56 protein-coding genes, 2 tRNA genes and 2 pseudogenes (1 of these 60 cut by a window edge) are annotated in these 55546 nt (G+C 64.0%); 37 read left to right on the forward strand and 23 right to left on the reverse strand.

All coding sequences use genetic code 11. The annotated features are described in order from the left end of the window. Positions 1–556 precede the first annotated feature (556 nt). The 3 genes and pseudogenes from ACTHNZ_RS18370 (at position 557) to ACTHNZ_RS18380 (ending at position 2192) form a co-directional block, all read left to right on the forward strand. Positions 557–976: a hypothetical protein gene (locus ACTHNZ_RS18370; protein ID WP_440543984.1), complete on the forward strand. Its 420-nt coding sequence runs from the start codon at positions 557–559 to the stop codon at positions 974–976. A 454-nt stretch (positions 977–1430) separates the two neighbouring features. After that, a pseudogene (locus tag ACTHNZ_RS18375) lies at positions 1431–1914 on the forward strand (DUF2778 domain-containing protein). Continuing rightward, positions 1911–2192, forward strand: coding sequence for a hypothetical protein (locus ACTHNZ_RS18380; RefSeq protein ID WP_440543985.1), 282 nt, complete (start codon positions 1911–1913; stop codon positions 2190–2192). Before ACTHNZ_RS18375 ends, ACTHNZ_RS18380 begins: the two are co-directional and overlap by 4 nt. 118 nt (positions 2193–2310) lie before the next feature. Here the strand turns inward: ACTHNZ_RS18380 and ACTHNZ_RS18385 are convergent, their stop codons facing one another. The 6 genes from ACTHNZ_RS18385 to wrbA form a co-directional block, all read right to left on the reverse strand. Beyond that, positions 2311–2733 (reverse strand): type II toxin-antitoxin system VapC family toxin, encoded by a 423-nt coding sequence (locus tag ACTHNZ_RS18385; protein ID WP_440543986.1) that lies wholly within the window; start codon positions 2731–2733, stop codon positions 2311–2313. Next, positions 2733–2978 carry an AbrB/MazE/SpoVT family DNA-binding domain-containing protein gene (locus ACTHNZ_RS18390; protein WP_440543987.1) on the reverse strand — a complete coding sequence of 82 codons (246 nt, stop codon included), beginning with the start codon at positions 2976–2978 and terminating at the stop codon, positions 2733–2735. The genes ACTHNZ_RS18385 and ACTHNZ_RS18390 overlap by 1 nt, the downstream gene beginning before the upstream one ends. 167 nt (positions 2979–3145) lie before the next feature. After that, entirely contained in the window at positions 3146–3970 is an 825-nt protein-coding gene (locus ACTHNZ_RS18395) for a metallophosphoesterase (RefSeq protein ID WP_440543988.1), read from the reverse strand. Between the two features lie 92 nt (positions 3971–4062). Beyond that, positions 4063–5499: an FAD-binding oxidoreductase gene (locus ACTHNZ_RS18400; protein ID WP_440543989.1), complete on the reverse strand. Its 1437-nt coding sequence runs from the start codon at positions 5497–5499 to the stop codon at positions 4063–4065. Positions 5500–5513: 14 nt separating this feature from the next. Beyond that, positions 5514–5939, reverse strand: a complete 426-nt coding sequence (locus tag ACTHNZ_RS18405) for a DUF2069 domain-containing protein (protein ID WP_440543990.1) — start codon at positions 5937–5939, stop codon at positions 5514–5516. Then, positions 5936–6538: an NAD(P)H:quinone oxidoreductase gene (gene wrbA, locus ACTHNZ_RS18410; RefSeq protein WP_440543991.1), complete on the reverse strand. Its 603-nt coding sequence runs from the start codon at positions 6536–6538 to the stop codon at positions 5936–5938. Before wrbA ends, ACTHNZ_RS18405 begins: the two co-directional genes overlap by 4 nt. Positions 6539–6652: 114 nt before the next feature. Between wrbA and ACTHNZ_RS18415 the strand changes: the two genes are divergently transcribed. After that, positions 6653–7951 (forward strand): YihY family inner membrane protein, encoded by a 1299-nt coding sequence (locus tag ACTHNZ_RS18415; protein ID WP_440543992.1) that lies wholly within the window; start codon positions 6653–6655, stop codon positions 7949–7951. Between the two features lie 10 nt (positions 7952–7961). Here the strand turns inward: ACTHNZ_RS18415 and ACTHNZ_RS18420 are convergent, their stop codons facing one another. The 3 genes from ACTHNZ_RS18420 to ACTHNZ_RS18430 form a co-directional block, all read right to left on the reverse strand. Continuing rightward, positions 7962–8282 carry an Mpo1-like protein gene (locus ACTHNZ_RS18420; RefSeq protein WP_440543993.1) on the reverse strand — a complete coding sequence of 107 codons (321 nt, stop codon included), beginning with the start codon at positions 8280–8282 and terminating at the stop codon, positions 7962–7964. Between the two features lie 196 nt (positions 8283–8478). Next, positions 8479–9315 carry an alpha/beta fold hydrolase gene (locus tag ACTHNZ_RS18425; RefSeq protein WP_440543994.1) on the reverse strand — a complete coding sequence of 279 codons (837 nt, stop codon included), beginning with the start codon at positions 9313–9315 and terminating at the stop codon, positions 8479–8481. Then, positions 9312–10649 (reverse strand): O-acetylhomoserine aminocarboxypropyltransferase, encoded by a 1338-nt coding sequence (locus tag ACTHNZ_RS18430; RefSeq protein ID WP_440543995.1) that lies wholly within the window; start codon positions 10647–10649, stop codon positions 9312–9314. The genes ACTHNZ_RS18425 and ACTHNZ_RS18430 overlap by 4 nt, the downstream gene beginning before the upstream one ends. A gap of 181 nt (positions 10650–10830) precedes the next feature. Here ACTHNZ_RS18430 and ACTHNZ_RS18435 point away from each other — a divergent pair, with 181 nt between their 5' ends. The 3 genes from ACTHNZ_RS18435 (at position 10831) to aroC (ending at position 14451) form a co-directional block, all read left to right on the forward strand. Then, positions 10831–11289: a CBS domain-containing protein gene (locus tag ACTHNZ_RS18435; RefSeq protein WP_440543996.1), complete on the forward strand. Its 459-nt coding sequence runs from the start codon at positions 10831–10833 to the stop codon at positions 11287–11289. 4 nt (positions 11290–11293) lie between these two features. Beyond that, entirely contained in the window at positions 11294–13231 is a 1938-nt protein-coding gene (locus ACTHNZ_RS18440) for an MFS transporter (RefSeq protein WP_440543997.1), read from the forward strand. A gap of 113 nt (positions 13232–13344) precedes the next feature. Beyond that, a complete protein-coding gene (gene aroC, locus ACTHNZ_RS18445) occupies positions 13345–14451 on the forward strand; it encodes a chorismate synthase (RefSeq protein ID WP_440543998.1) in 1107 nt (368 codons plus the stop codon). Between the two features lie 68 nt (positions 14452–14519). On the opposite strand, the gene ACTHNZ_RS18450 is transcribed toward aroC, so the two are convergent. Beyond that, the gene (locus tag ACTHNZ_RS18450) at positions 14520–16193 is read right to left on the reverse strand and encodes an electron transfer flavoprotein-ubiquinone oxidoreductase (protein ID WP_440543999.1); all 1674 of its coding nucleotides are present in this window, start codon (positions 16191–16193) and stop codon (positions 14520–14522) included. A 205-nt stretch (positions 16194–16398) separates the two neighbouring features. Between ACTHNZ_RS18450 and ACTHNZ_RS18455 the strand changes: the two genes are divergently transcribed. After that, on the forward strand, positions 16399–17178 hold the full coding sequence (locus tag ACTHNZ_RS18455; protein WP_440544000.1) for an SDR family oxidoreductase: 780 nt from the start codon (positions 16399–16401) through the stop codon (positions 17176–17178). 162 nt (positions 17179–17340) lie between these two features. Further along, positions 17341–17745, forward strand: coding sequence for an acyl-CoA thioesterase (locus ACTHNZ_RS18460; protein WP_440544039.1), 405 nt, complete (start codon positions 17341–17343; stop codon positions 17743–17745). Positions 17746–17804: 59 nt separating this feature from the next. Here ACTHNZ_RS18460 and ACTHNZ_RS18465 read toward each other — a convergent pair whose 3' ends face one another. Next, the gene (locus ACTHNZ_RS18465; protein ID WP_440544001.1) at positions 17805–18350 is read right to left on the reverse strand and encodes a LuxR C-terminal-related transcriptional regulator; all 546 of its coding nucleotides are present in this window, start codon (positions 18348–18350) and stop codon (positions 17805–17807) included. Positions 18351–18587: 237 nt separating this feature from the next. Between ACTHNZ_RS18465 and ACTHNZ_RS18470 the strand changes: the two genes are divergently transcribed. The 15 genes from ACTHNZ_RS18470 to ACTHNZ_RS18540 all read left to right on the forward strand — a co-directional run bounded on the left by ACTHNZ_RS18470 (position 18588) and on the right by ACTHNZ_RS18540 (position 32145). After that, a complete protein-coding gene (locus ACTHNZ_RS18470) occupies positions 18588–19292 on the forward strand; it encodes a CoA transferase subunit A (RefSeq protein ID WP_440544002.1) in 705 nt (234 codons plus the stop codon). 1 nt (position 19293) lies between these two features. Further along, the gene (locus tag ACTHNZ_RS18475; protein WP_440544003.1) at positions 19294–19935 is read left to right on the forward strand and encodes a CoA transferase subunit B; all 642 of its coding nucleotides are present in this window, start codon (positions 19294–19296) and stop codon (positions 19933–19935) included. After that, positions 19916–20818 carry an alpha/beta fold hydrolase gene (locus ACTHNZ_RS18480; protein WP_440544040.1) on the forward strand — a complete coding sequence of 301 codons (903 nt, stop codon included), beginning with the start codon at positions 19916–19918 and terminating at the stop codon, positions 20816–20818. The genes ACTHNZ_RS18475 and ACTHNZ_RS18480 overlap by 20 nt, the downstream gene beginning before the upstream one ends. A 94-nt stretch (positions 20819–20912) precedes the next feature. Beyond that, entirely contained in the window at positions 20913–21266 is a 354-nt protein-coding gene (locus tag ACTHNZ_RS18485) for a RidA family protein (protein WP_440544004.1), read from the forward strand. A gap of 86 nt (positions 21267–21352) precedes the next feature. Beyond that, positions 21353–23581 (forward strand): RelA/SpoT family protein, encoded by a 2229-nt coding sequence (locus tag ACTHNZ_RS18490; protein WP_440544005.1) that lies wholly within the window; start codon positions 21353–21355, stop codon positions 23579–23581. Positions 23582–23650: 69 nt separating this feature from the next. Continuing rightward, a tRNA-Val gene (locus ACTHNZ_RS18495) sits at positions 23651–23727 on the forward strand. A 295-nt stretch (positions 23728–24022) separates the two neighbouring features. Then, positions 24023–25930: a threonine--tRNA ligase gene (gene thrS, locus ACTHNZ_RS18500; protein WP_440544006.1), complete on the forward strand. Its 1908-nt coding sequence runs from the start codon at positions 24023–24025 to the stop codon at positions 25928–25930. Between the two features lie 49 nt (positions 25931–25979). Continuing rightward, on the forward strand, positions 25980–26501 hold the full coding sequence (infC, locus tag ACTHNZ_RS18505) for a translation initiation factor IF-3 (protein WP_440544041.1): 522 nt from the start codon (positions 25980–25982) through the stop codon (positions 26499–26501). A gap of 247 nt (positions 26502–26748) precedes the next feature. Then, positions 26749–26946 carry a 50S ribosomal protein L35 gene (rpmI, locus tag ACTHNZ_RS18510; RefSeq protein ID WP_440544007.1) on the forward strand — a complete coding sequence of 66 codons (198 nt, stop codon included), beginning with the start codon at positions 26749–26751 and terminating at the stop codon, positions 26944–26946. Between the two features lie 29 nt (positions 26947–26975). Beyond that, positions 26976–27335 carry a 50S ribosomal protein L20 gene (rplT, locus tag ACTHNZ_RS18515; RefSeq protein ID WP_004192938.1) on the forward strand — a complete coding sequence of 120 codons (360 nt, stop codon included), beginning with the start codon at positions 26976–26978 and terminating at the stop codon, positions 27333–27335. Between the two features lie 166 nt (positions 27336–27501). Continuing rightward, positions 27502–28515 (forward strand): phenylalanine--tRNA ligase subunit alpha, encoded by a 1014-nt coding sequence (pheS, locus tag ACTHNZ_RS18520; protein WP_440544008.1) that lies wholly within the window; start codon positions 27502–27504, stop codon positions 28513–28515. A gap of 96 nt (positions 28516–28611) precedes the next feature. Further along, on the forward strand, positions 28612–31044 hold the full coding sequence (pheT, locus tag ACTHNZ_RS18525) for a phenylalanine--tRNA ligase subunit beta (protein WP_440544009.1): 2433 nt from the start codon (positions 28612–28614) through the stop codon (positions 31042–31044). A gap of 64 nt (positions 31045–31108) precedes the next feature. Continuing rightward, a complete protein-coding gene (locus ACTHNZ_RS18530; RefSeq protein ID WP_440544010.1) occupies positions 31109–31507 on the forward strand; it encodes an integration host factor subunit alpha in 399 nt (132 codons plus the stop codon). Between the two features lie 79 nt (positions 31508–31586). Continuing rightward, the gene (locus tag ACTHNZ_RS18535; RefSeq protein WP_440544011.1) at positions 31587–32015 is read left to right on the forward strand and encodes a MerR family transcriptional regulator; all 429 of its coding nucleotides are present in this window, start codon (positions 31587–31589) and stop codon (positions 32013–32015) included. A gap of 53 nt (positions 32016–32068) precedes the next feature. Then, positions 32069–32145 (forward strand) — tRNA-Pro (locus tag ACTHNZ_RS18540). 131 nt (positions 32146–32276) lie between these two features. Here the strand turns inward: ACTHNZ_RS18540 and ACTHNZ_RS18545 are convergent. The 6 genes and pseudogenes from ACTHNZ_RS18545 to ACTHNZ_RS18570 all read right to left on the reverse strand — a co-directional run. Continuing rightward, positions 32277–33266: pseudogene (locus ACTHNZ_RS18545) on the reverse strand (methyl-accepting chemotaxis protein); the annotation flags it as partial. Positions 33267–33448: 182 nt separating this feature from the next. Then, the gene (locus tag ACTHNZ_RS18550; protein ID WP_440544012.1) at positions 33449–33838 is read right to left on the reverse strand and encodes a hypothetical protein; all 390 of its coding nucleotides are present in this window, start codon (positions 33836–33838) and stop codon (positions 33449–33451) included. 323 nt (positions 33839–34161) lie between these two features. After that, positions 34162–34446: a hypothetical protein gene (locus tag ACTHNZ_RS18555; RefSeq protein ID WP_440544013.1), complete on the reverse strand. Its 285-nt coding sequence runs from the start codon at positions 34444–34446 to the stop codon at positions 34162–34164. Between the two features lie 73 nt (positions 34447–34519). Continuing rightward, complete coding sequence (locus ACTHNZ_RS18560; RefSeq protein ID WP_440544014.1) at positions 34520–35029, reverse strand: ureidoglycolate lyase; 510 nt, start codon at positions 35027–35029, stop codon at positions 34520–34522. A gap of 10 nt (positions 35030–35039) precedes the next feature. Continuing rightward, positions 35040–36056: an allantoicase gene (gene alc, locus ACTHNZ_RS18565; RefSeq protein WP_440544015.1), complete on the reverse strand. Its 1017-nt coding sequence runs from the start codon at positions 36054–36056 to the stop codon at positions 35040–35042. Positions 36057–36194: 138 nt separating this feature from the next. Next, positions 36195–37520, reverse strand: a complete 1326-nt coding sequence (locus tag ACTHNZ_RS18570; protein ID WP_440544016.1) for a C4-dicarboxylate transporter DctA — start codon at positions 37518–37520, stop codon at positions 36195–36197. 222 nt (positions 37521–37742) lie between these two features. Between ACTHNZ_RS18570 and ACTHNZ_RS18575 the strand changes: the two genes are divergently transcribed. Then, entirely contained in the window at positions 37743–38447 is a 705-nt protein-coding gene (locus tag ACTHNZ_RS18575) for a FadR/GntR family transcriptional regulator (protein WP_440544017.1), read from the forward strand. Positions 38448–38519: 72 nt separating this feature from the next. Here the strand turns inward: ACTHNZ_RS18575 and ACTHNZ_RS18580 are convergent, their stop codons facing one another. Further along, complete coding sequence (locus ACTHNZ_RS18580) at positions 38520–39419, reverse strand: autoinducer binding domain-containing protein (RefSeq protein ID WP_440544018.1); 900 nt, start codon at positions 39417–39419, stop codon at positions 38520–38522. Between the two features lie 127 nt (positions 39420–39546). Between ACTHNZ_RS18580 and ACTHNZ_RS18585 the strand changes: the two genes are divergently transcribed. Then, the gene (locus tag ACTHNZ_RS18585; protein WP_440544019.1) at positions 39547–40338 is read left to right on the forward strand and encodes an autoinducer binding domain-containing protein; all 792 of its coding nucleotides are present in this window, start codon (positions 39547–39549) and stop codon (positions 40336–40338) included. Between the two features lie 25 nt (positions 40339–40363). Here the strand turns inward: ACTHNZ_RS18585 and ACTHNZ_RS18590 are convergent, their stop codons facing one another. From ACTHNZ_RS18590 to ACTHNZ_RS18610, 5 genes are all read right to left on the reverse strand, one after another. Continuing rightward, a complete protein-coding gene (locus tag ACTHNZ_RS18590) occupies positions 40364–41278 on the reverse strand; it encodes a helix-turn-helix transcriptional regulator (RefSeq protein ID WP_440544020.1) in 915 nt (304 codons plus the stop codon). 285 nt (positions 41279–41563) lie between these two features. Then, a complete protein-coding gene (locus ACTHNZ_RS18595; RefSeq protein WP_440544021.1) occupies positions 41564–42283 on the reverse strand; it encodes a lytic transglycosylase domain-containing protein in 720 nt (239 codons plus the stop codon). 17 nt (positions 42284–42300) lie between these two features. Then, positions 42301–42960 (reverse strand): type III secretion system export apparatus subunit SctR, encoded by a 660-nt coding sequence (gene sctR, locus ACTHNZ_RS18600; protein WP_440544022.1) that lies wholly within the window; start codon positions 42958–42960, stop codon positions 42301–42303. After that, complete coding sequence (sctQ, locus tag ACTHNZ_RS18605; RefSeq protein ID WP_440544024.1) at positions 42953–44158, reverse strand: type III secretion system cytoplasmic ring protein SctQ; 1206 nt, start codon at positions 44156–44158, stop codon at positions 42953–42955. Before sctQ ends, sctR begins: the two co-directional genes overlap by 8 nt. Positions 44159–44163: 5 nt before the next feature. After that, positions 44164–45039, reverse strand: a complete 876-nt coding sequence (locus ACTHNZ_RS18610) for an autoinducer binding domain-containing protein (RefSeq protein ID WP_440544025.1) — start codon at positions 45037–45039, stop codon at positions 44164–44166. Between the two features lie 248 nt (positions 45040–45287). Here ACTHNZ_RS18610 and ACTHNZ_RS18615 point away from each other — a divergent pair, with 248 nt between their 5' ends. The 11 genes from ACTHNZ_RS18615 to ACTHNZ_RS18665 all read left to right on the forward strand — a co-directional run. Further along, positions 45288–47504, forward strand: coding sequence for an FHIPEP family type III secretion protein (locus tag ACTHNZ_RS18615; protein WP_440544042.1), 2217 nt, complete (start codon positions 45288–45290; stop codon positions 47502–47504). A 96-nt stretch (positions 47505–47600) separates the two neighbouring features. Next, positions 47601–47858, forward strand: a complete 258-nt coding sequence (sctS, locus tag ACTHNZ_RS18620) for a type III secretion system export apparatus subunit SctS (RefSeq protein ID WP_440544026.1) — start codon at positions 47601–47603, stop codon at positions 47856–47858. Between the two features lie 8 nt (positions 47859–47866). Next, positions 47867–49852: a type III secretion system outer membrane ring subunit SctC gene (sctC, locus tag ACTHNZ_RS18625; RefSeq protein WP_440544027.1), complete on the forward strand. Its 1986-nt coding sequence runs from the start codon at positions 47867–47869 to the stop codon at positions 49850–49852. Then, entirely contained in the window at positions 49853–51031 is a 1179-nt protein-coding gene (locus tag ACTHNZ_RS18630; protein ID WP_440544028.1) for an FHA domain-containing protein, read from the forward strand. Positions 51032–51187: 156 nt separating this feature from the next. Then, positions 51188–51394, forward strand: a complete 207-nt coding sequence (locus ACTHNZ_RS18635; RefSeq protein ID WP_440544029.1) for a hypothetical protein — start codon at positions 51188–51190, stop codon at positions 51392–51394. 100 nt (positions 51395–51494) lie between these two features. Next, positions 51495–51968, forward strand: coding sequence for a hypothetical protein (locus ACTHNZ_RS18640; RefSeq protein WP_440544030.1), 474 nt, complete (start codon positions 51495–51497; stop codon positions 51966–51968). 37 nt (positions 51969–52005) lie between these two features. Then, a complete protein-coding gene (sctJ, locus tag ACTHNZ_RS18645) occupies positions 52006–52773 on the forward strand; it encodes a type III secretion system inner membrane ring lipoprotein SctJ (RefSeq protein ID WP_440544031.1) in 768 nt (255 codons plus the stop codon). Beyond that, on the forward strand, positions 52763–53503 hold the full coding sequence (locus tag ACTHNZ_RS18650) for a SctK family type III secretion system sorting platform protein (RefSeq protein ID WP_440544032.1): 741 nt from the start codon (positions 52763–52765) through the stop codon (positions 53501–53503). The genes sctJ and ACTHNZ_RS18650 overlap by 11 nt, the downstream gene beginning before the upstream one ends. After that, positions 53485–54132 (forward strand): type III secretion system stator protein SctL, encoded by a 648-nt coding sequence (gene sctL / locus ACTHNZ_RS18655; protein ID WP_440544033.1) that lies wholly within the window; start codon positions 53485–53487, stop codon positions 54130–54132. The genes ACTHNZ_RS18650 and sctL overlap by 19 nt, the downstream gene beginning before the upstream one ends. Further along, the gene (locus ACTHNZ_RS18660; RefSeq protein ID WP_440544034.1) at positions 54129–55526 is read left to right on the forward strand and encodes a FliI/YscN family ATPase; all 1398 of its coding nucleotides are present in this window, start codon (positions 54129–54131) and stop codon (positions 55524–55526) included. The genes sctL and ACTHNZ_RS18660 overlap by 4 nt, the downstream gene beginning before the upstream one ends. After that, positions 55489–55546, forward strand: partial view of a hypothetical protein gene (locus ACTHNZ_RS18665; protein ID WP_440544035.1) — the 5' portion only. 437 nt of this gene lie beyond the right edge of the window; only the first 58 of its 495 coding nucleotides appear in the window; its start codon is at positions 55489–55491; its stop codon lies beyond the right edge, outside the window. The genes ACTHNZ_RS18660 and ACTHNZ_RS18665 overlap by 38 nt, the downstream gene beginning before the upstream one ends.

Genomic DNA, 55546 nt, shown 5'->3' on the forward strand with positions numbered 1-55546 from the left:
AGCATGGAGTGTCTGTGGCTTCCGGTTGCTATGACGGCCCCAAGGTAACACTAGGATAAACGTGAGTACGGTAACTCGATTCTCTTTGCTCGCCACGGCCTTGCTGCTGACCAGCCTGGCGGCTGCCGCGCAGCAGTCTTCGCTCCGGTTTCATTTGCCGGGTGGGGCTGCAATTGTCTACAGCAACGCGGCAAATCCCCAAGATCCTTTGCCCGAACGGGTCTGGAAAAAGGCTGTTTTCTATTTCCCGAACGGAGCGTTATTCGGTCTGCAGCCAAGAATAGGCGAGTCGGGCGACGGCGGGGGCACGCAAATGGAACCGCCGAGTGACGGCAATATCTCGCCGTCGGGCCAATACGTTGTCGTCGCACGAGACGAACAGGGGACTGTATCGTCGGGGCCAGGGCAGCCGGAGTCAGTGCTGGACAGGGAGTACTGCTCCATGATCGAAATACGTACGGGGTGTATAACCGCTGATCAGACTGGCGAGGTATGCGGAGCAGGCTGGCGAACTGGGTAGCGCGCGCAGTGGGGCACAGACGAACAGACGGACTTGATGCTGAAGAGCGACCGACCATCGGCAAGCCGGCAACTGGGCTTTATAAGTGCAGGTCAGCCTCCGAAGCTAACAATCCGCGACGATTCCGGCGCGGACAATCTCCTACGCTGCGATCCGCCGTCGCCGATCAACCGTGAGATCTATCGGAAGATTGCGACTGCCTTGGACGCGGCCGGCGCGCACAATGATGCTCGACTGATCGCCAGCTCGCTCTCGAAAGCTAACAGCAACTCCGTTGGCACGTCAGTGCCGGCAGCCGTCGAAAACGGGCATAGAACCGCATTCGTATCAGTGCAAAAAGCGACGCTTTATACTGCGCCCGATGATGCGAGCGCGAGTCGGGCCTACCTAGTCCAGAACGATGTTGTGATGGTGTTGAAGCAATCTCCGGTAGGCTGGGCCTATGTGGCTACGTAAAGCTTCCGGCAAACATCTGCTTCGATGGATCAAGGCCGACGAAATAGCGATCAAGCCGTGATCTGATCCAGAACCAGTACTTAGGGTGGCGCGCTCGTCGGTGCATTCCATTGGTGGTTATTAAATTTTTAGAAAGGAACATTCTTCCGGTAGCCCGAGTGCCAATATGCCTGCGAGTGAAATACTTTATAAAATCTTAGTAAGCATAGCGCGGGTTGTTGTCACTCGGATGAACACGCGGACCGCAGTTGTCTCGAATGGGGTGTTCGGTATGGCGTAGTTTCGCGGCGGGAGAAGATCGCCCGCAGATATCGTCGGCGATGCTGAACAGCCGCGTGAGTGACGTAGCGTAAAAAACGCGAACGCGACGAGCGCATGATCTTCCGGAATATGGGATTGCGCGTGAACATGTTTTCATCATACCTTCATGCCATTACAACAACCGAGGGCCATGATGCCAATCCAATGTACATTCACCCTTAACGGCCAGAAGGTTTCCACGCTCACGTGTGCCGGTTTTGGTGGAGTCGCAGCGTTCTCCGGAAATGGTCAGCACGTCGACGATCCAAAAGACACGGCCGTACCGAACAAAGGCCCCGATCCCGAAGGGGCGCTACTACATCATCAAGCGCAAACCCGGCGGCCGCCTTGGGCGTCTACGTGACTTCGGCCTCGATCTATGGTCAAACCGTGATCGTGCAACATGGTTTGCCCTGTACAGTGCCGACGGCAAAATCGACGACTGGACGTTCGTGAACGGTGTGAGGCGCGGCAATTTCTGACTGCACCCCAACGGTAGATGGGGGGTGAGCGACGGCTGCATCGCATTGACGTCTCAGTCGCAGTTCGACCGATTGCGGGACTATCTGCTGGCGCAGCCGACGAAGACGATTCCGGGCACGAGCACGCCTTGCTACGGAACGGTGGACGTTCGATGAAACTGATTCTGCGATTCGTGATTGCGCTCGTGCTGACCGGACCGGTTTTCATCGGACTTTCGCGCATTGATCCGCTTGCGCGATGGGTTGGCAGCGAGGCAGCATGGTCCGCACTAACGCCGCTGTTCCGCCTGTTCGGCGCGGTCGGCACCGAAGGCGAAGAAACCGTGCTGCTCGGCGTGCTGCTCGTGCTGAGCTTCATCGTCGCGGCCGTGCTCGTATGGATTGCCGGCGCTCTGCTGGCGCGGGTTCGATCGAATCGCGCCGCCGTCCATTGACGAGCCTCACGCGCTGCCTTGTCAACCGGTGGCGCGTCATCCAACGTCACCCACTTCGGTGGGGTGTCCAACTCTTCGCCTGCTAAGGCTAAGCAGGGGCTCCGCCATCAAGCCATTGTCAAAACATGACGGGCTTGATCTTCAATCGCTTCGCATTGCGTGCCAGCACGTCATCGAGCGTTGCCATGCCTTTCGCTTTGGCGTCGAGGGCAGCCGCAAGGTGAAGCGCATCGCCCGCGCGCAGACTCGTTGATGCGTCAAGCGTCAGCACGGCGGCGCGGTGAAACGTTGGGGGATCCACCGGTAATAACTCTAAGTCACTGGCACAGAGGCGTTCGAACGCCTGCCATGCGGTCGCCCCCTGCTCGGCAGTGATTTGGTTCGTCCTCTGCTTGATGCCGAGCGCATTGGCAAACTCCGTGACACACCAGGCGGCGGACGCTAATTCGTCGGTACAAGCGGCGTACCATCGCGCGACAGCGGCGCTTTTCGGCTCGTTCACGCAAAACGCCACTAGCACACTCGTGTCGACGTACACCATCAGTACCGTGCCCCGCGCCGCAACTCATCCATGACCGATTCAGTCATCGGCATATCGGCGCGGTTCTTTTCCAGTTCACGGCTGAAGGCTTGACGATCCCATCGGTTCGCCCGAAGGCAGATGCCCCCATCGATGGTCAGGCTCGCTTGCACCTGATCGCCTTCCTTGACGCCAATGCGCCGCACATACTCAGCGGGAAGGCGCAGCGCAAGACTATTGCCCCATTTTGCTACGTGCAGATTCATAGCGGCCTCATTGATCTACGTTAATGTAGATACATTGTGACCTATTCAGCGGGATGCAAGCTTTGTGGGTTGTGCGGCCGCAGGCCAATGGCTCGGCGCGCAAGTCCATGAGCGATCCGGGCTCTGTTATGCAGTCAAACGACAGACCGATCGTTCCCGCCGCGAGTTCAAACCTCGACGACCTTATCCCACACGAACAGTGGATTTTCGAGCCTATGGCGGCGCCGATCGACATAGCCGCGCGGGTTGCAAACGATGCGCGTGCCGTTCACCGCATAATCGAACTGCGTATGCGTATGCCCGTGAATCCAAAGCGCGGCGGGCGGTCCGATGAGGTCGGTCAAATGGCTGATGAAGCCGGCCGAGGCCAGATCGTTTGCGAAGCGGTCGGCCAGACTCGCCCGATGCGGCGCGTGATGGGTCACAACGATCGTCGTGCCGGTAAACGGCTTGGCTAGCTCCTGCGCGAGCCATGCGCGCGCGCGTCGATGGAGCGCAAGCGAGTCGGCCACCGTGAACAGGCGCGGGCGTTCGCTGGCGCCGGCTTCCCCCGCTCCGCCCGACGGCCACGTCACCTGAATCGGCCCGCGAAAATCCAGCATCACCTTTTCGGCGGCGGCAATCGCCGCGGCAACGGTTGCTTCGTCGTCGCCGAACAATCCGAAGTCGGTCCACAGCGTCGTGCCGAGCACGCGCCAGCGACCCTTGGGATCGATCAGCGCATCGTTATTCAAGTAATGGACGTTCTCGACGCTGCCCGCCGCGTCGCGCATCGCGACTTCGAGCGCGCCGAACTCCCCGTCGTAGTACTCGTGATTGCCCGGCACGTAGACGACGGGGATGTCCGCCGCGAACGTCTCCGCGGCCCAGCGAATACCCTCGGCGTGGTTATGAATGTCGCCGGCGAGGACGACGAGATCGGCCTCGGCGTGCGGGATCGCTTCCGGCTCGTCGCACTCCAGATGCAGATCTGACAAGACGCGAATCTTCACGGGACACCTTTTCGGGGCTAGGAACCCAGGCGGGGGCAGGGCGCGCGTTGCGTCGCGTCGCCGCGCGCGGCCCGCCCTCGGTCGCTATGGCTTCAGCGTAGCACTTTGCCCGGGTTCATCATCCCGAGCGGGTCCAACGCTGCTTTGAGCGTGCGCATGAGGCCGATTTCGACGGGCGATTTGTAATGGCTCACTTCGTCCACTTTCAATTGACCAAGGCCATGTTCGGCGCTGAACGTGCCCTGATGACGGTGCACGCTGTCGTAGACGATACGGTTCAAAGGCGCTTGGTATCGCGCGAGGAACGCCGCCGCATCGACGCCTTCGGGCGCCTGCACGTTGTAATGGAGGTTGCCGTCGCCGAGGTGGCCGAACGTGACCATGCGAGCACCGGGGGCTGCTTGCGCGATTGCCGCATCGGTCTCCTCGATGAACGTGCCGATGCTCGAGATCGGAACCGCGATGTCGTGTTTCACGTTCAAGCCTTCTTCCGCTTGCGCGAGCGGAATATGCTCGCGCAAATCCCAGAACGCGCGCGATTGTGCAAGATTCTCGGCCACGACGGCATCGTCGACGAGGCCCGATTCGAGCGCTTCTTCCATCATCTGCTCGAACAGCGTGCGCGCATGGGCTTCGCTTTCGTTGTCGGACAGCTCGAGCAGGACGATCTGCGCGTGCGGCTCGCCGAACGGATAGCGCATGTGCGGGAAATGCTTGCCGACGAGGCGTAGGCAGAAATCGGACATCAATTCGAAGCCCGTCAGCAGCGGACCGGCGTAGCGATGCGCGAGTGCCAGAAAGTCGAGCGCGGCATGCGGCGATGCCAGCGCGGCCAGCGCGGTCACGTTCGCGGCCGGCAACGGATACAGCTTCATGACGGCGGCCGTGATGATGCCGAGCGTGCCTTCCGCCCCGATATAGAGGTCGCGCAGGTCGTAGCCCGTGTTGTCCTTGCGCAGCGCGCGCAGACCGTCCCAGATCTCGCCCTGCGGCGTCACCACTTCGAGGCCCAGGCACAGCTCGCGCGTATTGCCGTAGCGAAGCACGGCAGTGCCGCCGGCGTTCGTCGAAAGGTTGCCGCCGATCGTGCAGCTGCCTTCCGCCGCGAGGCTGAGCGGAAACAAGCGCTGTGCGTCGCGTGCGTGACTTTGCACCTCGGCCAGCACGACACCCGCTTCGACTGTGATCGTGTTGTTGTGTGGATCGAGTGCTCGGATCCGGTTCAAACGGCTAAGACTCACCAAGGCCTGCCTGCCCGTTGCATCGGGCGTGGCGCCGCCCGCGAGCCCCGTGTTGCCGCCCTGCGGCACGAGCGCGACGCGGTGCGCATTGGCCAGCTTCACGATGGCGGCCACTTCCTGCGCCGTCCCCGGCCGCAGGACGGCGCAGGCCGCACCCGTATAGCGGCGGCGCCAATCGGTCAAAAACGGTTCCGTATCGTGCGCTTCGGTCAATACGTGCGCGGCGCCGATCGTGGCGCGGCAGGCGGCGACGAATGCGTTGACGTCGGTCGATGAGGTATCGGTCATGATGATGTCTAGAACTAGCGGGTGGCGCCGGCGTTGCGGCGAGCGATGCGCGACGCCCGCTTGAATGGGGCGACATAGGCCAGGGCGCAGGCGAGAAAGAGCGTGGCCAGGGCGGCTTCGATCCAGCCGAGCCGTGCGGACATCCCGTGGTCGGTCATGCCGCGCACGATCCCCTCGGCCATGTAGAGCAGCACGAGCATCGATGCCCACTGCAGCGTATAGAGGCTGCGCCGCCGGACGCCGGGCAGCGCGCAGGCGAGCGGCAACGCCTTGAGTACGAACGCCGAGCCGCCCGGGCGCAGCGGCGCGAGCCACCACTCCCACGCCACGGCAAGGACGATCAGGGCCGCGAGCGCGAGTGTCGCGCCGAGCGCGCACCGGCCACGTGCGGCGATCGGCGCCGCTGCCGAGGGCTGGGCCGCGCGGCCGGGCGCCGTCATGGCCGGCCGGCCAGAAGCGATGCCGTGCGCGCCAGCCGGGCCCCTAGCGCGACGGCGAGCGTTTTCTCGTCGGCGGAGAGCGCCGATTCGCGCGCGCCAGCGCCCGAGACGTGCGAGGCACCATACGGCGTGCCGCCGGTTTGCGTCGTCGCCAGCGTGCTCTCGGTGTACGGGAGCCCGACCATCAGCATGCCGTGATGCAAAAGCGGCAGCATCATCGAGAGCAAGGTCGACTCCTGGCCGCCATGCATGCTGCTCGTCGACGTAAACACGCAAGCCGGCTTGCCGGCCAAAGCGCCGCTCATCCATTGCGGTGTCGTGCCGTCGAGAAAGTATTTGAGCGATGCTGCCATGTTGCCGAAGCGTGTTGGCGAACCGAGCGCCAGCCCCGCGCATTCTTCGAGATCGCGCAACTCCGCATAGGGCGGCCCATCAGGCGGAATGGCCGGCTCGGTCGCTTCGCTCACGGGCGATACCGCGGGCACCGTGCGCACGCGCGCCTGCATGCCGGGCACGCTATCCACTCCTCGAGCGATGGCCAACGCCAGATCGCGCGTTGCACCGTGCCGGCTGTAATAGAGTACGAGTATGTCTTTCATAAAGCCTGGGTCGTGAGCGGCTTATTATAGGGGTACACTGCCGCCCCTGCGGCGGCACGCCGCGATTCGAGCCGGGCCGGCTCGGCCATCGAACGCAAAAAAGGAGAACGATTCTTGCGGACGCTCAGCTCCGAACTGGATACGCTCAAACGTCTGGCGCGCTTCGCCGCGAAGCGCAGCCGCGAAGACCGCATCGCTCAAGTGGCGGCCAGCCTGACGTTTACGACGATGCTCGCGATCGTTCCGCTCGCGACCGTCGCGTTCGCGCTGTTCACGGCGTTCCCGATCTTTGCGCAATTCCAAGCGTCCTTGCAGACGTTTCTCGCGCAGCATTTGATGCCGGATCAAATCAACAGTCAGATCTTCAAGTATCTGAACCTGTTTGCATCGAAGGCGAAAGGATTGACGACGGCGGGCATGATCGTGCTGTTCGTCACGTCGGTGATGACGATGATGACCGTCGAATCGTCTTTCAACGTCATCTGGCGCGTCGCCAAACCGCGGCCACTTGCTCAGCGGGTACTCGTCTATTGGGCGATCGTGACGCTCGGCCCGCTACTCATCGGCGTGAGCCTATCGATCTCGTCGTACCTGTTCGGCTCGAGCCTCGTGGCGAACGGACATGTGCCGTCGTTGCTCGAATGGGTGCTCACGGGCACGGCATTGCCGCTGACCGCGCTCGCGTTCACGCTGCTATACGTGTATCTGCCCAATTGTGCGGTTCAATGGCGCGATGCCGTTGCCGGAGGGGTGCTGGCCGCCGTTGCGTTCGAGCTTGCCAAGCGCGGTTTCGGCTTCTATGTGCGTCGCATGCCCACCTACGCCGCTGTCTATGGCGCATTCGCGCTCGTGCCGCTGTTCTTGGTCTGGGTGTATCTGTGCTGGTTCATCACGCTCGCGGGGGCCACGTTCGTTTCGGCGCTGCCGGCCATCCGCGCGGGCGAGTTCCATCGGCGACGCTATGCCGGCAGCGACCTGCTCGATGCGCTCGAGCTGCTCGTGCGCTTGGACGAGGCGCGCGAAGCCGGCCGGCCCGGCCTCACGCCGATGGAGCTCGCGCGCATGGTTCGCTGCGACATCGATACCGTTACGCGGCTATTGGGCAAGCTGGCTCGGCGCGAGTGGATCACGCGCCTCGCCGACGACAACGCGCTGCGCTACGTGTTGATCGCGAACCCCGCTCAGCTCACGGTGGGGCGGCTATTCGATCTGTTCGTGATCGACCGGCCGGAGCTCGAGTATCAATTGCGGCTCGATTCGACGCGTGTCGACACCGCGATGCTGCTTGATGCACTGCACAATCCAAAGCTCGACTTGAGCATCGCCACGCTCGTGGCGGCCCGCAACGCGCGCGGCGTCTCGGGCCAACCGGGGCAGCCGGCACGCGCGCCCTGGCCGCATCAGCCAGCGTAGGCGCGCGCCGCTAGAGCGCGATCTTGCCGACGCAGATGTCTTTGAACATCACCCAGTCGCCCATCAAGCTGTAGAGCGGATGGCGGAACGTGGCGGGGCGGTTCTTTTCGAAGAAGAAGTGGCCTATCCAGGCGAAGCCGTAGCCGCAGACGACGGCCGCCGGCAGCCAGAACCAGCCGCCCGTGGCCACGGCCATCGCCACGCAGCCGATCACGCCGAGCGAGCCGACGAAGTGCAGGCGGCGGCAGACTATGTTTCGATGCTCGCCGAGATAGAACGGGTAGAACTCGGCGAAGCTCGCGAACTGGGCCGTATGAGTGCCGTGAGTCATCGCATCCCTCCGTTTCGTGCCGTGCGGCGCCCCTCGCAACGAGACATCGAACGGCGGCGGCCGCATGCGGACCGCCGGTGCCGCTCTCTTGCCCGCCGGGGCGCCTGCGTTGACGAAAACCATTGTCCGGCGATCGCCGCGAAGGTGCAACTCGGCCGTTCGGCCTAGTGGCGCAGCCGCCTCGGCCCGCGTATCGTCAAGCCCGTTGCATGGCCGTGGCCGACTGCGCAAACGCGTACAGCGCCTCCAACGTGCCGTCGGGCTGCTCGCTCATCAGCGCGTGCCCGGCGTCGAGCGTGACGACGTCCACCGGCGTTCCGGCGCTTTTGAGCGTATCGACGAGCGCGCGCGTCGCGCGTGCCGGCGTCATCATGTCCTTCGCACCGAGCACGAGCCGTATGGGGCAGCGCACCTGGGCGGCGCGTTCGAGGCCCTGCGCATAGCCGTTGCAGGCGGCGAAGTCCGTGTGGAACAGGTTCGGTTCACCGCGCGCCGAAACGCGTTCCATCAGGCGCTGATTGACGCCATGCAGCCAGAAGCCCGGGGCCGGGCACGACGGCTTGGCGGCGATGGTGGAGTGCGACCAGCGGTTGACGAGATCGATCGCCTCGGGCTCGCGATGGAGCGCGGCATCGAGCAATGCGTCCGAGACGGTCATGGGCGCGGCCGTGGCCACGAGCGCGGCACCCCAGGCGCGATTCGGGTACCGGGCCGCGAAGTCGAGCGCCACGAGCGAGCCCATGCTGTGCCCGATGACGAGCGCGCTGGGCGCACCGGCCGCGTCCAGCAGATCGGCGAGCCAATCCGCCATCGCCTCGATCGACGTTTTTGCCGGCCCCTCGCTGCGGCAGTGACCGGGAAGGTCGACGGCGAGCACGTTGAAGCCGTGGTGCGCGAAGTAGCGGCTCTGTAGTGCCCACACGCTATGGTCGTGCTGGGCGCCGTGCAGGAAGACGGCCATAGGCAGTGCCGGGTCGAAGCGCTTGCCGCCGGTGTAGGCATAGGCGGTCTTGCCTTGGACGGTCAGGTTCATGCGCGCTCCTCCTTCGACGACGCACCGGAGCTTGATGCGGGTTTCGCCGTGTTCTTGCTTGCAGCTTTCAGCGCGCGCTTGAGGTCGTCGATCAGATCGTCGGGATCTTCCAAGCCGATCGACAGCCGGATCGTGCCCTCGGTGATGCCGGCCGCGGCGAGCGCGGCGGCGTCCATTCGAAAATGCGTCGTCGACGCCGGGTGGATGACGAGCGAGCGGGCATCGCCGACATTGGCGAGGTGGGAGAACAGCGTCAACGCTTCGATGAAGCGCCGGCCGGCCGTGCGATCGCCGCGCAAATTGAAGCTGACCACCGCCCCGGCGCCGCGCGGCAGCAGGCGCTTGGCCAGCGCGTAGTCCGGATGCGATTCGAGCTCGGGGTAGGCCACCGATTCCACGGCCGGCTGTGCGGCGAGGAAGTTCACGACCTTGCGCGTATTCGCGACGTGCCGCTCCATCCGCAGCGGCAGCGTTTCTATGCCCTGCAGCAACTGCCAAGCGGCTTGGGGATGCAGGCAGGCCCCGAAATCGCGCAGGCCCTCGCGGCGGGCGCGCAGCAAGAACGGGGCGACGGTGCTTTCCTCGGCGAAGACCATGCCGTGAAAGCCGTCGTAGGGTTCCGTGAATTCCGGAAACCGGCCCGACGCGGCGAAATCGAACGTGCCGCCGTCGACGAGCACGCCGCCGATCGTCGTGCCGTGACCGCCGAGAAATTTGGTTGCCGAGTGATAGACGAAATCGGCACCGTGCTCGAACGGCTTGACGAGGAACGGCGTCGTGAACGTCGAATCGACGAGCAGCGGGGTCGCATGCTCGTGAGCGATGCCGGCGAGGGTCTCGATGTCGAGCACGTCCAAATTGGGATTGCCGAGCGTCTCGCCCAGGAAGAGGCGCGTATTGGGGCGTACCGCGGCGCGCCAGGCGTCGAGATCGCCCGGCTTCACGAACGTCGTTTCGATCCCGAAACGGCGCAGCGTGTAGTGCAGCAAATTGTGAGAGCCGCCGTACAACGCGCTCGAGGCGACGATGTGCGAGCCGGCGCCCATCAGCGTGACGATGGCAAGATGCAGCGCGGCTTGGCCGCTGGCGGTGCCGATCGCGCCGACGCCGTTCTCGAGCGCCGCGACGCGTTCTTCGAACACGGCGACGGTCGGATTGGACAGCCGCGAATAGACATGCCCCGCGCGCTCCATGTTGAACAGGGCGGCGGCGTGGTCCGCGTCGCGAAAAACGAAGGCCGTGCTTTGATAAATGGGCGTGGCGCGCGCGCCCGTCGCGGGATCGGGGGCCGCACCGGCATGCAGCGCGAGCGTATCGAAGCGGTTGGCGGACATGGCATCGGCCGGCCGGTGCCGGCAAAGGTTGCGGTGGCGGCCATCGTAACATCGCCGTGCCGGGCCGGATGGGAGCGCTAGTGCGCGCCCGCGGTCCCATCCAAGGGGCGCCTCGCTTTCCTTTTGCAGGCCTTTCCGCTAGGATCGACCGATCCACTCAAGCATCACCGGGAGAATGAGCATGAGAGTCAGCGACATCCTGAAGGTCAAGGGCAACACCTTGTTTACGGTCACGCCCGATACCGCGCTGCACGATGCGGTGAACACGATGGCCGAGCACGACATCGGCTCGCTCGTCGTCATGGAATTCGGCGATCTCGTCGGCATGCTCACGTTCCGCGAGATCATCCTCACGCTGAAGAAGAACGGCGGCAGCGTCGGTGGCACCACGATCCGAAAGGTCATGGACGATCATCCGATCACCTGTACTCCCGAAACGGATGTCAACGAGGTGCGCCGCATGATGCTCGAGCATCACGTCCGCTATTTGCCGGTCATCGAAAACCGCACGCTGATGGGCGTCATCTCGTTCTACGACGTGGCCAAGGCCGTCGTCGAGGAGCAAGGCTTCGAGAACCGGATGCTGAAGGCGTACATCCGCGATTGGCCCGAGGAAGGACAGGCGAGGGATACGCGCTGACCGCATGAGCGACCAACCGTTGCCCGCCGCCTCGCTGCGGCGCCGCGCGCCGCGCGACAATCACTCGCAGTTCTCGCTCTTTCGCGAGCGGCGATTCGCCCCCTTCTTCTGGACGCAGTTTCTCGGCGCGCTGAACGATAACGTTTTCAAGGTGGGCTTCAGCTCGCTCGTCACGTACCAGACTGCCCGTTTTTCGGGCGTCGATGCGAAGACGGCGGCCTTTCTGATCTCGGCGATCTTCATTTTGCCGTTCGTGCTGCTGTCGGCCACCTCGGGGCAGATCGCCGATAAATACGACAAAGCCACGCTCACGCGCTTCGTCAAGACGTTCGAGATCGTCGTGATGCTGATCGGCGGGGCCGGATTCGTCACCCACCATGCGCCGCTCCTGTACCTCTGCACGCTCCTCATGGGCGTCCATTCGACGCTGTTCGGCCCCGTCAAATACGCGTATTTGCCCCAGCATTTGGACGATCGCGAACTCGTCGGCGGCAACGGGCTCGTCGAAATGGGCACGTTCGTGGCGATTCTGATCGGGACGATCATCGGTGGCGCCGCCGCGGCGTCTCCGGCGCACGGTGCGTGGCTTTTGGCCGGTACGTGCTTCGTCGTGGCATTGGCCGGGCGTGCAACATCGAGCCGCGTACCCGTCTCGCCTGCTTCGCAGCCAGAACTGCGCATCAATTGGAACCCGATCACGGAGACGTGGCGCAACCTGGCGCTCGCGCGCACGAATCGCACCGTCTTCTTGAGCTTGCTCGGCATTTCCTGGCTCTGGTTCGTCGGTGCCACGTTCCTGACGTCGTTCTTCAGCTATGCGAAGGACGTCCTGTCGGCCAATCCGGACGTCGTCACCGTGTTGCTGGCTACGTTCTCGCTCGGGATCGGGACCGGATCGCTGCTGTGCGAGCGGCTCTCGAAGCGGCGCGTCGAAATCGGGCTCGTGCCGCTGGGCTCGATCGGCATCAGCGTATTCGCGCTCGATCTGTACTGGGCCAGCCACGGCGTCGCGCCGGCGGGGCGGCTCATCGGCGTTGCCGAATTTCTCGGGCACGCGCGGCATTGGCGGATTCTCGCCGATCTATTCCTGCTGGCGATGTTCGGCGGCTTCTACAGCGTGCCGCTCTACGCCCTGATCCAGAGCCGCTGCCAGAGCACGCATCGCGCGCGCATCATCGCCGCGAACAACATCCTCAACGCGTTCTTCATGATCGTCTCGGCGGTGATGGCGATCGGCCTAACGTCGCTCGGCGTCAGCATCCCCGGAATCTTCGCGGTCACCGCGCTACTCAACGTGCTCGTCGCCGCGTATATCTACTCGCTCGTGCCGGAGTTCCTGTTGCGTTTCGTCGCATGGATGCTCGTGCATACGTTCTATCGGATTCGGCTCGTGCACGCCGAGCGCATCCCCGAGCAAGGCGCGGCCGTGCTCGTCTGCAATCATGTGAGTTATGTCGATGCGGTCGTGATCATGGCGGAGAGCTCACGGCCGATCCGGTTCGTCATGGACCACCGGATTTTCCGCACACCGTTCGCGGGCTGGCTGTTCCGTCATGCGAAGGCCATCCCGATCGCCCCGGCGCACGAGGATCCCGCGATGCTGGCCAAGGCCTACGATGCTTGCGCCGAGGCTTTGGCCGAGGGCGAGCTCGTCTGCATCTTTCCCGAGGGCAAGCTCACCCGCGACGGCGAATTGAATACGTTCCGCCACGGCGTGACGCAAATCTTGCAGCGTGCGCCGGTGCCCGTCATCCCGATGGCATTGCGCGGCCTCTGGGGCAGCGTGTTTTCGCGCCATGCCGATGCGCGCGTGCCTCGTCCGCTGAACAAGGGCGTCATGAGCCGCCTGACGCTGGCCGTGGCCGAACCGCTCCCGCCGAGCGCGGCGACGCCCGAGGCGCTGCAGGCGATCGTAGCCGAGTTGCGCGGGGCGCGGCGCTAGGGCTGGGCCGGTGGGTGGGGCGGTCGTGGCGCCGCCCATCGTGGGCACAAGGGCGTTCCGAGCCCGGGGCAAGGCATAATATCGTTTTGCTCATTATCTTTGAGGCCACGTCCATGTCCGGCAACACTCTCGGCACGCTATTCACCGTCACGACGTTCGGCGAATCGCACGGGCCGGCCATCGGCTGTGTGATCGACGGATGCCCGCCGGCAATGGCGCTTTCAGAAGCCGATATTCAAGCGGAACTCGATCGCCGCAAGCCCGGCACGTCGCGTCACGTCACGCAGCGCCAGGAAGAGGACAAGGTGGAAATCCTTTCGGGCGTGTTCGAGGGCGTGACCACGGGTGCGCCGATCGCGCTGCTGATTCGCAATACCGATCAGCGCAGCAAGGATTACGGCAACATCGCCCAAACGTTCCGTCCCGGGCATGCCGACTACACCTATTGGCAGAAGTACGGCGTGCGCGATTATCGCGGCGGCGGCCGGTCGTCCGCACGGCTCACCGCGCCGACGGTCGCCGCCGGCGCCGTCGCCAAGAAGTGGCTGCGCGAGCAGTTCGGCGTCGAAGTGCGCGGCTATATGAGCGCGCTCGGCGAAATCGACATTCCGTTCGTCGATTGGTCGTACGTTCGCGAAAACCCGTTCTTCGCTCCGAATGCACAGATCGTGCCGCAGTTGGAGGCCTACATGGACGCGCTGCGCAAGGACGGCGATTCGATCGGCGCGCGCATCAACGCCGTGGCCACCGGTGTGCCGGCCGGCTGGGGCGAGCCTTTGTTCGACCGGCTCGATGCGGACATTGCGCACGCCATGATGGGGATCAACGCCGTGAAGGGCGTCGAGATCGGCGCTGGCTTCGCGAGCGTCGCGCAGCGCGGATCGGTTCATGGCGACGAACTGACGCCCGAAGGTTTCGTCGGCAACCACGCGGGCGGCGTGCTCGGCGGGATTTCGACGGGGCAGGACATCACCGTTTCGATCGCGATCAAGCCGACTTCGAGTATCCGCACACCGCGCCGTTCGATCGACAAGGAAGGCAACCCGGCGGTCGTCGAGACGTTCGGGCGTCACGACCCATGCGTCGGTATTCGCGCGACGCCGATCGCCGAGGCGATGCTGGCCCTCGTGCTGATCGATCATGCGTTGCGCCACCGCGCGCAATGCGGCGATGTGAGCGTGACAACGCCGAAAATCGCGGCCAGCGCACCCTCATCCTGACGGGCGAGCGCAATGGCAAAGGGCCGCGATGGACGCGGCCCTTCAACGCAGCGCTTTCAGCGCTTTCGTCACATGTTGGCGTAATTCGGCCCGCCGCCGCCTTCCGGCGTGACCCAAACGATGTTCTGCGTCGGGTCCTTGATGTCGCACGTCTTGCAATGCACGCAGTTCTGCGCATTGATGACGAGCCGATCGCTGCCGTCGTCGCTCTTGACGAACTCGTACACGGCCGCCGGACAGTACCGCCCCTCGGGCCCCGCATAGGTTCGTAGATTGACGTTCACGGGCACCGACGCATCCTTGAGCGTCAGATGCGCGGGCTGATTTTCTTCGTGGTTCGTATTCGAGAGAAATACGGACGAGAGCCTATCGAACGTGAGCTTGCCGTCCGGCTTCGGATAGGCGATCGGCGTGCATTGCGCGGCCGGCTTCAGCATCTCGTGATCGCGGTGCTGATGATGCAGCGTCCACGGCACGTTGCCGCCGAGCAGCTTCTGCTCGATGCCCACCATGAGCGTGCCCAAGTACAAGCCCTTGCTCATCCACTGCTTGAAGTTGCGAGCACGGTGCAACTCGCCGTGCAGCCACGATTGCTTGAACGATTCCGGGTAGGCCGTCAGTTCATCGTTTTGACGGCCGGCCTGCACGGCATCGAACGCGGCCTGCGCCGCGAGCATGCCGCTCTTGATGGCCGCATGGCTGCCCTTGATGCGCGAGGCGTTCAAAAAGCCCGCATCGTCGCCCACGAGCGCGCCGCCCGGGAACACGAGCTTGGGTAGCGACAACAGCCCACCGGCCGTGATCGCCCGCGCGCCGTAGGAAATGCGCTTGCCGCCTTCTAGGAACTTGCGGATTTCGGGGTGCGTCTTGTAGCGCTGGAATTCCTCGAACGGCGAGAGGTACGGATTCGTATAGCCGAGGCCCACCACGAAGCCGACCATCACCTGGTTGTTGTCGATGTGATAGAGGAACGAGCCCCCGTAGGTTTGCGTATCGAGCGGCCAGCCAGCCGTATGGATGACGAGCCCCGGCTGATGCTTGGCCGGATCGATTTCCCACAGTTCCTTGATGCCGATGCCGTAGACCTGCGGGTCGGCATCGTGGTCGAGCTTGAATTTTTCGTTGAGCTTGCGGCCCAGATGCCCGCGCGCGCCTTCACAAAACAGCGTGTACTTCGCGTGCAACTCCATGCCGAGTTGGAAGTTTTCCGTAGGCTCGCCGTCCTTGCCGATCCCCATGTTGCCCGTGGCGACGCCCTTTACCGAGCCGTCGTCGCCGTAGAGCACCTCCGCCGCGGCGAAGCCGGGGAAGATTTCCACGCCGAGCGCTTCGGCTTGCTGACCGAGCCAGCGCGTGACGTTGGCCAGGCTGATCACGTAGTTGCCGTGATTCTTGAAGTTCTCGGGCAGCGCCCAATTCGGCGTTTTGACGGCGCTTTTTTCGGTGAGGAACAGGAAGCGGTCTTCGGTCACTTCCACGTTCAACGGTGCGCCTTTCTCTTTCCAATCGGGAATGAGCTCGCCAATGGCCCGCGGGTCCATCACCGCCCCCGAAAGGATATGCGCGCCGACCTCCGAACCCTTCTCGAGCACGCACACGCCGAGCTCGACACCCTTCTCCTGCGCGAGCTGCTTGAGCCGAATGGCCGCGGACAGGCCGGCGGGACCGCCGCCGACGATCACGACGTCGTATTCCATCGACTCGCGAGGGCCGTACTGCTCGATCAGACTTTCGGGGGTCATTGAGGCTCCTTAGCCATTAGAATGCTTTTTTTCGGGTTCGTATTGTCAGCGAACGATAGGGACGCTGCAACCGTAAGGGATAAGATTAGCACGATCGTTCTATTTATCTGCTAGAGTGGCGGCTCGGCAAGCGGCGGCCGTTTTGTTGCTGGATGTCCCGCGTTCATCGCGCATCGCACAACTTCATCGATTAAAAGGAATGAAAATGGGCCGTTCGATCAACCTGGAAGGCAAGGTGGCGCTGATTACGGGCGCGTCAAGCGGGCTCGGCAAGCGTTTCGCGCTGGTGCTGTCGCAGGCGGGCGCGAAGGTGGTGCTGGCCAGCCGCCGCGTGGAGCGCCTCAAGGAGTTGCGCGCCGAGATCGAGGCGTCGGGCGGGGCTGCGCACGTGGTCTCGCTCGACGTCACCGATTATCAGAGCATCAAGGCAGCGGTCGCGCATGCGGAAACGGAAGCGGGCACGATCGACATCCTCGTGAACAACTCGGGCGTATCGACGACGCAAAAGCTCACGGAAGTCACGCCGGCCGACTACGAATACGTGTTCGACACCAACACGCGGGGCGCCTTCTTCGTCGCTCAGGAAGTGGCGAAGCGGATGATCATGCGCTCCGGCGGTGCGGCCCAGAAGCCGGCCTACCGCATCATCAACATCGCGTCCGTGGCCGGGCTGCGCGTGCTGCCGCAGATCGGCTTGTATTCGATGAGCAAGGCGGCCCTCGTTCACATGACGCGCGCCATGGCGCTCGAATGGGGACGGCACGGCATCAACGTCAACGCCATCGCACCGGGCTATATCGACACGGAGATCAACCATCACCATTGGTCGACCGACCAAGGGCAGAAGCTGATGGCGATGCTGCCGCGGCACCGCGTGGGGCAGCCTCAGGACCTCGACGGGTTGCTGCTGCTGCTGGCCGCCGACGAGTCGCAATTCATCAACGGCGCCGTGATCGCGGCCGACGATGGGTTCGGCCTTGCCTGATCGACGGCGGGCTTGGCCCGTGCCGTGCGAACGGCCGTTGCGGTAAATTTTCGAGTCGTTAAGCGTATGAGTTCAGAAGTGGAAGAAGCCGAAGTGACGGAAGCAACCGAAGTGACCGAAGCAAGCGAAGTGACGATCAACGATTACAAGCCCGCATTCGAAATGTCGATGCCGATCCGGTGGGGCGACATGGATGCGTTCGGCCACGTCAACAACACCGTCTACTTCCGCTACATGGAGCAGGTGCGGATCAGCTGGTTCGAGTCGATCGGCATCGTGGGCGGCGCCGAGCAAGGGCAAGGGCCCGTCATCGTGAATGCCTCGATGGAGTTTCTGCGGCAGTTGCATTACCCGGGCGACGTCATCGGCACGATGTCGGTGGGAAAGCCTGGCCGCAGCAGCTTCGATACGGGATTCGAGTTGCGCCGCGCCGACGATCCGGGCACGCTCTATGCGCGCGGGACCGCACGCTGCGTCTGGATCGACTACGCGGCGGGCCGCTCGGTCCCGCTGCCGGAACGGCTGCGAGCGCTGCTCGAGCATCCGCACCTCGTGAGCGGACGCTGAGCGCACTGAGCACGCGACACGCTTCGATATCAGGAAATCAAGGGATCGGCGAATCGGTGTCAGTGGCCGAGCAGCCGTTGCATGAGCTCGGTTGCGTTGCCGGTGCCGTATTTGCGCATGAGCCGCGCGCGATAGATGTCGACCGTGCGCGAACTGATGTCGAGCGCGCGCCCGATTTGCTTGCTCGTTTTGCCGGTGACGAGCTGCGCGGCGACTTCACGTTCGCGTGGCGTCAATTCGACGGCCACGCGGCGCGTGGCGCTCAAATCCTCGAACGTCCACACGCCCGCGGCCAGCGGCGCCTGCCGCTCGAGCGCTCGGCCGGTCACATGGCACCAAAAGAGTTCGCCGTCGGCGCGTTTCATGATCCGGTCGTCGGCGTAGCTGCCTTGCGCCGTCATGATCGGCCCGATCCGTTCGCCGATACGGACGAACTCGTCCGCGGACGGGTACAGCACCTCGAACGAGCGGCCGATGAGCGCCGAGCGTTCGCAGCGGAAGATGGCGGCAACGGCGTCGTTGCAATCCTCGATGACGCGGTCGCGCGAAAGCACGAGGCCGATCGGCGCGAGATGGAAGGCGGTCTGGTAATCGATCTTGGGCATGGTTCGCGGCAAGCGGCTCGCTTGCACGGGGCTTTCGCTTATGTATTTTTGCGTATTGTGCCGCATGCGGCGGCCATCGTACCCTTTGCGACATCAAACCGAGTGTGGCGGCGCGCCTCGTCGATAAATGAACGGGTGCGCGCTCGACGACTAAAATGACCATCGATTGCGTTCGATGTCGACATTGCACTCGTGCCGATCCGGTTTTCGGATTTCCATCATGGAAGGGACACACAGATGAACAAAGTCTATCCAAGCGCATCCGCCGCGCTCGAAGGCGTCGTCAAGGACGGCCAGACGTTCGCCGTCGGCGGCTTCGGCTTGTGCGGCATTCCCGAGGCGTTGATCGCGGCGCTGCGCGACTCCGGCGTCACGGGCATCACCTGTATCAGCAACAACGCCGGCGTCGATGGCTTCGGCCTCGGGGTGCTGCTCCAAACGCGCCAGGTCAAGAAGATGATCTCGTCGTACGTGGGGGAGAACAAGGAATTCGAGCGCCAGTTCCTGTCGGGCGAACTCGAGCTCGAATTCACGCCGCAGGGCACGCTCGCCGAAAAACTGCGCGCGGGCGGCGCCGGCATTCCGGCGTTCTTCACGGCCACGGGCTTCGGCACGGTCATCGCCGAAGGCAAGGAAACGCGCCAGTTCGGCGAAAACCATTACGTGCTCGAGCATTCGCTGACGGCCGACGTCGCGCTCGTCAAGGCGTGGAAGGCCGATAAGGCAGGCAACCTCATCTATCGCCGCACGGCGCGCAACTTCAACCCGATGTGCGCGATGGCGGGGCGGGTCACGGTGGCCGAAGTCGAGGAGATCGTCGAGGTGGGCGAGCTCGATCCGGACGCGGTCCATACGCCGGGCATCTTCGTGCAGCGCATCGTGCTCAATGCGCATCCGGAAAAACGCATCGAACAACGCGTCGTGCGCGCGAAAGGAGACTGACATGGCTTGGACTCGTGAAGAGATGGCCGCGCGCGCGGCAAAGGAACTGCAAGACGGCTTCTACGTGAACCTGGGCATCGGCCTGCCTACGCTCGTGGCGAACTACGTGCCGCCCGGCATCGACGTCTGGCTGCAATCGGAGAACGGCTTGCTCGGCATCGGTCCCTCGCCGACGGAAGAAGAGCTCGATGCGGACTTGATCAATGCGGGCAAGCAGACGATCACCACTCTGCCTGGCTCGTCGATCTTTTCGTCAGCCGATTCGTTCGCGATGATTCGCGGCGGCCACATCAATCTGGCGATCCTCGGGGCGATGCAGATCAGCAAGAACGGCGATCTTGCGAACTGGATGATCCCGGGCAAGATGATCAAGGGCATGGGCGGCGCGATGGATCTCGTGGCGGGCGTGAAGCGCGTCGTCGTGTTGATGGAGCACGTGGCCAAGGGTGATCAGCACAAGATCCTCGAAAGCTGCACGCTGCCGCTGACGGGCGTGGGCGTCGTCGATCGGATCATCACGGATCTGGGCGTCATCGACGTCACCGATGCGGGCCTTGAGCTCATTGAGCTGGCCCCGGGCGTGACCGTCGACGAAATCAAGGCCAAGACCGGCGCGCCGCTCGATACGAGCGCGGTGCACTGAGGTGAGCGCCCCGGCAGAAGCGAAGCGGCCGCGCGAGCGCGAGGTGATCTGCGCCAACCCGACGGGCCTGCATCGCATGGCCTATCGGGAGTGGGGCGATCCGGGCAACCCGCGCGTGCTCGTCTGCGTGCACGGGCTCACGCGGTCGGGGCGTGATTTCGACCGAGCGGCCGCGGCCCTGAGCGACGTCTATCGCGTCGTTTGCCCGGACGTGGTCGGGCGCGGGCGCTCGGACCGGCTGCCCGATCCGAACCGCTACGTGCTGCCGCAGTACGTCGCGGACATGGTGACGCTGATTGCGCGGCTGGACGTGCCGACCGTGGACTGGTTCGGCACGTCGATGGGCGGGCTCATCGGCATGGCGCTGGCGGGCTTGCCCGGCTCGCCCGTGCGCAAGCTGCTCATGAACGACATCGGCCCGCACATCGAGCCCGATGCCCTCGAGCGCATCGGCAGCTATGTCGGCCAGAGCATGCGGTTCGCGACGCTCGACGAAGGCATCGCCTATGCGGCTTCGCTGGCTTCGACGTTCGGGCCGCTGACGGCTGACGAGTGGCGGGAAATCAATACGCCGCTGATTCGGCAGCGCGCGGACGGCGCGTGGGAATTCGGCTACGACCCGGCGATCGCCGTCCCGTTCAGGGCGGTCACACCCGAGGCCGGCGCGGCCGCCGAGGCTGCGCTCTGGCGACTGTTTGCGGCCATCGAAGGGCCCGTTCTCGTCGTGCGGGGGGAGCAGTCGGATTTGCTCTCGCGCGAGACGGTATCCAAAATGATCGATTGCGGCCGCTCGGTTCAATCGGTGGAGATCCCCGGCGTCGGCCACGCGCCGGCTTTCTTGGACCCCGCACAGATCGCCGTCGCACGCCAATTCTTCGTCTAAGGCGCGGGCGAGTCATAATAACGGTTTGCGGCGCCGCGAACGCGGCGCCCGATCGTCAAGATCGTCCACTCTCCTACCGAACAGGGACACTGAAATGGCTGTCATTCGTCATCACGTCGGCAAGCGCCTCTCGGAAATCGCGATCCACAACGGCACCGTGTATTTGGCCGGACAGATCGCCGAAGACACGGCGCAGGACATCGGTGGGCAAACGCGCGAGGTGCTCGGCCATATCGACCGCCTCCTCGCCGAAGCGAACAGCGACAAGTCACTGCTGTTGTCGGTGCAGATCTACATCTCGGACATGATCCATTTCGGCGGCATGAACGCCGTATGGGACGAATGGGTTCCCGCGGGGAACACGCCGCCGCGCGCGACCGTCGAGGCGAAGCTCGCGAACCCTGATTGCCTCGTCGAAATCGTCGTCGTCGCGGCACAGCGCAGCTGAGCGACCGCGCTGCGCCTTCGTTGCCGCGGTAAGGAATAGCGGTCGAGCAACCCAGCAACCTAGCAATTCAGTTAGAGAGTCGAACGATGAACGCCGATACGGCCGTCGCCGGCGCACCATCGTTGCCGTCATACGAGGATGCGCTCGCTTTCGTGCGTGAGCACGCGGGCGACGCGCGCCTGTCGTCGGGGGAACGGCTAGCCGATCACGCGGCCGGCACGGCGTCGATCGTCGGCAAGCTCAACGTCGATCCCCCCGCGGTGCTGGCGGCGGCGCTGTTCGCGCTGACGCCGCATCTCGCCGATCCCGAGCGGATCATCGCCGAGCGTTTCGGCGAGGAGGTGGCGCAGCTCGTCGGCGACGTGCGCAAGCTGCTTCGTCTCGGCACGGTGAGCCTGAAGGCGGCCAGTCATGCCGTGCCCGAGACGGGGCGCGACGCGCAGGCCGCGCGGCGCGCGCAGATCGAGGCGCTGCGCAAGATGCTGCTCGCGTTCGCGCAGGACATCCGCGTCGTGCTGATCCGGCTCGCGTCGCGATTGCAGACGCTGCGCCACTACGCGGCCACCAAGGCGTCTCCCGGCGCCGACGTTGCACGCGAAACGCTCGAAATCTACGCGCCGCTCGCGAACCGGCTCGGCATCTGGCAATTGAAGTGGGAGCTCGAGGATTTGGCCTTCCGCTTCGAGGACCCGGATACCTACAAGCGCATCGCCAAGCTGCTCGACGAAAAGCGCGTCGAGCGCGAGAGCTACGTGGCGCAGGCGATCGGGCGACTGCAGCGCGAACTGGCGGCGGCCCATATCCAAGCCGAGGTCAGCGGGCGCCCCAAGCATATCTACAGCATCTGGCGCAAGATGCGCGGCAAGTCGCTCGACTTCGCCGAGCTCTACGACGTCCGCGCGTTCCGGGTGATCGTCCCCGACATCAAGGACTGCTACGCGGTGCTCGGCATCGTGCACAACTTGTGGCAGCCGGTACCGAAGGAGTTCGACGACTACATCTCGCGCCCGAAGCCGAACGGCTATAAATCGCTGCATACGGTCGTGATCGGCGACGATGGCCGTGCTTTCGAAGTGCAGATACGGACGCACGAGATGCATCGCTTCGCCGAATACGGCGTGGCCGCGCACTGGCGCTACAAGGAAGCCGGCGTGCGCGGCTACGCCGGCCAATTCAGCGCCAGCGAGAAATACGACGAGAAGATCGCGTGGCTGCGGCAACTGCTCGCGTGGAAAGAGGACGTCGCCGAAAGCGAGCAGGGCAATCCTTGGGAGCAGTTGCGCCAGGCGACGCTCGACGACGATCACATCTACGTGCTGACGCCGCAGGCGCGCGTGATTGCGCTGCCGCAGGGCGCGACGCCTCTCGATTTCGCCTATCACCTGCATAGCGAGCTTGGCCACCGTTGCCGCGGCGCGCGCGTCGACGGGGCGATGGTGCCGCTCAACACGCCGCTGCAAAACGGCCAGACCGTCGAGGTCGTGGCCGTGAAAGAGGGCGGCCCCTCGCGCGATTGGCTGAACCCGCAGCTCGGCTACCTGCAGAGCCATCGCGCGAAGCAGAAGGTGCGCGCGTGGTTCAACGCGATCGAACTGCAAGAGACGATCGCGAGCGGCCGGGCGATGGTCGAAAAAACATTGCAGCGCGAAGGCAAGACCTCGGTGAGTCTCGATCAGCTCGCAGCCAAGCTCGGGTTCAAGTCGCCCGACGATTTGTTCAATGTCGTCGGCAAGGAAGAGTTCAGCCTGCGCAACATCGAGCAGGCACTCTCCGATGCGGCGCCGCCCGAGCCGCAGCCCGATACGCCCGAGCAATTCGAAAAGCGCGGCAGCGGAGCGAGCGTGGCGCGTGGCGCGTCGACGGGCGTGCTCGTCGTCGGTGTCGATGCGCTGCTCACGCAACTCGCGCGTTGCTGCCGGCCCGCGCCGCCCGATGAGGTCAGCGGGTTCGTCACGCGCGGCAAAGGCATGTCGATTCACCGCAGCGATTGCGCGACGTTCCAACGGATGGCGGCGCGCGCGCCCGAGCGCGTGCTGCAAGCCGCGTGGTCCGCCGACGTCATGGGCGGGCGCGGCTCGTCGGTCTATCCCGTCGACATCATGATCGAGGCGCAGGATCGGCAGGGCTTGCTGCGCGACATCTCGGAAGTGTTCGCCCGCGAGAAGATGAACGTCGTCGGCGTGAAGACGATGAGCCGCCGCGCCACGGCGTTCATGCAGTTCACAGTCGAGGTATCGAGCGCCTCGCAAATCCAGCGTGCCTGCGCGTTGCTAGGCGAAGTGGTCGGCGTCGTCAGCGCGATGCGCAAGGCCTGAGTTTTTTCATGTGGAAGCATAAAAGTGCTTGCCAAGGTTCGATAGGGTCCATATAATCTCGTCTTCTTCAGGCTCGTAGCTCAGCTGGTTAGAGCACCACCTTGACATGGTGGGGGTCGTTGGTTCGAGTCCAATCGAGCCTACCAACGAAAATCGAATGCCCGGTTCGCCGGGTGTTCAACGGCAGTCAAAGGCGTGAAAGCGCACAAGGCGAATACGGTTATGACACCGCGAACGTTGACCGAAACTTTTTCGGAGCGACGCTAGTCGAGGACCTCTTTCGCCCTTTAGTCTGATTGTCAGTGAAAGTGAATGCGGCCCCTCGAAAGCGGGGCCGCATTTTTTTTATCTGTCTTTCGCACAGCGAGCATCTGCAGTTTGGGTTCGTTGCAGCCAACCGATTGTTTTCGATGCCGCGTGCGGCATCTCGGAGAGAACGCAATGGTTTCGATACGCTTGCCTGACGGTTCGTCTCGACAATACGATCACCCGGTGACGGTGGCCGAGGTCGCGGCCTCGATCGGCCCCGGTCTCGCGAAGGCCGCGCTCGGCGGCAAGCTCGACGGCGAGCTCGTCGATACCTCGGCGCTGATCGAGCGCGATGCCTCGCTCGCGATCGTGACGGAAAAAGATCCGGACGGCCTCGACATCATTCGCCACTCCGCGGCGCACTTGCTCGCGTATGCGGTCAAGGATCTGTACCCCGAGGCCCAGGTGACGATCGGGCCGGTGATCGACAACGGCTTTTACTACGACTTCGCTTTTCATCGGCCGTTCACGCCCGAGGATCTGGAAAAGATCGAGAAGCGCATGCAAGAGCTCGCGAAGAAGGACGAGCCCGTTTCGCGCCGGGTCGTCTCGCGCGACGAGGCGGTGGCCTACTTCAAGGGCATCGGCGAGAAATACAAGGCCGAGATCATCGAATCGATCCCCGCGAGCGATGAAATCAAGCTGTACTCGCACGGCGGCTTCACCGATCTATGCCGCGGGCCGCACGTGCCTTCCACCGGCAAGCTCAAGGTCTTCAAGCTGATGAAGCTGGCCGGCGCGTACTGGCGCGGCGATTCGAAGAACGAACAGCTGCAGCGCATCTACGGCACGGCATGGGCGAAGAAGGAAGACCAGGACGCCTATCTGCACATGCTCGAAGAGGCCGAGAAGCGCGATCACCGCAAGCTCGGCCGTCAACTCGATCTGTTCCACCTGCAGGACGAATCGCCGGGCATGGTGTTCTGGCATCCGAAGGGCTGGTCGCTATGGCAGCAGGTCGAGCAGTACATGCGCCGGCGCGTGAATGCCGACGGCTATCTCGAGATCAAGACGCCGATGATCATGGATCGCTCGCTGTGGGAGGCGTCGGGTCATTGGCAGAACTATCGCGAGAACATGTTCACGACGGAGTCGGAAAAGCGCGACTACGCCATCAAGCCGATGAACTGCCCCGGCCACGTGCAAGTGTTCAAGCACGGCCTGCGCTCGTACCGCGACCTGCCGTTGCGCTACGCGGAATTCGGATCGTGCCATCGTAACGAGGCCTCAGGTGCGCTGCATGGCCTCATGCGCGTGCGCGGCTTCGTTCAGGACGATGCGCATATCTTCTGCACGGAAGAGCAGTTCATCGAAGAGTCGATCAAGTTCAACACGCTCGCGATGAGCGTGTACCGCGATTTCGGCTTCGAGCAGATCGACATCAAGCTGTCGCTACGCCCGGAGCAGCGCGCGGGGACGGATGAGATTTGGGATCGCGCCGAAGAGGGCTTGCGCCAAGCGCTGACGGCGTGTGGGCTGAAATGGGAGGAACTCGAAGGCGAGGGCGCGTTCTACGGCCCGAAGATCGAGTACCACATCAAGGATGCGCTCGGCCGGTCCTGGCAGTGCGGCACGCTGCAGCTCGACATGGTGCTGCCGGAGCGGCTCGGCGCCGAATACGTGGCCGAGGACAACAGCCGCCGCCGGCCCGTGATGCTGCACCGGGCGATCGTCGGCTCGATGGAGCGTTTTCTCGGGATTCTCATCGAGCACCACGCTGGCGCGATGCCTCCGTGGCTCGCGCCGACGCAGGCCGTCGTCATGAATATCGCCGAAAGTCAAGCCGAGTACGCGCAGTCGCTGGCCCAAACGTTGCAAAAACAAGGGCTTAGAATCGAGCTGGATTTGCGCAACGAGAAAATTAGCTATAAAATACGCGAGCATACGCTCGAAAAAGTGCCGTACCTCCTCGTGGTGGGCGACAAAGAGCGTGAAGCACAAACGGTAGCCGTGCGTGCCCGTGGCGGTGTCGATCTGGGCGTGATGCCGATCGACGCCTTCGTTGAGCGCCTGCATCAAGATGTCGAGGCGTTCAAGTAGCCACTGCGGCAGCGCGGCTCGTTTTTTTAATTTTTAGAGGAAACGGAACATCGCTACTGAAAAGGGGCATCGCATCAACGGTGAGATTACGGCTCCCGAGGTGCGTCTAGTTGGCGTCGAGAACGAACCGCTCGGCATCGTGAAACTGGCTGATGCGTTCCGCATGTCGGAACAGCAGGACGTCGACCTAGTGGAAATCGCCCCTCAGGCGGTTCCTCCGGTCTGCCGTTTGATGGATTACGGCAAGTTCAAATACCAGGAAGCGAAGAAGCAGCACGAAGCTAAGCTCAAGCAGAAGGTCATCCAGGTCAAGGAAGTCAAGTTCCGCCCGGGTACCGATGACGGGGATTACAACGTCAAGCTGCGCAATCTCGTGCGCTTCCTGGAGGACGGCGACAAGACGAAGATCACGTTGCGTTTTCGCGGTCGCGAAATGGCACACCAGGAAATCGGCATGCGAATGCTCGAGCGCCTGCGCACCGATCTGGAAGAAGTCGGTCAGGTCGAGCAGATGCCGAAGATGGAAGGGCGCCAGATGATCATGGTGCTCGCGCCGAAAAAGAAAAAGTAACGTAGCAACGCACGGCTCGTCGCTGTGCCAGCCACGCTGCGTGGATGGCTGGCGGCGCGTGCGGTAAGCAGGAAAAAGCATTCAGCAGGTTTCGGAGCAGCGCCCGGCAGTCATGCGGGCGATGTTCCTGAAAGCGCGGCGGCCGGCAACGGCGAGCCGCAGACAAGTGGACTGGGTTTCAAAGGGCGGAGCTAGGGCTTTTGGCCGGCCGCACACCCATCGCCATCAAATAATGGAGTTGTTCGTCATGCCTAAGATGAAGACCAAGAAGAGCGCTGCAAAGCGCTTCGTGGTGCGTCCGGGCGGTACCGTCAAGCGCGGTCAAGCCTTCAAGCGCCACATCCTCACGAAGAAAACCACGAAGAACAAGCGCCACCTGCGCGGTTCCGCCGCTGTGCACGATTCCAATCTGGATTCCGTGCGCGCGATGATGCCCTTCGCCTAACCCTTAACCTTTACTCATAGGAGCGAAACATGCCTCGAGTCAAACGTGGGGTAACGGCACGTGCCCGCCACAAGAAGATCATCAACCTGGCCAAGGGTTACCGCGGCCGTCGCAATAACGTCTACCGCATCGCGAAGCAAGCGGTCATGCGCGCAGGCCAATACGCCTACCGCGACCGTCGCAACAAGAAGCGCGTATTCCGTGCGTTGTGGATCACGCGTATCAACGCGGCAGTCCGTCAGCACGACATGACGTACAGCGTGTTCATCAACGGCCTGAAGAAGGCGTCGATCGAACTCGACCGCAAGGTGCTGGCCGATATGGCCGTGTTCGACAAGGCCGCTTTTGCCGCGATCGTGAAGCAGGTGAAAGCCGCCGTTGCAGCCTAATTGAGCGATTGATTAGCACTGCGTGGTTCGTCGAGGGGGCTGGCCGTCGAAAGCCGGCACCTTCGACAAGAAACGGGGCTCCTCACCGAGCCCCCTTTTTTTTGCTGGTCGCACACGGTGTGCATGTGCCTCCTCAATCATCACCGACGTTGAAATGATGGGATCAATGGATCTGGACCGGATTGTCGCCGACGCGCAAGAAGCCTTCTCCCGAGCCGACGATAGCGCCACGCTCGAAAACGAGAAAGCTCGTTTCCTAGGCAAGGCGGGCATGTTGACCGAGATGCTCAAGGGGCTCGGCAAGCTCGATCCCGAGGCGCGCAAGGCCGAGGGCGCACGCATCAACGTCGTGAAGCAGCAGGTGGAAGCGGCGCTCACGGCGCGTCGCGATGCGCTTGCCCAGGCGCTGCTCGAAGCGCGGCTCACGGCCGAAGCGATCGACGTGACGCTGCCCGGGCGCGGCATGGGCGCCGGCAGCCTGCACCCCGTGATGCAAACGTGGGAGCGCGTCGAGCAGATCTTCGGCTCGATCGGCTTCGACGTGGCCGATGGCCCCGAAATTGAAACCGATTGGTACAACTTCACGGCGCTGAACAGCCCGGAAAATCATCCGGCGCGCTCGATGCAAGATACGTTTTATGTGGATGGCGCCGACGCCGGTGGCCGCCCGCTGCTGTTGCGCACGCATACGAGCCCGATGCAGGTGCGCTACGCGCGCAGCAATACGCCGCCGATCAAAGTGATCGTGCCGGGGCGCACGTATCGCGTCGACAGCGACGCCACGCATTCGCCGATGTTCAATCAAGTCGAAGGCCTCTGGATCGACGAGAACATCAGCTTCGCCGACTTGAAGGGCGTCTATACCGATTTCCTCAAGCAATTCTTCGAGCGCGACGACATCCTCGTGCGCTTCCGGCCTTCGTATTTTCCGTTCACGGAGCCGTCGGCCGAAATCGACATGAAGTTCGAGGAAGGCAAAAATGCCGGCAAGTGGCTCGAGATTTCGGGTTCCGGCCAAGTGCATCCGAACGTCATTCGCAACATGGGCCTCGATCCGGAACGCTACATCGGCTTTGCATTCGGCAGCGGTCTCGAGCGTTTGACGATGCTGCGCTACGGCGTGCAGGACCTGCGCCTCTTCTTCGAGAACGATCTGCGCTTCTTGCGGCAGTTTGCGTAACGCGCGGCCGCAAGCGGTGCCTAGGTCCCGCGAGCGCTCGATCAGCGCGCTCGCGCGAGGCCGGGCATGGACCCACTCCTTCGAACGTAGACACACATGCAATTCCCTGAATCCTGGCTCCGAGCGTTTGTCGATCCGCAACTGACGACGGAGGCACTGTCGCATGCGTTGACGATGGCCGGACTCGAAGTCGAGTCGCTGCGCCCGGCCGCGCCGCCGACATCGAAGATCGTCGTCGGCCGCGTGCTCGAAGTCGTCAAGCATCCCGATGCGGACAAGCTCAACGTCTGTCAGGTCGATGCCGGAACGGGCTCGGTGCTCAACATCGTCTGCGGCGCGCCGAACGTTGCCCCCGGGATCAAAGTGCCCGTCGCGCTCGTCGGTGCGCAACTGCCGCCGGCCGAAGAGGGCGGCGCGCCGTTCGTGATCAAGCTCTCGAAGCTGCGCGGCGTGCAAAGCGAAGGGATGCTGTGCTCGGCGCGCGAGCTCAAGCTGTCCGAAGATCACAGCGGCCTCATGATCTTGTCCGAGGACACACCGATCGGGCAGGACATCCGCGAAGCGTTGAATCTCGACGACACCGTCTTCGAAATCAAGCTGACGCCGAACAAAGCCGATTGCCTCTCGGTGTTCGGCGTCGCGCGCGAGACGGCAGCGATCACGGGTGCGCCTTTGAAGCCCCTCGCGATCGAGCCCGTGCCCGTCAAGCTGAGCGAGCGTTTGCCCGTGAAAGTCGCGGCCCCTGATCTGTGCGGCCGTTTTTCCGGCCGGGTCATCCGCGGCGTAAATGCACGCGCGAAGACGCCGCAATGGATGGTGGAGCGGCTCGAACGGTCGGGCCAGCGCAGCATTTCGGCGCTCGTCGACATCTCGAACTACGTGATGCTCGAGCTGGGGCGTCCGTCGCACGTGTTCGACCTCGACAAGATCCATGGCGGCATCGAAGTGCGCTGGGGCCGTCGCGGCGAAAGCCTGAAGCTGTTGAACGGCAATACCATCGAGCTCGACGAAGCGGTCGGCGTCATCGCCGACGATCGCCAGGTGGAGAGCCTCGCCGGCATCATGGGCGGCGACAGCACGGCCGTGACGTTCGATACGTCGAACATCTATCTCGAAGCGGCGTTCTGGTGGCCCGACAGCATTCGCGGCCGTGCGCGCAAATACAACTTCTCGACCGATGCGGCGCATCGCTTCGAGCGGGGTGTCGACTACGACACCACGGTGGCGCACATCGAGCGCATTACGCGCTTGATCCTCGACATTTGTGGCGGCGAGGCCGGTCCCGTGGACGATCACGTCGTCAATCTGCCGCAGCGCCAGCCCGTTGCCATGCGCGTGGCTCGTGCACAGCGCGTGATCGGTGTCGCCATCGACGCCGACGAAATGGCGCGGATTTTCACGCGCCTCAGGCTCGAATACGAATTCGACGGCGAGATCTTCGCCGTGACGCCGCCGTCGTACCGCTTCGACATCGAGATCGAGGAAGACTTGATCGAAGAAGTCGCGCGCATCTACGGCTTCGAAAAGATTCCGGCTCGTCCTCCCGTTGCCGCCAATGCGATGCGTGCGACGAACGAGACGCGCCGCTCGATCCATGCGCTGCGCCATGCGCTGGCCGCACGCGATTATGCCGAGACGGTCAGCTTCAGCTTCGTCGACGAAAGCTGGGAACGCGATTTCGCGGGCAACGACGCGCCGATCCGCGTCGTCAATCCGATCGCGAGTCAGCTTTCGGTGATGCGCACGACGCTGTTCGGCAGCCTCATCGATGTCTTGCGTCACAACTTGAATCGCCGTGCCGAGCGCGTTCGCGTGTTCGAGGCGGGACGCGTGTTCTTGCGCGACGCATCGGTCCACGGCAGCGAGATGGCGGTCGAAGGCTATGCGCAGCCCAAGCGTATCGGCGCACTTGCCTATGGCCCCGCAGCGGAAGAGCAGTGGGGCGTATCCACGCGCTTGGTCGATTTCTTCGACGTGAAGGGCGATGTGGAAGCGTTGTTTGCGCCGCGCAGCGCGCGTTTCGTGAAGGCAGAGCACCCGGCACTGCATCCGGGGCGCAGCGCGCGCATCGAGCTCGACGGCCGAGCCGTCGGCTGGATCGGCGAGCTCCATCCGCGCTGGATGCAGCAATATGATTTGCCGCATGCCCCGATCCTGTTCGAAGTCGATGCCGATGCGCTGATGGGCCGCGCGTTGCCGACGCCGGCCGACGTATCGAAATATCCGCCCGTGCGGCGCGACATCGCAGTCGTCGTCGATCAGAACGTGGAAGTTCAGGCGTTGCTCGACGAAATGCAAAAGGCGCTGGGCGAAGATGCATGCAAGTTCGTTCAGAGGGTTGCGCTTTTTGATGAATTTCGTGCAAAATCAAGCACTTCTGGCGGAATGGCGGCGCACGAGAAAAGCCTTGCCTTCCGCGTGACCCTGCAAGATACTGGCGGCACGCTGCAGGACGAGACGGTCGATTCGGCCGTCAAGACCTTGGTGGATCGCTTGGCTCGAGTCTACGGCGCGCGGTTGCGCGGATGAGCGGGGAACGCTCGCAAGAGCGTTCGTACGGTGTGTCGCCATCGGCTGGTCGCCGTTTTTAGACATGAACGAAATGAACTCGAGTGATTTCGAAGCCCTACTTGCGGCGCAGCGTGGCGCCATGATTCGCGAAATACCGACCTCGTCCGTCGGCGTCTCCACTTCCCCGGAAACGCCGACCCTCACCAAAGCCGAATTGGCCGAGTTGCTGTTCGACAATGTGGGATTGAACAAGCGCGAAGCCAAGGATATGGTCGAGGCGTTTTTCGAGGTCATCCGCGATGCGCTCGAAAGTGGAGACAGCGTGAAGCTGTCGGGCTTCGGCAATTTTCAGTTGCGTGACAAGCCTCAGCGTCCGGGGCGCAATCCCAAGACGGGCGAGGCGATTCCGATCGCCGCGCGCCGTGTCGTGACGTTCCATGCGAGTCAAAAGCTGAAGGCGCTGGTCGAAAGCGGCGCTTGAAGCGGCTGCGCCGCTCATGGAGATTGAAGACGTCTCCAATGCATTGCAGCGCGACTTTTACCCCGACGGTTAACCGACGATGACTACGACGGCCGAGAAAGTCGTCTTGCCCCCGATCCCTGCGAAGCGCTACTTCACGATCGGTGAAGTGAGCGAGTTGTGCGGCGTCAAGCCGCACGTGCTGCGCTACTGGGAGCAGGAGTTCACGCAGTTGCGTCCGGTGAAGCGCCGCGGCAACCGTCGCTACTATCAGCATCATGAAGTGCTGCTGATACGTCGTATTCGCGAATTGCTCTATGAGCAGGGTTTCACGATCAACGGCGCACGCAACAAGCTCGATGCGCGCGGCGCGGTGATCGAAGACGATGCGGGTGTGAAGCAGGAGCCTGAAGTGCAGCAGGGGGCCGATGTTTCGGCATCGCCTGGTGACGTGGGAGCGAAGGCCGACGTCGACGTTGCCGGGCTGCGCAAGGATCTCATCGGCATCATCGAACTGCTGCGCAGATAGTTTTATGCCGGTAGTTCTATTCAGTGAAAGTGTCTGTTATACTTTCATGCTTTCGGGGCGTAGCGCAGCCTGGTAGCGTACCTGCATGGGGTGCAGGTGGTCGGAGGTTCAAATCCTCTCGCCCCGACCAGACATATGAAGGACTTACGGTGAAAGCCGTAAGTCCTTTTTTGTTGGTGCGCCGTCCGCGCTACAACGATTTGCTCGACGTTGCGAGCACCATCGCTGAATTCGCGCGAACGAGCGCCCGCGTTCAACCTATCAGAACGTAGCCCAAGCGTCGGCGGATTGTCCGGCGTGCGTGCTCGCCGCGTTCGCCGCCGGCGCAAGCGCAATGCGCTCCGTCTTCGTTTGCGCGCTTTTCGCCGTTGAAGCGCGGGTTGCCGGCACTTGTGGCTTCCGCGGTGCGGCGACGATCGGAGCCGATGCCGGTGGGGCGGCGTCAAGCAGCTTGAAAACGGCGACGGCGTCCTTCAGCGACTTGGATTGCTCTTCGAGCGACTGCGCTGCTGCCGCCGATTGCTCGACGAGCGCGGCGTTCTGCTGCGTCACCTCGTCCATCTGATTGACGGCCTGATTGATTTGCTCGATGCCCCGGCTTTGTTCGTCCGACGCAGCCGAGATTTCAGCGACGACATCCGACACTTGCTTGATCGCTTGCTTCACTTCGCCCATCGTCGAACCGACTCGCTGTGCTTGCTCGACGCCACCGTGAATCTTCGAGACCGATGAATCGATCAGTTCCTTGATTTCCTTCGCGGCGGCGGCTGATCGTTGCGCCAGGCTGCGCACCTCGCTCGCCACGACGGCGAATCCTCGCCCTTGCTCGCCGGCTCTGGCGGCTTCCACCGCGGCGTTGAGCGCCAGAATGTTGGTCTGAAATGCGATGCCCTCGATGGTGCTCGTAATCTCTGAAATCTTCGCCGAGCTTTCGCTGATCTCGCCGATCGTGCCGACCATGATCTGGACGGCCTCGTTGCCGGTATCGGCGATGTCCGTTGCGTGTCCGGCCAACGTATTCGCTTGCCGAGCGTTGTCGGCGTTTTGTTTCACCGTCTGCGTGAGCTCTGTCATGCTGGCGGCCGTTTCCTCGAGGGACGTCGCCTGCTCCTCGGTGCGGGCAGACAGATCGATGTTGCCGTGCGCGATTTCGCTCGATGCCGTTGCGATGGAATCGGCGGCCGCCTTGATTCCAGCGACGACGCGCGACAGTTGCATCCGCATCGCCTCGATGGAAGCCATTAGGCTCGAACGGTCGCCCTTCGGAGTTGATCCAAGGACAATCTGAAATTCGTGTCAGGGAATCCTTGCCAACGGTTCCGCCTGGGTGCGGTGTGGCCGGCGCCAATTCAAGATCCCCGCACGCGATGCGCAGAGCGAGCCCGGTGACGTGGCGGGCAATGAGCCGCGGGGGTAGATGCAAGCAGGGATCGCTATTCCTTCAACGTCGATTGCATTTGTTGCCCTTGCTGGAATGCCGATATGACTGCCTGGGTGACGCCGATGTGGGACGATTGCGTCGCATAATAAGCGCCGACGACCGTTCCCGCTACGGCGAGGATGACCGTCAGGGTTGCCAACCATACGTGCGTGGCGAGATGCGAGGTACGTTCCAGCGCGGCGTCCACGCGTTGAACCAGTAAGTCGAATCGCTTATCGCGCTCGGCGAAACACTCATCCACGCGTTTGTCTCGCTCGGCGAAACGCTCGTCTACGCGTTTGTCTCGCTCGGCAGACATCGCTAAAAAACCTTGCATGCGCTCGTCGGCCCGGGCCGTATATTCATCCAGTCGCGCGCCGATCGCGGCGACGCGCGCATCCATCCGAGCTTCGACGGCTTCGATGCGGGCTTCGAATTCCTCTCGTGTAGGCGTACTCATCGCTTCCGATTTCTCCCAAATGTACGAATCTCGACTGCGCCACTTCCGTGCTCTCGGCGCTCGTCCATTTCCGGTGGTTGATCTTTGGGCATCAGTAACAGTTCGGGCTTTCCGGTTCCAACTTCGTTTAGAGATCAAGACGGCCGGAGTGAGCCCATCTTTGCGGGCGGGCGGCAGTGCCGTGGGTAGCGGGCTGCAAAAAGACGTGCGGCGCAGCCGCGCAGCTCGGCCAACGCGCAAGGATATGAATGACGGTGGGGCAGCGGCTACCGGTCGGGCGGCGCGTTTTGCGGCTCGATCTCGAAGCCTTCGGCTTCTTGGCGCTCGCGTCGCTCTTCGTTGGCGCGCCGAGCCTTCAGCCGCTGCCGCGACAGGACGGCGATCACTTCGCTCGTGCTCGCGCCGGCAGGCACTTCGTTACGGATGACGTTCGGCACCATCGGCAAGCCGGAGCGTTGCCGGCGCAGCGCTCTGGCGATCGCGGTGCGGCACTCCTGCCCATGGCATTCCCATTCGTCACGGATTTTTCCGCAATAACGGCACTTGTCCATGCCGGACATTTTACCGGCAATCGCCGCGCCGCTCAGGGCGCCGGCCCGGGGTCCCCGGCGGCGCCTCATCGCGTCATGCGGCGGCAACTTCGGCGAAGACCAGCCGATGAGGCTCGGCAAGCTCGATTTCGTCGCAGTTGGGCTGGCTGCCGCCGCGGTCGACGACGAGGAAATCGGTGACTGCGCCGAGCGCGATCAGCGGGTGGTGCCAGACGCCGCGCGCGTAATTGACGCCGTCCCGCCCGTGAACGGCGAACGCGCGCATCTTGCGCTCGTCGAACGGGCCGCGCGGTGCGACGACGACGAGGTAGCGGACGTCGCCGAGCGGAATGAAGGCCTGGCTACCTAGCGGATGGCGCTCCATCATCACGACTTCGAACGGCAGCGTGCGCGGCTGAGCGCGAAACACGTTGACGAGCGTTCGCCCGCCGGCTTCGCCGACGTCGATCGTCGCCAGATCGTGGAAGCGCTCGGTCGTGCCGCCGTTGATCGGGAAATGGCGGGCGCCATCGAGCGAAATCACGTCGCCGAACGGCGCGAATGCCTCGCGCGTGAGCGGCTCGATGAGGAGCGTGGGGCTCATGGGGTCGTCCTCAAGCCAACTCGCCCCAGAGGCGAAGCCGCGATACGCCGCCGTCGGGGAAGATGTTGAAACGCACGTGCGTGACCGCGCCGAGCGAGGCGATCTCGCGTTCGTAGAAGTGCTGGTGGTCCATTTGCAGCGACTGCTCGGGCAGCAGGACGGGCCAGAACATCGCCTGCGTGACGAGCGACTCGTCGGTGCCGCCCGTGACGTAGGCGGCTTGCAAAGAGCAGCGGTCGGGATAGTTGCCCTTGAAGAAGGCCGTGTCGACTTCGATCTTGCGGATCACGCCGGGGTGCGCGAGCGCGACGATCGCCCAGTCGTTGCCCGGCTCGCGGCGCCGGCGTGTTTCCCACCCGTCGCCCATGTTCACGCCGCGGCCCGGCATCAGCATGTTGCTGGCCAGCCCGAAATGCTGGTTGTTCGCGCACACGACGTGCGCGCCGTTCTCGGCGGCCGCGAGGTCGACGAGCGCGCCGCTGGACAACGCGGCTAGCGCATCCTCGAGCGCCGGCCGGCCGTAGATCCGCAGCCGGGCCACGCCGCCGTCCGGAAACAACGTGATACGGATGTGCGTGAAAGTTTCAGCGTGGCCGACGGCGATGTAATGGTGCTGGTTGCCTTGCAGCGCCGTGGGCGGAACGACCATGTGCCACGTCGCATCGTCGGACGGAAGCTCGCTCGCGCTCGCGCAGGCCTCGATCGATGCGGCCGGCGGGAAATTGCCCGTGAAGTGGCTCGTGTCGATATCGACGCCTTCGATCGTGCCGCGGCGCGCCAGCTTCACGATGCACGAGTCTTGGCCCGTCGTGCGCTTGCGGCGCGTTTCCCAGCCGTCCATCCACTTGCCGTGATCGTCGTACTTGCCGGGGATGAACACGGCGGGTTGAGGGTCCAGCATGCGCTCCTTCGGTGCGAAGAATTCGTCGCTGGCGACGAGCGCTTTGGCGCCGAGGCGCGAATCGGCCAGGTTCAGGCAGCGCCGCGTGAAATCGGGCGCGTTGGGATCGAGGGTCGGGATAGCCATGATGGGGGTCGATGAGAAGCGTGGAGCGGGGAGCCAGGAGCCGCCCCGTTCGAGGTTGCGTTCGCGAAGAGGCCGGGCGGCCCCTTCGGTTCCGGGTAGGGCAGAGGGATGCGGCGTGTTTCTGGAGCGATGCGCGGATCAGACCGCGGGGGCGCCTTGCGCCGGCGTATCGAGCTCTGGCACGGCCACTTCCTGCACGAAGCGCAGCGCCGGATCTCGATCGAGCACGCGGCGAGCGCGGGCTGCATCGATGTCCTTTTCCCAGGCGGCGACGACGATCGTGGCTACGCAATTGCCGATCATGTTGGTGAGGGCGCGGGCGATGCCGACGAACCAGTCGACCGGCAGGATCAGCACGAGGCCGAGCACGGGGATCGCGGGGATGGCCGACAAGGTGGCCGCCAGGATCACGATCGCCGAGCCGGGGATGCCGTGCGCGCCTTTCGACGTGATCAGCGAAATCAGAATGACGACGATCAGGTCGTGCATCGACAGCGGCGTGTTGGTGGCCTGCGCGATGAAGAGCACGGCCAGCGTCAGGTAGATGGAGAAGCCGTCGAGGTTGAACGAATAGCCGGTGGGAATGACGAGGCCGACCGTCGAATCCTTGACGCCCATCCATTCGAGCTTGCGCATCACTTGGGGCAGCACCGCATCCGAGGACGCCGTGCCGAGCACGATCACGAGTTCTTCGCGCAGGTAGCGGACGAGCTTGAAGACGTTGAATCCGGCGAGCCGCATGACGATGCCCAGCACGATCGCGACGAACAGCGCGCAGCTCGCATAGAAGACGAGGACGAGCAGCCCCAATTGCTTCAGCGACGCCACGCCGTAGGTGCCCGTCGTGAAGGCGATGGCGCCCAGCACCCCAAGAGGCGCGAGCTTGATGATGAAGCCCATGATGCGGAAGAACACTTGGGCGAGCTCGTCGATCAGCGAACTCACGCGCTTGGCCTTGTCGCCGAGCAGCGACAGCGCCGAACCGAACAGCACAGCGAACACGAGCACCTGCAGGATGTCGCCTCTCGCGAACGCATCGAACGCGGTGGAGGGAATGATCTTCAGCAAGAACGCGGCGACGTCCTTCAAGCTCTTGGCATGCTCGGTGTAAGTCGTCAATGCTTGCGCGTCGAGCGAATGAACGTCGACGTTCATGCCGGCGCCCGGCTTGAACACGAGCGCGAGCACCGCGCCGATCATCAGCGCGAGCGACGTCATGACTTCGAAGTAGACGATGGCTTTGCCGCCCACGCGCCCGACCTTTCTCAGGTTGCCTGCGCCGGCGATTCCGCTCACCACGACGCAGAACACGATCGGCCCGATGATCATCGTGATCAGTTTGAGGAAGCCGTCTCCGAACGGCCGCAGCGATTGTGCGAAGTGCGGAAACATTGCACCGAGCGCGATGCCGGCCACGAGCGCAATCATGACGCGGCCGAATAGCGAATTGAGGAATCTGAACACGGCTTTCTCCAGGACGAGGTCGTAGCGGTGGCGGGCGGGAAATTCTCTGGTCTAACTGGTAAGACCGGTGTGCTTATGGCGAAGATTAGGAAGCCGATATAGTCACGTCAAGCCCGATGACGGTAGTGGTATACCCCCGCTTTGTGACAAGCGCGCGACGGGTCGCGGCGACCGCGCGGAGCCGCGTTACAATGCTGGTCCGACCAGGGGATTTTTCGGCCCATGCGAAGCACTACTCAGACGGTGACGGAAGCCGCGACCGAGACGATTCGCGAGCGCATCGAGCGCGGCGATTATCCGGTCGGCAGCGCGCTGCCCGCCCAGCGGCAACTGTCCGAAGAACTGGATATCAGTCGCGCCGCGCTGCGCGAGGCGCTATCGACGCTCGAGGCGCTCGGCATGTTGACGATACGGGCGGGCAAGGGCGTCTACGTTCAGCGCTCGCGCGCCGAGACGGGGCCGGCCTGGCGCTTCGCGGAGCAGTCGTCGTTGCCCGATACCTATCAGGTGCGCTATGCGCTCGAGGGGTTCGCGGCGCGCATGGCGGCGCTCGCCATGACCGATGAAGTCATCGAGTCGCTCGAGCAGAACATGGCGCAACTGCACGCGGCGCTGACGGAGGGCGATCTCGACACGGCGGCCGGGCTCGACTTTGCCTTCCACATGCGCATCATCGCCGTGGCCGGCAACGAAGCCATCGAAGCGATCTTGCGCGGCAGCAGCGAAATCATGAAGGAGAGCCAGCGCTTGCCGTTTTATCGACGGGAACTGCTGCAGTCCACCTATCGCGAACATCGCACGATTCTCGATGCATTGAAGGCGCGCGACTGCGAGGCCGCGGGGCGCAGCATCGAGGCGCACATCACGGCGGCGGCGCAGCGCGCGGGCGTCCATTTTCCGGCGCCGCCACGTGCGCAGACGGGCTGAGGCCGTCGCGGAATAGCGGACGAGTGACCGTTCGCCCGATCGCCCGCGCTGCCCAGCGGGCTACCGTGAAGCTCAAATAAGCTCGAGCTTGGAGGTCAGATAGGTCAGTTCGGTGCGGTTCGCGACGCCGAAACGCTTACGCAGCTTGCGCAGGTGATAGTCGACGTTATGCGCGCTCGTATCGAGGCGGCGCCCGATCTCCTTGTCCGATGCCCCTTCGGCGATGCCGAGCAGCAACTCGCGCTCGAACTGCGTGAGATCTTCGGCCGTGCGCTCTCGCGCCGCGGTGCGTAATTGCTGCGAAGCGACCGTATGAACGGATAGGCCGATCGCGAGCGCTTGCTCGAGCGTGGTCGAGGTCATCCAATCGCGGGTCCGGCACTGGCCCGTGAAGCTCATGAAGGCATGCATCCGCGTGCCCGGTATCGACATCGCGAACATGAGGCCGCTGCGCATGCCGTCGTCGCGCATCATCTTGATGAATCCGTCGAGCCCTTCCTGCGCGGCCTCGCTGCGCGCCAAGCTCGGCGGTCGGGCATGCAACTGCTGCAGATCCCAGACGAGCGGGAGCCTGCCCTGGCGCGCCGCTGCCGTGCGCGGATCGACGTCGTGATAGCGTTCGCGCACGTAATCGCCGCGGTAGGTGCCGGGAATGAATGCCTCGTGCAAGAACAGCCGTTCGACGCGCTCGCGCGCGAACTCGAGCGCGAAATAAGCGAACGTGGAAAATCCGATCAAGTGCAGCATGCCGTTGACCATCCGGCTGCGCTCGCAGGCGCTCTGAGCGGCGGCTAGTGCGGTCGCGATGCCGAGACGCGGCGCGTGCCGCGCGGTCAAGCTCAACTGTCGCGGATCGTTGCACCAGACGACCTCGATCGTCCGGTCACGACCCGTTGCAGGCGGTTCGGCGCCGCACGAATGCGAAAGCGGCGCAAGTGCGGAGTCGTCCTTGCGCAATGCAGGGTAGTGCATCGATGAGCCTCCGATCGAGATTCACGTCACGCGGTGTAACCGTAGTTTGATTCCACTACGTTTGCGCGCGTAACATCGCGTAATAATAAACGCAAAAAAACGATACCGGTGGGTGGGTTATTCGCTGATGACAACTGAAGACGAATTTCCGGCGCTCGTATGGTTTTCGCAAGGTGACGCCGTCGCCTATTTGCGCCAATTCGAACCGGCGCTCGAAAACGATGCGCACGAACGTGAGCTGCGCGAATGCCGCGAACGCCTGCAGCAGGCGGGTTTTTCGACGTTCTCCTACATGGCGTTGGAGACGATAGGGCGCCGCATTTTGCGTGCCCACCTCATGCGCGAGATGGCGAATGCCGGGCATGTGACGACCTATTTGAAAAGCCGCCTATACGAGATTGATCCGCGTCTCGCGGCATTGCGCGAAAGCGGGTTGCCGGTGACCTGGAATATCGACCATCTGGAGGCGCACGCGAATACGAACGACCCGCGCGTGCGCAGCCTCATTTCGACATTACGTGCACAGGGAATGCATTGTGGGCTGATTCTCGGGCTGCCTGCGCCGCGCGCCGACCTACGCGTCGCCGTCGATCTGACATCCCATGCCTGCGACACCCATTGGATCGATGATCGCGTCATGGGCACGGTGTTGGCTGCCAGCATGACCATCGGCCGTCTGATGCAGCCCTATGTCGACGATTGTGCGCGCTGCGCGCGTATCGTCGTGCTGACCGACGAGCAATCGGCCGTGCTCGAGCGGCTCGTCAAAGGGCTATCCGATCACGAGATCGCCGCGGAGGTGATGGCTTCGCTGCACCGTGTCGCGCAGCACGTCAAGGTGCTCCAGAAAACGTTCAACGTCGAAAACCGCGCGCAGCTGGCTTACCTCGCTGCGCGCTGGGGATGGAGCAAGCGGTGAAGCGGTAGTAGGCCTACCGCCAGGGTCAACGCCGGGCTGCGTTTGGCGCGCCCAGCACGCGCCCCGCGATGTAGGCGAGCTGCACGCGATTGGTTGCGTGGTAGAGCTTCTTCAGTTGGCGCAGATAGTAGTCCACATTGTGATGCGAGGTGCCGAGCCGGTCCGCGATGTCGCGATCGTTCAGGCCGAGCGTCACGAGCTCGAGGATCGAGCGCTGAATGTCGGTGAGCTCGGCGATCGAGGCGGGGCGCTGGATGTGCGGTGCGCGCAGCGTGAGGTACTCGTGCAGGCCGACGGCCAGCGCGTAGGCATGGCCGATCGACATATCGGGAAGCCGCGCCTTCGACGGCTGCGAGTTGGCGAACATGACGACGCAAGTGTCGAGCGCGTCGGGCGTGCCAAGGCCGAACGAGACGCCCGACAGCGTCCCCGCATCGCGGGCCGCCGTGGCGAAGCGTTCGGCTCGGTCCGCGGCCGCTGAGCTCGTCATGCTCGTCGCGCCGGCGCTGGCGCTGGCGCTGGCCGCCGATCCTGTCGATGCGATCGACGACAGATCCCATAGCATGGGCCACTCGTGCCTGCATGAATAGGCGAGGCGTGCGTCGATTTCATAGAAGCGCTCTCGCAAATAGCGTTGCGCCCATCCGTTCGGTGAGAACGCATTGAAGTAGACGATCCCGTTGATCGTGTCGCCGATGCGCGAGACGCGCATGTAGCAGATGGATTCGAAACCGGCTGCGCGCAATGCGGGGCGCAGCAGGGCGTGCCGCGCCTGCGCGGTACCGACCTTGGCTAGATCGTGCGCGATGCCCGCGAGCCTCTGGCCTTCGGGCACGTCGTCATCGAGCGGCGCATCGGCCGCGCTGTCGAGCTCGGCATCGCCGAACACCAGGAAGTTCGAAGCATCGGTATCTGCATCGATGGCGCCGTACTGACTCATCTTTCTCCCTCCATCCAGTGAGCGCACGCATGCCCGAGGGCCGCGAGAGGCAACAGTATCCAGCGGGAGGCGCATTCAGGCGCGCGTCGAACGAGTAGTCCGACCAGGGATTTGCGCGGGCCAGCGAGGGAGAACTACGAAAAGCCCGTATGCCTGCATTTCACAGTGGCCACTATCGGTAAGACGTACAGCCGGCGCGGGTTTCGGCAGGTAAAGATGCCCTTTGAATCGGCGCTCGCCAAAGCCGTTTATTGGGTCGTTCTGCCTCGGGCCGATGCGGCGCGGTCACTGCAAAATCCGGATCGTACCGCTGCGCGACCCACTTTCACCCGCGCAATCGGACAGCACGACGATGCCCGGCGCGCAGCGCGAAAGACGAGTAGCCGGCGCCGGTGTGGCGCGTTCGCGCGCGTGCCGGGCCGGCATCGATTGGGGAGGTGGTACGCCCCCTGGCGCGATCGGAATCGGCGCCACTTCATGATGCCCGTCGTCCTGCGCATGCGAGACGACGCGCTCGACGTAGCCCGCCGCGAATCCCGTCGAAAAGTTGCCGCTGTAGTAGCACGAGAGCGCTTTGCGCAGTGCATATTGCTCGTCGGCTACGATATGGACCGCGCGCGCGAAGCATTCCGTCAAGATCGACCCGGCGACGCGCAAGTTCGCGCACGGATCGAAGATCGAGGTCGTGGTTTCGCCGAAGCGCGCGAGATTGCGGCGATTGACCTGCGCGAGCCCGAGGCTGAAGTCGTAGCCGAGCCGGGCGAGGTTTGCCGCGGTGGTTTCGGCCTCCTCGCGCGAGGTCGGCTGCCGCACGAGATGGGCGCCCACGACGCCGATCGCATAGGGGTTGTAGCCCGATTCCACGCTGACGAGCGCGGCGAGCGTGTGCGCGTCGACAGTCGGCGCGCAACGCATCGCAAGCGCCAGGAAATCGTCGGCGCGCGCGGCTTTCGAGCCGATGCCGAGCAGCAGTGCGACGAGAACGGCGGCGAGCGTTCGGCACATCGGCGTCTCCCGGTGCGTCAGCGATACGACAGCACGAGCCCGTGCACGAGCACGGACCAGCCATCGAGCATGACGAAGAGCAGCAGCTTGAACGGAATCGAGATCGTCGTCGGCGAGATCATCTGCATTCCGAGCGCGAGCAGAACGTTCGCGACGATGAGGTCGGTGACGACGAAGACGACGTAGATCACGAAGCCGATTTGGAACGCGCGTGTCAGCTCGGAGAGCATGAAGCTCGGCACGAGCACCATGAGATCGTCGGACTTGAGCGACTGCGCGCGCTCCGTGGGCCAAATGGCCGTCGCCGAGCGCATGAAGAAATTGCGCTCGCCCGGTACCGTGTGCTGCGAGAGGAATTTCTTCAGCGGCGGCGTAATCGATTGCCCGATCGCCATTACGTCGTCGATGCTCATCGAGCCGTCGATCGCGACGTGGCTCTGTTGCATCGTGTCGACGATCGCGCTGCCGACGGGGGCCATGATGTAGATCGTCAGGATCAGGGCGATGCCGTTCAGCACGATGTTCGGCGGCACTTGCTGCACGCCCAGCGCGGTGCGCAGCAAGCCGAGGACGACGACGAGCTTCGTGTAGCTCGTCACCATCAGCGCGGCGAACGGAATGGTGCCGAGCGCGACGATCAAAAACAGCATCGTGACCGGGCTCGGCATGTTACTCATCGCCGCTCTCCGAGAAGCGCGACACGCGCACGCCAAGCTTGTTGCCGACGGCGATCAGGTGCCCCTGCCCGACGAGCGTGCCGTTCGCGCGAATATGAACGGTGCTTTGATTGAGCGGCTGTTCGAGTTCGATGACGTAACCGCTCTTGAGCGCTTTCAGTTGAGCGAGCGGCATCGAGCGCTCGTCGAGCTCGAACGTGACGCGCACCTCGAGCGCGTCGATCCGGGTCAAGGCGCCGGGTTCTTCGGCGAATGCGGAACCGGCGTCACCGGCCTGCGCATCGCCCGGGATCGCATTCGATGCGTGAGTGGCAGGCGCGGCCGCAGCCGCGGGCGCGTCGGGCCGTGAGGATGACGTCACGGGATTCTCCTCGATTTGGTCGATGACGATGCGCGAGCCGACAGCGCGGGCCGACACGGTGACATGGCCCTCGTTCGTCGTCGCGGTGCAGCGCAGGGCTTGGCCGAGCGACTGCCAGCGTTCGATGCCGATGATGTCGCCGCGCGCGATCGAGTGCAGCTCGGCAATGCTGAGCATCGTCGACCCGAGCACGAAGCGCAGCGCGATCGGCAACTGGTCGAAATCGGTATCGGCGAGTGTTGGGGGCGGCGGCTCGGCGGGGCAGGCGAGGCCCAAAAAGCGTTCCTCGGTGAAGCGCAGCGCGCCGCAGCAGCGCCATTCGCTGTCGGGCCGGGTGACGCAAAAGCGCAATGCGTCGTGGTCGCGTATGAGCTCGTTTTTCGAAGGCGGCTCGGTGGGTGCGACGCCGAGCTCGATGCGTTGCCGCGTTCTTCGTTCAAGCACATCGATGAGCGGCGCGAGCGCATCGGCAATCAGTGCGCAGCGAATCTCTGCCGGCACGCTGTCCGTCGCGGCATCGCCGATCAACGCATGTTCGCCGATCGAATCGAGCACGAAGCAGCCCTCGGCCGGCCCGAAGCGAAACGCGTAGACGTGCCCCGGCGCACGCACTTCGGCATCGGCTTGCCATCGCAGTTCGTAGTGGCCCTGCGCGACGGCGAATGCGAACGGCGACGGCCATGCATAGGCGCGGTTCAACGCATGGGCAGCCAATGGGCTGATGCGCGGCAGCGCGGACGCAGTGCCTAGCGGCTGGGTCGCAACCGATGCGGGCGTGGGCGGGGCGGTGCGCGCAGTGCCCGCTTTGGGCGGCACGCTCGCCAAAGTGGCGGACATGGGAATCAGACGACGAGCAGCCGTCCCGCGAGATACGCGAGCTGCACGCGGTTCAGCACGCCATATTTCTTGCGGATCTGCCGCATGTGATAGTCGACGTTGCTGCGCGACATGTTCAACTGCTGCGCGATTTCGCGGTCGCTGAGGCCGCTGGCCGTGAAGTTCAGAATGCGGCGCTGCAGATCGGACAGCATCGGCGTTTGGGCCGTCGCTGCCATCTGCTCGGCGAGGAAAGCATGCACGCCCAGGCCGAGCGCGTAGGCTTGACCGACCACGCGGTCGTTGATCCAATCGCTCGTCGGATTCGCCGAACTGAAGATGATGACGCTGTGCTCGAGGCTCGCCGGATCGACGAGCCCGAACGCGATGCCGCTGCGCGTGCCGCAGCGCTCGACGTCTTCGAGAAAGCGCTGTGTGCGTTCGCTCGATTCGGCCATGTTGGCGTGCTCGGCCGCCAATACGTCCAAATCCCAGACGAGCGGCCAGTCATGGCGGCAAGCAAAGGCCATGCGCGCATCGACGTCGAAATAGCGCTGATCGACGTAGCGCTGCGCCCAGCCCGGCGGCGAGCATAGGTCGAAGTAGCGCGCGCGGTTCACCATCTCGCCGAGCCTCGTGAGGCGGCAATAGCAAAACCAGTCGAAGCCGATCGTGCGCAGCGCGATGCGCAACAACTGCTTGCGCTCATGCGCCGAGTGCGCCGTAGAGAGATCGGTTGCGATTTCGGAGACGCGGTCGCTGCCGTTCGCCTCGCCGTGGCGAGCGGCGTGCTTGCTGACGACGAGCGCGCAATCGGCCACTTCGATGAAGTCGATCGCGTGCCGCGCATCGCGCTCGCTGCTTCTTTTCGGCAGGCGCTTGCGCGCCTCGGGGTTCGCCATGCGGTCCTCCTTCTCGTGAGCAGCGGCCTGACTCGAATGCTCGAGCGCCGTTTCATGGTTTTCGACTATAGCCGCGTGCCCATATACGAAGGAACTGCACTGTTCAGTAGTGTTTTGCATTCGTGCGCTCGTCGACGCGCGATTTACTACGAATCTCACGATTGAGGCGCACCCCTCCCGGCTCTTACACTTTTCGTCGCGGATTCCCGTTTCCGCGCAGGCTTTTTTCAGCGAGGGATTTCATGTCCGTGGCGGCGCTCAGAAAGCAAATGAAGGATTGGTGGCCGAGTGCGGGCGGCGCCGATGATGCGCGGCGCCCGGTACGGCCCTATGATCTCGCGTTGGCCGGGTTCATGGCGATCGTCGTCGCGCTGTTCGTGCTGCCGCTGCCCACCGCGGCCATGGACGCGCTCATCTCGCTGAACCTCGCAATCAGCATCGTGCTGCTCACCGTGTCGACGTATCTGCCGTCGGCGCTGAGCTTTTCTTCGTTTCCCGCGATGCTTTTGTTCACGACGCTGCTGCGTCTGTCGCTGAATATCGCGTCGTGCAAACTAATCTTGCTGCACGCGAATGCGGGGCACATCATCGATGCATTCGGGCGGCTCGTCGTCGGCAACAACTTCGTCGTCGGCGGCGTCGTATTCCTCGTCATCGCGATCGTGCAGTTCATCGTCATCGCGAAAGGCTCCGAGCGCGTCGCCGAAGTCGGGGCACGGTTCTCGCTCGATGCGATGCCCGGCAAGCAGATGAGCATCGACGCCGATCTGCGCGCGGGCATCATCAGTTCCGAGGAAGCCAAGCATCGCCGCGAGCGGCTCGAGCAGGAATCGCAACTGCATGGGGCAATGGACGGCGCGATGAAGTTCGTCAAGGGCGATGCCATCGCCGGCACCGTCATCGCGTTCGTCAACATTCTGGCCGGCATCGCCGTCGGCACGATCATGAAAGACATGAGCGTGTCCGATGCGCTGCATCGCTACGCCATCCTGACCGTCGGCGACGGCATGTCGGCGCAAATTCCGTCGTTGCTCGTCTCGATCGCCGCCGGCGTCGTCACCACGCGCGTGGCGACGCGCGACGCCAACGACAGTCAGCTCGGCGAGCAGATCGGCAAGCAGGTCACCGCGCATCCGCGCGCGTTGTTGATCGCGTCCGCCGTGCTGCTGGCGTTCGCGTTCGTGCCGGGCTTTCCTGCCTGGTCGTTCGGGGGGCTCGCGCTCGCGACGGGCGGCGGCGGGGCACTGCTGCTGCGCCGTCGCAAGACGATGCCGCCGCTCACGCTCATCACGCTGGCCGAGCCGATCGCCGCCGGCGAGCACGAGGCGCAAGTCGGCCCCCATACGTCGGGCGTGACGTCGCCGCTCGCCGTCACGCTGGCGCGGACGCTTTCGCCGCACCTGAATCTCGTGCGCTTGCAAGAAGCGCTGGCGGTGGCGAAGTCGAACGTCGAAGCCGACATCGGGCCCATCTTTCCACGCGTGCACGTTGCGTTCGAAACGGCATTGCTCGAGGGGCGCTATCAAGTGTTCGTTCAGGACGTGCTGGCGTCGGAAGGGCAAGTGCAGCCCGAGCGGCTGCTGTGGGACGGCGTCACGCCGCTGGCCGATAGTGTCGAACGCGTGCCGGGGGAGCCGTTCGGCCCGTTCTTTCAGCCCGTCTGGCTGCCGCTCGATGCGAAGCCCGCTAAGCCTCGCGTTCAGCAAGCGCCGCCGCCGCGCGTCAAATCGGTTTTCTCAGCCGATGCGGCCGTGCCCGCGCCACTGGCCGGCCTGCGCACCGAGGAGGTGCTGGCGAGGCACGTCGAGAGCGAAGTGCGCAAGCATGCCGCGGCGCTGATCGGCATTCAGGAGGCGCAGCACCTGATCCGGCTCGTGCGGCGCGACTACGCCGAGCTCGTCGCCGAGCTGATGCGCTTGGTGCCGCTGCAGCGCATTACCGAGGTGCTGCGGCGCCTGCTGCTCGAAGACATCCCGATCCGCAATCTGCGCATCATCTTCGAAAGCATGATCACCTGGGCGCCGCGAGAGCCCGACGACACGATCGCGCTCGTCGAGCTCGTGCGCGTCGATCTGCGCCGCATGATCACCGATCGTCACGTGGGCAATGCGCGCAAGCTCGACGTCATCTTGTTCGAGCCGGTGTTGCAGGAGCGCTTCGAGCAAGCCGTGCTGCGCACGAAGCAGGGCAACGTGCTCGGGCTCGCGCACGAGGTCAAGGACGACGTGTGCCGGCAGGTGCGGGCGCTGTTCGACGGTCATCGAAGCGCGGCCAGCGGCGGCATGCCGCGCAAGCGTGCGACGTCGGTGCGCACGGCCGTGGTCGTTTCGCTGAACGTGCGCCGCTATGTGCGGACCACGCTGGCGGCCGTGCTGCCCGACTTGCCGGTGCTCTCCTATCAGGAACTCGAAGAGGATGTTCAGTTGAACACCATCGGCTGGGTGTCGAACCCGGCGATCGCATAGGGCAACGCCGCGCTAGCGCGTACGGCGAAGCAGGCACGGTAAGGCAGGGTAAGGCACGGCAGCAAGCATCGCAGCCTCAAGAGGAGCGCTCACTCGATGACTAACGAAACGATATTGGACATTACGCGTCAGGCGTTGTTGCTCGTGCTGATGCTGTCGCTGCCGGTCGTGCTCGTCGCGGCCGGCGTGGCGCTGTTCGTCGCCTTGGCCCAGGCCGTGACGCAACTGCAGGACCAAACGATTGGTTTGGCCGCCCGCATGATCGCGGTCATGGTCGCGATCATCGTGACGGGCGGTTGGATCGGGCGCTCGGTTCTGCTCTTCGGTCAGCAGTCTTTCGCGAGGTTGTTTTGAGCACGCAGATGCCTACTCCTCGGGCGCGCCGCGCCTATGCTGCCCGTTTGCGCAGCGTCTCGCTGTTCTCGCAGTTCGCGCTCGGCGCATTCGCGTTGTCGCTCGCCGGCATGCTAGGTGCGCCGCGCGTCGCGCATGCGGCCGAGCTGCAGTGGCGCGATCGTCCCTATACGATCGTGGCCGACGGCAAGAAGGTGTCCGATTTCCTGCGCGAGCTCGCCTCGGCGCAGGGCGTCACGGCCGTCATCGATTCGAAGATCGACGGCACCATCAGCGGGCATTTTTCGGGCTCGCCGTTGGCGACGCTGCGCAGCGTCTGTGCGACGTACGGCCTCACGTATTACTTCGACGGGTCGCTGCTCTACATCGATCGTGCCGAAGACGGGCAGACACAGGTGTTTCCGATTCCGAGGGGCAGTGCCGGTGAGCTTTCGCGCACGCTCGAGGCGATGCGCATTCCCGACAAGCGGTTCCCGCTCATCATCAGCGATCGGGAAAACACGATCTATGTGTCGGGCCCGCAGCGCTACGTCGAACTCGTTCGGCAGGCGATCTCGACGATTACCGACCCGAGCCGCGGGCTCGATCGGGCGGAGATTCGCGCCTTCCCGCTGCGCTATGCGTATGCCACCGATTTTCAGATCAATCGTTCGGGCAAGGAAGTGACGATTCCCGGGGTGGCGACGACGCTTGGCCGCCTGTTCGGCAAGAATGACCTCAACGGAGGCCTGCCCGGCTACGGCGCGCGGCTCGGGGGCACGAATCGGCAGGTCAAGCTCTCGTCCGGGGATACGATCAACGTGCCGCGGTTGACGCTCGGCGCGGCCGCCGCCACGCAAACGCCGAGCAGCGATGCAACGGATGCGCTGGGACGCAACGGGCAGCCGGTTTCGCTGCCGCAGATCGTCGCCGATGCGGGGACGAACGCGGTCATCGTGCGCGACGTGCCCGAGCATATGCCGCAATACGCGCAACTGATCTCCGCCCTCGATGCGCGGCCGCGGCTGATCGAGGTCGGGTTGACGATCATCGACATCGACGAAAGCGCGCTCGACTCGTTCGGCGTCGATTGGCGGCTGCATACGCCGAACGGAGACTTCCAATTCGGCGACGGCAGCAATCCGCCTTTGTCGTTCAGCACCAACACCGAAGCGGGCCAAACCGGTGCCTCGACGCCGCTCGGGATGGCGCTGACGGCGTCGATCGGCGGGGCCATGCGCAACTATCTGCTTTCGCGCATCAACTTGCTGCAGCAAAAGGGCAAGGCGCAGACCTTGTCGAAGCCGATGATTCTGACGCTCGACAACAACGAGGCGATCCTCGAGAACCTGACCGAGTTCTACGTGCAGGTGGCCGGTTATCAAGATTCGTCGCTCTATGGGATCACGACGGGCACGAGCGTGAAGGTCACGCCGCGCATCGTGAGCGACGGCGGCAAACCGGGCGTGATGATGTCGATCGACATCGACGACGGCGAACTGAGCAATACGCTGACGGTGACGCAAGTGCCGGCCGTGATCGAGCGCAACATCGTGACGAAGGCGATGATCGACGAGGGCAAGAGCTTGCTCATCGCCGGCTTCAACAACGACACGCGCACGACGAACAAGACGGGCATTCCGTGGATATCGGACATTCCGTGGATCGGCAATCTCTTCAAATACACGAAGAAGGACGGCTCGCGCACCGATCGGTTCTATCTGCTCACGCCGCGCGTCGTGCAGACCGCGAGCGCATTCGAGCCGAACGGCATTCCGCTCGGTGTCGAGCCGCCGCTGCCGGGGCAGCCGTTCAATTCGGACGAGGCGCTGCCGAACAAGGCGCCGGCGCCGTGGGTCGTGCCGCCGAGCGCGGTGCCGGCGACGCCGCCGTCGAGCGCGGCGCCGGCATCGACGCCGGGCATGTCGGCCGAGCCCCCCGCGCCGGACGATTCGAACAAGCGGGCGCCGAAGATCGTTTCGTCGGTCGCGCCGGCGCTCGCCACGGAGCATTGAATGAGCAGCGAAGCGATGTCCGCCCCGAAACAGGCCGCCGCGGTGTCTTCGATGAAGGCGCCGTGGAGCCTGTCGTTCTTGAGCGGCCCGCTCATGGGCCGCACGCTGGCGCTCAAGCTTGGCGAGAACTGGGTGGGCTCGGCCGCGCAGTGCGACGTGATCGTGTCCGATCGCGACGTCGCTGCCCGGCAATTGCGATTGTCGGTCGGGCAGATCGCCGTCTCCATTCAAAACGTCGGTGGCGGCGAGGCGACGTTGAACGGCGCGGCGCTCGACTCGACTCGGCGCGCGCTGCGGCACGGCGACGTCGTGGAAATCGGCACGCTCAAGCTCGGCATCGTGCCCGCGGCGCAACCGCGGGCCGCCGTCGCATCCGATGCATCCCCCGCGGGCGGCAATCGGCTCGCGCGATGGGCCGCGGCACCGTGGGCTGCTTGGATGGCGAGCCGCCGCTTCGTGGTCGGGCTCGGCGTGTTGTGGGGCGTGCTCGCATTGGCGGGCGGCGCTTACCTGGCCATCGGTGCGACCGATCCGTTCTGGTTCCAGGCGAGCGCGACGGAGCGCATGCAGGAGGTACGGCAGGCGCTGCACGATTATCCGGAGGTGAGCGTGAAGCCGACGAGCACCGGCTTCGTCGTATCGGGCTACGTCAATGCATTGTCGGATCGCGACCGCGTGCAGCGCATCGCTCAAACGTTTCCGCAAACGACGGTAGGCGACGTCTATGTGATCGACGAACTGCTCGGATCGGCGCGGCTTTACTTCAGCGATACGCCGTTGACGGTGACGTATGGCGGCCACGGAACGCTGCTGATCGGCGGTTCGGGCGGCCGTTCGCTGCAGCAGCGCGTGGCGAACTTCGCGAAGGATGCGCGCCCGGCGCTGCAGGTGATCGACCGCGTGGCCTACGCGGGCGCGCCGCCGGCGGCGCCGAAGAAAGCGCCGCCGATCGCGGGCGAGGTACCCGACATCGTGGGTGTCTACGACGACGGGCTCGGCACGCGCTTCATCGAGACCTCGGACGGGGCGCGCTACTTCGAAGGATCGCGTTTGCCCGGCGGACTCGAGGTGCGGCAGATCGGCAATGACCGCGTGATTTTCGCGCGCGGGCCGGATCGGTTTTTCATGGATGTGAGCGCGTCGGCCGTGCACGATTTCGTCGCGGCGCCGCCGGGCTAGCGCTTGCGAAGTAGAGCCAAGGGCAGGCAGCGCGAGCGTAGAAGGGTTCATGCGAGGCGAGTGCGCTTCGCTTGGGCAAGAAGCGCGGCAACGCGCGGTTGTTGAGGGCTCCCGGGGCTCGGGAGCAGTGACATTTCACCGGAAAGGAGAGTGGAAATGGCCGGATCAGTCAGCATCAATTCGGGCGACATGCAAAAGGAAATGGAGCAGTTTCAACTCCAGGAAGAGCAGTTCCAAGTCGAATCGATGAAGGTCAGCAACACGCAGGATATGTGCAAGACCGTGATGTCGTCGCGTCAAGGCGAAAGCAGCACGATCGACACGGCCTGCCAAAATCTGCAGCGCGGCGCGCACGTCTCTTGACGTAGCGCAGCGGCACCCGCGCAGCTGGTTGGGCGCCGCGCGAGCGGCGCCCGCTACCCGAGTTCTCGGCGTACTACGCCGATCATCAGAGAGGTTTCCCATGACCGTCCCAGCCGTCCCAGCCGTTCCGGCCGCCGCGCTGTCGGAGGTGAAAGGACCGAATGGCGCGAGCGCGGCCCAGACTGCGGCCCATGCGATGCCGGCCGCCCCCGAACGGGAGGCGGATTCGTCGCAGGCCAGCGCGTTCGACGCCCACATGCGCTCCGACGCGGCCGAGCCCACGGCTGGCGCCGTTCATATGCATCGCGCACAGGAGACGGGCGGCCTCGATGCGATGGTGACGCGCGTGCGCAAGGAAACCGCGGCACTCGATTCGCGCTACGAAGCGGCGATGTCGCAGATGGAACACCCGGCCGCGCTGATCGACCCGAGCGATCCGATGATGACGATGGTTCGGCTGACCGATTTCACGCTGACTACATCGGTGACGATGCAGCAGTATCAATTCAGCATGGCCATGGCCGACGCATCGAACGGCGTCACGCATTCGCTTTTGAAGAACAACGCCGAGTGAACGACGCCGCCTAGCGCGGCGCGCATAGGGAATCATCATGAAAACGCTGCTGCGCGCATGCGTTGCGCTCGCGTGCGCCCTGCTGCTGGCCGGTTGCCAGCAAGAGTTGTACATGGACCTGACGGAATCGTCGGCCAACGAGATGATCGAGGCGCTGGCGAACGCCGGCATCGGCGCATCGAAATCGCAAGTGCCCGACCACGGCTGGGAATTGCTCGTGGACGGCTCGTCCGTGCCGGCCGCGTTGAATGCGCTGAAGGCCGTCGGTCTGCCGCGCCAGCCGACCGAAAATCTGGGCGAACTCTTTCGCAAGCAGGGCCTCGTTTCCACGCCCGCGGAGGAGCGCATCCGCTATATCTACGGCGCCGAGCAGGAGCTCGATCGGACGCTGCTCGACGTGAACGGCGTCATCGTCGCGCACGTGCACGTCGTGATTCCCGAGAACGATCCGCTGTCGGACAAGATCAAGCCTTCTTCGGCATCGGTCTACATCAAGTATCGGCCCGGCATCGATTTGAAGATGATGGCGCCGATGGTCAAGGATCTCGTGGCGCACAGCATCGAAGGGCTGTCCTACGACAACGTCTCCCTGTTCCTGCAGGCTGCGCCGCCGAAGGAGGTCGAGCAGCACGAAGGCGTCCAAGGCGGTCCGCTCGCGCGCGCGCTATCGCTCGTTGCCCTCGCACTCGTGCTTTCGACGATCGCGGCGCTAGGCGTGTTCTTGCTCAGACGCGGTCAATTCAAGCTGACGGCCCGCGGGGCGGGTGCGGCGAACGTGGCGCAAGAGCAGACCCATGCGGGTTGACGACGACGAATGGCAAGACGAAGTCGATGACGACGCGCACGATCGGTGGCGCGCGAAGGCCAATCGTGGCCGCTTCGCACGGCTCGTTGCCGAGTTCAACTTGTACCCGGACCGGTATGTCGACCCGAGCTGGCCGCTCGGTATTTGGCCCGCGCCTTGGAACGAGATCGAGCGCTTCGGCGAGCGCGGACGGCGCGTGCTCGCGCGGGCGTTGTTCGAGACGGTCGGCTTGCAGCGGAACGAATCGGGCGACGTGCCGGCCGACTACGATTTCGGCTCGCGCGACAAGCGACTTGCGCTGTTGCCGCGCGATGCGTTCGAGCAGTTGGCGAGCTTGTGCGGATTGTGTCTGCACAAGTCGTGGCTGGAGAGCGGTGAAGTGACGCGTGGCGTCGAAAAGGCGCTGCAACTCGGTTTCGGGCCGGAAACGATGGCGTTCGCGCGCAATGAGACCCCGCCGTTCGACGCGGTCAGCGAAACGCTCGAGCCGATGCGGCGCCATCCGAAGCTCGTCGTGCAAAAGATCGGCGCACGTGGGGCGCGCTTGCTGCTCGATTTCATTGCGCCGGCGGGCTTGCCCGTCTATGCGCGAACGCGGCTGAAGCTGCCGCGCCTTGCCGACGTGCAGCCGGCCTACCGTCTCGGCGACGCGCAGCGCGCGGAACTCGCCGAGCTGCTGTTTCTTTGCCTCATTCCCGAGAGACTGCGAGCATGGGACTGGCTTTTCTGATCACGAGCGAAAACTTGCAGATGCTGTCGGAGCGTCGCGTGCTGAAGGAGCATGAATACGCTGCGCTGCTCGACGCGAATTCGATCGTCCTCACCGCGAAGAAAGAGGCCGAGCGCATCGTAGCCGACGCACAGCGGCGCAAGGACGAAATGCTGCGCCAAGGGTACGACGAAGGGTTCGCGCGCGGCGAGCGCGAGGGCACCGAGCGCGCCGCGGCGGCGGCGCTCGACACGGCTCATGCGTTGGCATTGTCGCGCGAGAAGATGGCCGACATGGTGGTGCGCGGCTTGCGTGCGCTCGTCGGCGAGTTCGAGAGAGAGCGCATCTTCGAGGTTGCGCTCAGTCGCATCGACGCATTCGTGCGTGACGAGGCGTTCCTCGTCGTGCGCGTCGCGCCCGATTCCGTCGAGGCAATGAAGCTGGCCGTGGCCCATCACCGCGAGGCGATGGCCGGCGAGGCGCACGCGGCCGACGCTGCCGTGCGCGCGCAGGCCGTGCGCGTCGTCGCGGACACCTCGCTTTGCAGCGGCGATTGCATCGTCGAAACGCCGGCCGGCAGTATCGATGCGCGGCTGTCCACGCAGATCGATGCGATCCGCTCGGCCATCGAAGCGCGGAGGGGGCTATGAACGAATCGAAACCGAGTTGGCGCGACACGTTGTTTGCCGAGTTGCAGGGCGATGCGGACGAAGACGGGTTCGCGCAGGCGCTCGAAAGCGTCAATCCGCTGCGCATGCGGGGGCGCGTGACGCAGACGGCAGGGCTGTTGATTCACGCATCGGGCATTCACGCGCGCCTCGGCGAAGTGTGCGAGTTGCACACGCCGGGGCTCGAGCCGATGTACGCGGAGGTCGTCGGATTTTCGCGGCAGACGGCGGTGCTCACGCCGCTCGGCTCGCTCGCCGGCCTATCGAGCGCCACCGAAGTGCTGCCGACGGGGCATGCGCACACGTTCGAAGTCGGCGATGCGCTGCTCGGACGCGTGTTGAACGGCCTCGGCCAGCCGCTCGATGGGCGCGGCCCGATTGCGAGAGGCACCCGCGTGAGCGCCTTTGCCGAGCCGGTCGGTGCGCTCGAGCGCACGCTCATCGACGAGCCGCTACCGACGGGCGTGCGCGCGATCGACGCTTTTTTGACGACGGGGATCGGGCAGCGCGTCGGCATTTTCGCGCCGGCCGGCGTCGGCAAAAGCACGCTGCTCGGCATGATCGCGCGCGGTGCCGGCTGCGACGTCGCGGTGGTGGGCCTCATCGGCGAGCGCGGGCGCGAGGTGCGCGAGTTCATCGAGCACAACTTGTCACCCGAGGCGCTAGCACGCACCGTGCTCGTCGTATCGACGTCGGACCGCCCGGCGATGGAGCGCGTGAAGTCGGCCTACGTGGCCACGGCCGTTGCCGAATACTTTCGCGACAAGGGCTTGCGCGTTCTGCTGCTCGTCGATTCGCTGACTCGCTTCGCGCGCGCGCAGCGCGAAGTCGGATTGGCGTCGGGCGAGCCGCCGACGCGGCGCAGCTTCCCGCCGTCGACGTTCTCCGTGCTGCCGCAGCTGCTCGAACGCGCGGGGCAGGGTGCGCGCGGATCGATCACGGCGTTCTATACGGTGCTCGTCGAGGGCGACGACGAAAGCGATCCGATCGCCGAAGAAGTGCGTTCGATTCTCGACGGACACATCGTCTTGTCGCGCAAGCTTGCTCAAGCCGGACATCACCCCGCCATCGACGTGCTGGCGAGTGCCTCGCGCGTGATGACGCGCGTGGTCGACGAAGCTCACGTGCGCCGTGCGGCGCGGGCGCGCGAGCTGCTGGCCAAATATCAAGAGATCGAGCTGCTCGTGCAGATCGGCGAATATCGTGCGGGCAGCGACTTACTAGCCGATGCGGCGTTGGCCGCACGCACTGCGCTGCGCGAATTCGCCTGCCAATCGCCGGCGCGGCTGGAAGCGTACGACGACACGCTGGCGAAGCTCGTCGCTTTCGAGGAAGCCTATGGACACGATCATCGCGAAGCTCACGCGCGTGCGTGAGATGCGGCGCGACGTCATCC

Source organism: Trinickia sp., from assembly GCF_051953955.1.
Lineage (GTDB): Bacteria > Pseudomonadota > Gammaproteobacteria > Burkholderiales > Burkholderiaceae > Trinickia.

Coding starts and splice junctions, on each gene's coding strand:
- ACTHNZ_RS18385 (WP_440543986.1), bottom strand. CDS start 2,733: ATGGTGTACGTCGACACGAGTGTGCTAGTGGCGTTTTGCGTGAACGAG.
- ACTHNZ_RS18560 (WP_440544014.1), bottom strand. CDS start 35,029: ATGAGCCCCACGCTCCTCATCGAGCCGCTCACGCGCGAGGCATTCGCG.
- alc (WP_440544015.1), bottom strand. CDS start 36,056: ATGGCTATCCCGACCCTCGATCCCAACGCGCCCGATTTCACGCGGCGC.
- ACTHNZ_RS18550 (WP_440544012.1), bottom strand. CDS start 33,838: ATGGATGCGCGCGTCGCCGCGATCGGCGCGCGACTGGATGAATATACG.
- ACTHNZ_RS18440 (WP_440543997.1), top strand. CDS start 11,294: ATGAGCGACCAACCGTTGCCCGCCGCCTCGCTGCGGCGCCGCGCGCCG.
- ACTHNZ_RS18435 (WP_440543996.1), top strand. CDS start 10,831: ATGAGAGTCAGCGACATCCTGAAGGTCAAGGGCAACACCTTGTTTACG.
- ACTHNZ_RS18535 (WP_440544011.1), top strand. CDS start 31,587: ATGACTACGACGGCCGAGAAAGTCGTCTTGCCCCCGATCCCTGCGAAG.
- ACTHNZ_RS18380 (WP_440543985.1), top strand. CDS start 1,911: ATGAAACTGATTCTGCGATTCGTGATTGCGCTCGTGCTGACCGGACCG.
- ACTHNZ_RS18640 (WP_440544030.1), top strand. CDS start 51,495: ATGACCGTCCCAGCCGTCCCAGCCGTTCCGGCCGCCGCGCTGTCGGAG.
- ACTHNZ_RS18485 (WP_440544004.1), top strand. CDS start 20,913: ATGGCTGTCATTCGTCATCACGTCGGCAAGCGCCTCTCGGAAATCGCG.
- rplT (WP_004192938.1), top strand. CDS start 26,976: ATGCCTCGAGTCAAACGTGGGGTAACGGCACGTGCCCGCCACAAGAAG.
- wrbA (WP_440543991.1), bottom strand. CDS start 6,538: ATGAAAGACATACTCGTACTCTATTACAGCCGGCACGGTGCAACGCGC.
- ACTHNZ_RS18390 (WP_440543987.1), bottom strand. CDS start 2,978: ATGAATCTGCACGTAGCAAAATGGGGCAATAGTCTTGCGCTGCGCCTT.
- aroC (WP_440543998.1), top strand. CDS start 13,345: ATGTCCGGCAACACTCTCGGCACGCTATTCACCGTCACGACGTTCGGC.
- sctQ (WP_440544024.1), bottom strand. CDS start 44,158: ATGTCCGCCACTTTGGCGAGCGTGCCGCCCAAAGCGGGCACTGCGCGC.
- sctS (WP_440544026.1), top strand. CDS start 47,601: ATGACTAACGAAACGATATTGGACATTACGCGTCAGGCGTTGTTGCTC.
- ACTHNZ_RS18455 (WP_440544000.1), top strand. CDS start 16,399: ATGGGCCGTTCGATCAACCTGGAAGGCAAGGTGGCGCTGATTACGGGC.
- pheT (WP_440544009.1), top strand. CDS start 28,612: ATGCAATTCCCTGAATCCTGGCTCCGAGCGTTTGTCGATCCGCAACTG.
- sctJ (WP_440544031.1), top strand. CDS start 52,006: ATGAAAACGCTGCTGCGCGCATGCGTTGCGCTCGCGTGCGCCCTGCTG.
- ACTHNZ_RS18465 (WP_440544001.1), bottom strand. CDS start 18,350: ATGCCCAAGATCGATTACCAGACCGCCTTCCATCTCGCGCCGATCGGC.
- ACTHNZ_RS18590 (WP_440544020.1), bottom strand. CDS start 41,278: ATGAGTCAGTACGGCGCCATCGATGCAGATACCGATGCTTCGAACTTC.
- ACTHNZ_RS18580 (WP_440544018.1), bottom strand. CDS start 39,419: ATGCACTACCCTGCATTGCGCAAGGACGACTCCGCACTTGCGCCGCTT.
- ACTHNZ_RS18555 (WP_440544013.1), bottom strand. CDS start 34,446: ATGGACAAGTGCCGTTATTGCGGAAAAATCCGTGACGAATGGGAATGC.
- ACTHNZ_RS18530 (WP_440544010.1), top strand. CDS start 31,109: ATGAACGAAATGAACTCGAGTGATTTCGAAGCCCTACTTGCGGCGCAG.
- ACTHNZ_RS18575 (WP_440544017.1), top strand. CDS start 37,743: ATGCGAAGCACTACTCAGACGGTGACGGAAGCCGCGACCGAGACGATT.
- ACTHNZ_RS18490 (WP_440544005.1), top strand. CDS start 21,353: ATGAACGCCGATACGGCCGTCGCCGGCGCACCATCGTTGCCGTCATAC.
- sctC (WP_440544027.1), top strand. CDS start 47,867: ATGCCTACTCCTCGGGCGCGCCGCGCCTATGCTGCCCGTTTGCGCAGC.
- ACTHNZ_RS18595 (WP_440544021.1), bottom strand. CDS start 42,283: ATGTGCCGAACGCTCGCCGCCGTTCTCGTCGCACTGCTGCTCGGCATC.
- ACTHNZ_RS18450 (WP_440543999.1), bottom strand. CDS start 16,193: ATGACCCCCGAAAGTCTGATCGAGCAGTACGGCCCTCGCGAGTCGATG.
- ACTHNZ_RS18660 (WP_440544034.1), top strand. CDS start 54,129: ATGAACGAATCGAAACCGAGTTGGCGCGACACGTTGTTTGCCGAGTTG.
- ACTHNZ_RS18420 (WP_440543993.1), bottom strand. CDS start 8,282: ATGACTCACGGCACTCATACGGCCCAGTTCGCGAGCTTCGCCGAGTTC.
- ACTHNZ_RS18470 (WP_440544002.1), top strand. CDS start 18,588: ATGAACAAAGTCTATCCAAGCGCATCCGCCGCGCTCGAAGGCGTCGTC.
- ACTHNZ_RS18650 (WP_440544032.1), top strand. CDS start 52,763: ATGCGGGTTGACGACGACGAATGGCAAGACGAAGTCGATGACGACGCG.
- rpmI (WP_440544007.1), top strand. CDS start 26,749: ATGCCTAAGATGAAGACCAAGAAGAGCGCTGCAAAGCGCTTCGTGGTG.
- sctL (WP_440544033.1), top strand. CDS start 53,485: ATGGGACTGGCTTTTCTGATCACGAGCGAAAACTTGCAGATGCTGTCG.
- ACTHNZ_RS18630 (WP_440544028.1), top strand. CDS start 49,853: ATGAGCAGCGAAGCGATGTCCGCCCCGAAACAGGCCGCCGCGGTGTCT.
- sctR (WP_440544022.1), bottom strand. CDS start 42,960: ATGAGTAACATGCCGAGCCCGGTCACGATGCTGTTTTTGATCGTCGCG.
- ACTHNZ_RS18635 (WP_440544029.1), top strand. CDS start 51,188: ATGGCCGGATCAGTCAGCATCAATTCGGGCGACATGCAAAAGGAAATG.
- ACTHNZ_RS18370 (WP_440543984.1), top strand. CDS start 557: ATGCTGAAGAGCGACCGACCATCGGCAAGCCGGCAACTGGGCTTTATA.
- ACTHNZ_RS18475 (WP_440544003.1), top strand. CDS start 19,294: ATGGCTTGGACTCGTGAAGAGATGGCCGCGCGCGCGGCAAAGGAACTG.
- ACTHNZ_RS18430 (WP_440543995.1), bottom strand. CDS start 10,649: ATGTCCGCCAACCGCTTCGATACGCTCGCGCTGCATGCCGGTGCGGCC.
- ACTHNZ_RS18460 (WP_440544039.1), top strand. CDS start 17,341: ATGTCGATGCCGATCCGGTGGGGCGACATGGATGCGTTCGGCCACGTC.
- ACTHNZ_RS18400 (WP_440543989.1), bottom strand. CDS start 5,499: ATGACCGATACCTCATCGACCGACGTCAACGCATTCGTCGCCGCCTGC.
- pheS (WP_440544008.1), top strand. CDS start 27,502: ATGGATCTGGACCGGATTGTCGCCGACGCGCAAGAAGCCTTCTCCCGA.
- thrS (WP_440544006.1), top strand. CDS start 24,023: ATGGTTTCGATACGCTTGCCTGACGGTTCGTCTCGACAATACGATCAC.
- ACTHNZ_RS18610 (WP_440544025.1), bottom strand. CDS start 45,039: ATGGCGAACCCCGAGGCGCGCAAGCGCCTGCCGAAAAGAAGCAGCGAG.
- ACTHNZ_RS18425 (WP_440543994.1), bottom strand. CDS start 9,315: ATGAACCTGACCGTCCAAGGCAAGACCGCCTATGCCTACACCGGCGGC.
- ACTHNZ_RS18405 (WP_440543990.1), bottom strand. CDS start 5,939: ATGACGGCGCCCGGCCGCGCGGCCCAGCCCTCGGCAGCGGCGCCGATC.
- ACTHNZ_RS18585 (WP_440544019.1), top strand. CDS start 39,547: ATGACAACTGAAGACGAATTTCCGGCGCTCGTATGGTTTTCGCAAGGT.